At 64.5% G+C, this 54,407-nt stretch carries 53 protein-coding genes and 2 pseudogenes; 29 read left to right on the forward strand and 26 right to left on the reverse strand.

Translation table 11 applies throughout. The features are described from left to right. Positions 1–228, forward strand: a 228-nt coding sequence (locus PVW46_RS25590) for an FAD-dependent oxidoreductase (RefSeq protein ID WP_443137065.1), incomplete at its 5' end; no start/stop codon positions are given. A 128-nt stretch (positions 229–356) separates the two neighbouring features. Here the strand turns inward: PVW46_RS25590 and PVW46_RS25595 are convergent. The 13 genes from PVW46_RS25595 to PVW46_RS25655 all read right to left on the reverse strand — a co-directional run bounded on the left by PVW46_RS25595 (position 357) and on the right by PVW46_RS25655 (position 12,309). Beyond that, positions 357–983, reverse strand: a complete 627-nt coding sequence (locus PVW46_RS25595) for an isochorismatase family protein (RefSeq protein ID WP_043136878.1) — start codon at positions 981–983, stop codon at positions 357–359. Between the two features lie 84 nt (positions 984–1,067). Continuing rightward, positions 1,068–2,099, reverse strand: a complete 1,032-nt coding sequence (locus PVW46_RS25600) for a 2,5-dihydroxypyridine 5,6-dioxygenase NicX family protein (RefSeq protein ID WP_069210721.1) — start codon at positions 2,097–2,099, stop codon at positions 1,068–1,070. 23 nt (positions 2,100–2,122) lie between these two features. Then, a complete protein-coding gene (locus tag PVW46_RS25605) occupies positions 2,123–2,908 on the reverse strand; it encodes an alpha/beta fold hydrolase (RefSeq protein ID WP_069210720.1) in 786 nt (261 codons plus the stop codon). 10 nt (positions 2,909–2,918) lie between these two features. Continuing rightward, positions 2,919–3,668, reverse strand: coding sequence for a maleate cis-trans isomerase family protein (locus tag PVW46_RS25610; RefSeq protein ID WP_069210719.1), 750 nt, complete (start codon positions 3,666–3,668; stop codon positions 2,919–2,921). Between the two features lie 102 nt (positions 3,669–3,770). Further along, positions 3,771–4,439 carry a TetR/AcrR family transcriptional regulator gene (locus PVW46_RS25615; protein ID WP_069210718.1) on the reverse strand — a complete coding sequence of 223 codons (669 nt, stop codon included), beginning with the start codon at positions 4,437–4,439 and terminating at the stop codon, positions 3,771–3,773. Between the two features lie 63 nt (positions 4,440–4,502). Then, positions 4,503–6,041 (reverse strand): tripartite tricarboxylate transporter permease, encoded by a 1,539-nt coding sequence (locus PVW46_RS25620; protein ID WP_069210717.1) that lies wholly within the window; start codon positions 6,039–6,041, stop codon positions 4,503–4,505. Positions 6,042–6,056: 15 nt separating this feature from the next. Continuing rightward, positions 6,057–6,572 carry a tripartite tricarboxylate transporter TctB family protein gene (locus tag PVW46_RS25625; RefSeq protein ID WP_069210716.1) on the reverse strand — a complete coding sequence of 172 codons (516 nt, stop codon included), beginning with the start codon at positions 6,570–6,572 and terminating at the stop codon, positions 6,057–6,059. 60 nt (positions 6,573–6,632) lie between these two features. Then, the gene (locus tag PVW46_RS25630) at positions 6,633–7,619 is read right to left on the reverse strand and encodes a Bug family tripartite tricarboxylate transporter substrate binding protein (RefSeq protein WP_043136894.1); all 987 of its coding nucleotides are present in this window, start codon (positions 7,617–7,619) and stop codon (positions 6,633–6,635) included. Between the two features lie 294 nt (positions 7,620–7,913). Then, the gene (locus tag PVW46_RS25635) at positions 7,914–8,966 is read right to left on the reverse strand and encodes a 2Fe-2S iron-sulfur cluster-binding protein (RefSeq protein WP_069210715.1); all 1,053 of its coding nucleotides are present in this window, start codon (positions 8,964–8,966) and stop codon (positions 7,914–7,916) included. A 25-nt stretch (positions 8,967–8,991) separates the two neighbouring features. Further along, positions 8,992–10,062 carry an aromatic ring-hydroxylating dioxygenase subunit alpha gene (locus PVW46_RS25640; RefSeq protein ID WP_069210714.1) on the reverse strand — a complete coding sequence of 357 codons (1,071 nt, stop codon included), beginning with the start codon at positions 10,060–10,062 and terminating at the stop codon, positions 8,992–8,994. 238 nt (positions 10,063–10,300) lie between these two features. Further along, positions 10,301–10,774 carry a MarR family winged helix-turn-helix transcriptional regulator gene (locus tag PVW46_RS25645; RefSeq protein WP_069210713.1) on the reverse strand — a complete coding sequence of 158 codons (474 nt, stop codon included), beginning with the start codon at positions 10,772–10,774 and terminating at the stop codon, positions 10,301–10,303. A 54-nt stretch (positions 10,775–10,828) separates the two neighbouring features. Beyond that, entirely contained in the window at positions 10,829–11,293 is a 465-nt protein-coding gene (locus PVW46_RS25650) for a MarR family winged helix-turn-helix transcriptional regulator (protein WP_052244242.1), read from the reverse strand. A 344-nt stretch (positions 11,294–11,637) separates the two neighbouring features. Beyond that, on the reverse strand, positions 11,638–12,309 hold the full coding sequence (locus PVW46_RS25655) for a GntR family transcriptional regulator (protein WP_172428987.1): 672 nt from the start codon (positions 12,307–12,309) through the stop codon (positions 11,638–11,640). A gap of 131 nt (positions 12,310–12,440) precedes the next feature. Here PVW46_RS25655 and PVW46_RS25660 point away from each other — a divergent pair, with 131 nt between their 5' ends. From PVW46_RS25660 to PVW46_RS25715, 12 genes are all read left to right on the forward strand, one after another. Beyond that, positions 12,441–13,766 carry a malonyl-CoA decarboxylase gene (locus PVW46_RS25660; protein WP_274578195.1) on the forward strand — a complete coding sequence of 442 codons (1,326 nt, stop codon included), beginning with the start codon at positions 12,441–12,443 and terminating at the stop codon, positions 13,764–13,766. A 59-nt stretch (positions 13,767–13,825) separates the two neighbouring features. Beyond that, on the forward strand, positions 13,826–15,340 hold the full coding sequence (locus PVW46_RS25665; protein ID WP_274578196.1) for a malonate--CoA ligase: 1,515 nt from the start codon (positions 13,826–13,828) through the stop codon (positions 15,338–15,340). A gap of 55 nt (positions 15,341–15,395) precedes the next feature. Then, on the forward strand, positions 15,396–16,832 hold the full coding sequence (locus tag PVW46_RS25670) for an amidase (protein ID WP_274578198.1): 1,437 nt from the start codon (positions 15,396–15,398) through the stop codon (positions 16,830–16,832). Between the two features lie 21 nt (positions 16,833–16,853). Then, positions 16,854–18,173 carry a short-chain fatty acid transporter gene (locus PVW46_RS25675; RefSeq protein ID WP_274578199.1) on the forward strand — a complete coding sequence of 440 codons (1,320 nt, stop codon included), beginning with the start codon at positions 16,854–16,856 and terminating at the stop codon, positions 18,171–18,173. A 193-nt stretch (positions 18,174–18,366) separates the two neighbouring features. Further along, positions 18,367–19,338 carry an AAA family ATPase gene (locus tag PVW46_RS25680; protein ID WP_069210708.1) on the forward strand — a complete coding sequence of 324 codons (972 nt, stop codon included), beginning with the start codon at positions 18,367–18,369 and terminating at the stop codon, positions 19,336–19,338. After that, a complete protein-coding gene (locus tag PVW46_RS25685; RefSeq protein ID WP_069210707.1) occupies positions 19,338–20,180 on the forward strand; it encodes a DUF58 domain-containing protein in 843 nt (280 codons plus the stop codon). Before PVW46_RS25680 ends, PVW46_RS25685 begins: the two co-directional genes overlap by 1 nt. After that, positions 20,177–20,548, forward strand: coding sequence for a hypothetical protein (locus tag PVW46_RS25690; RefSeq protein ID WP_069210706.1), 372 nt, complete (start codon positions 20,177–20,179; stop codon positions 20,546–20,548). The genes PVW46_RS25685 and PVW46_RS25690 overlap by 4 nt, the downstream gene beginning before the upstream one ends. Continuing rightward, entirely contained in the window at positions 20,545–21,501 is a 957-nt protein-coding gene (locus PVW46_RS25695; RefSeq protein ID WP_069210705.1) for a VWA domain-containing protein, read from the forward strand. Before PVW46_RS25690 ends, PVW46_RS25695 begins: the two co-directional genes overlap by 4 nt. Beyond that, entirely contained in the window at positions 21,498–22,433 is a 936-nt protein-coding gene (locus tag PVW46_RS25700) for a vWA domain-containing protein (RefSeq protein WP_069210704.1), read from the forward strand. Before PVW46_RS25695 ends, PVW46_RS25700 begins: the two co-directional genes overlap by 4 nt. Then, entirely contained in the window at positions 22,430–23,083 is a 654-nt protein-coding gene (locus PVW46_RS25705; protein WP_069210703.1) for a hypothetical protein, read from the forward strand. The genes PVW46_RS25700 and PVW46_RS25705 overlap by 4 nt, the downstream gene beginning before the upstream one ends. Continuing rightward, positions 23,077–24,270: a BatD family protein gene (locus PVW46_RS25710; RefSeq protein WP_069210702.1), complete on the forward strand. Its 1,194-nt coding sequence runs from the start codon at positions 23,077–23,079 to the stop codon at positions 24,268–24,270. Before PVW46_RS25705 ends, PVW46_RS25710 begins: the two co-directional genes overlap by 7 nt. A 168-nt stretch (positions 24,271–24,438) precedes the next feature. Next, the gene (locus tag PVW46_RS25715) at positions 24,439–24,999 is read left to right on the forward strand and encodes an HpcH/HpaI aldolase family protein (RefSeq protein WP_274578217.1); all 561 of its coding nucleotides are present in this window, start codon (positions 24,439–24,441) and stop codon (positions 24,997–24,999) included. Positions 25,000–25,214: 215 nt separating this feature from the next. Here PVW46_RS25715 and PVW46_RS25720 read toward each other — a convergent pair whose 3' ends face one another. Beyond that, positions 25,215–25,919, reverse strand: coding sequence for an aldehyde dehydrogenase family protein (locus tag PVW46_RS25720; RefSeq protein ID WP_069210701.1), 705 nt, complete (start codon positions 25,917–25,919; stop codon positions 25,215–25,217). A gap of 115 nt (positions 25,920–26,034) precedes the next feature. After that, complete coding sequence (locus tag PVW46_RS25725) at positions 26,035–26,196, reverse strand: hypothetical protein (protein ID WP_274578206.1); 162 nt, start codon at positions 26,194–26,196, stop codon at positions 26,035–26,037. A gap of 22 nt (positions 26,197–26,218) precedes the next feature. On the opposite strand from PVW46_RS25725, the pseudogene PVW46_RS25730 reads away from it, so the two are divergent. From PVW46_RS25730 to PVW46_RS25755, 6 genes and pseudogenes are all read left to right on the forward strand, one after another. Continuing rightward, positions 26,219–26,314, forward strand: a pseudogene (locus PVW46_RS25730) (IS5/IS1182 family transposase); the annotation flags it as partial. Between the two features lie 149 nt (positions 26,315–26,463). Continuing rightward, positions 26,464–26,713 (forward strand): annotated as a pseudogene (locus PVW46_RS25735) (transposase); the annotation flags it as partial. Between the two features lie 267 nt (positions 26,714–26,980). Next, entirely contained in the window at positions 26,981–27,484 is a 504-nt protein-coding gene (locus tag PVW46_RS25740; protein WP_069210700.1) for an Lrp/AsnC family transcriptional regulator, read from the forward strand. Between the two features lie 140 nt (positions 27,485–27,624). Next, positions 27,625–28,764, forward strand: a complete 1,140-nt coding sequence (locus PVW46_RS25745; RefSeq protein WP_069210699.1) for a glycine cleavage T C-terminal barrel domain-containing protein — start codon at positions 27,625–27,627, stop codon at positions 28,762–28,764. A 163-nt stretch (positions 28,765–28,927) separates the two neighbouring features. Further along, the gene (locus tag PVW46_RS25750; RefSeq protein ID WP_069210698.1) at positions 28,928–30,328 is read left to right on the forward strand and encodes a selenium-binding protein SBP56-related protein; all 1,401 of its coding nucleotides are present in this window, start codon (positions 28,928–28,930) and stop codon (positions 30,326–30,328) included. A gap of 2 nt (positions 30,329–30,330) precedes the next feature. Further along, positions 30,331–30,993 carry a hypothetical protein gene (locus PVW46_RS25755; protein ID WP_069210697.1) on the forward strand — a complete coding sequence of 221 codons (663 nt, stop codon included), beginning with the start codon at positions 30,331–30,333 and terminating at the stop codon, positions 30,991–30,993. Positions 30,994–31,073: 80 nt separating this feature from the next. Here PVW46_RS25755 and PVW46_RS25760 read toward each other — a convergent pair whose 3' ends face one another. Further along, positions 31,074–31,964 carry a LysR family transcriptional regulator gene (locus PVW46_RS25760; RefSeq protein WP_069210696.1) on the reverse strand — a complete coding sequence of 297 codons (891 nt, stop codon included), beginning with the start codon at positions 31,962–31,964 and terminating at the stop codon, positions 31,074–31,076. A 99-nt stretch (positions 31,965–32,063) separates the two neighbouring features. On the opposite strand from PVW46_RS25760, the gene PVW46_RS25765 reads away from it, so the two are divergent. After that, a complete protein-coding gene (locus PVW46_RS25765; RefSeq protein ID WP_069210695.1) occupies positions 32,064–33,623 on the forward strand; it encodes a proton-conducting transporter transmembrane domain-containing protein in 1,560 nt (519 codons plus the stop codon). Further along, the gene (locus tag PVW46_RS25770; protein ID WP_069210694.1) at positions 33,620–35,977 is read left to right on the forward strand and encodes a YbcC family protein; all 2,358 of its coding nucleotides are present in this window, start codon (positions 33,620–33,622) and stop codon (positions 35,975–35,977) included. The genes PVW46_RS25765 and PVW46_RS25770 overlap by 4 nt, the downstream gene beginning before the upstream one ends. Positions 35,978–36,019: 42 nt before the next feature. On the opposite strand, the gene PVW46_RS25775 is transcribed toward PVW46_RS25770, so the two are convergent. From PVW46_RS25775 to PVW46_RS25810, 8 genes are all read right to left on the reverse strand, one after another. Next, positions 36,020–36,583 carry a cupin domain-containing protein gene (locus PVW46_RS25775; RefSeq protein ID WP_069210693.1) on the reverse strand — a complete coding sequence of 188 codons (564 nt, stop codon included), beginning with the start codon at positions 36,581–36,583 and terminating at the stop codon, positions 36,020–36,022. 73 nt (positions 36,584–36,656) lie between these two features. Then, positions 36,657–37,775 (reverse strand): substrate-binding domain-containing protein, encoded by a 1,119-nt coding sequence (locus PVW46_RS25780; RefSeq protein ID WP_043136934.1) that lies wholly within the window; start codon positions 37,773–37,775, stop codon positions 36,657–36,659. Between the two features lie 44 nt (positions 37,776–37,819). Continuing rightward, a complete protein-coding gene (locus tag PVW46_RS25785) occupies positions 37,820–38,794 on the reverse strand; it encodes an ABC transporter permease (protein WP_069210692.1) in 975 nt (324 codons plus the stop codon). Next, entirely contained in the window at positions 38,791–39,777 is a 987-nt protein-coding gene (locus PVW46_RS25790) for an ABC transporter permease (protein WP_069210691.1), read from the reverse strand. The genes PVW46_RS25785 and PVW46_RS25790 overlap by 4 nt, the downstream gene beginning before the upstream one ends. Continuing rightward, on the reverse strand, positions 39,774–41,285 hold the full coding sequence (locus tag PVW46_RS25795) for a sugar ABC transporter ATP-binding protein (protein ID WP_069210690.1): 1,512 nt from the start codon (positions 41,283–41,285) through the stop codon (positions 39,774–39,776). The genes PVW46_RS25790 and PVW46_RS25795 overlap by 4 nt, the downstream gene beginning before the upstream one ends. Beyond that, positions 41,282–42,130 (reverse strand): sugar phosphate isomerase/epimerase family protein, encoded by an 849-nt coding sequence (locus PVW46_RS25800; RefSeq protein WP_069210689.1) that lies wholly within the window; start codon positions 42,128–42,130, stop codon positions 41,282–41,284. Before PVW46_RS25800 ends, PVW46_RS25795 begins: the two co-directional genes overlap by 4 nt. After that, positions 42,127–43,257, reverse strand: coding sequence for a Gfo/Idh/MocA family protein (locus PVW46_RS25805; RefSeq protein ID WP_274578213.1), 1,131 nt, complete (start codon positions 43,255–43,257; stop codon positions 42,127–42,129). Before PVW46_RS25805 ends, PVW46_RS25800 begins: the two co-directional genes overlap by 4 nt. Position 43,258: 1 nt before the next feature. Further along, entirely contained in the window at positions 43,259–44,317 is a 1,059-nt protein-coding gene (locus PVW46_RS25810) for a sugar phosphate isomerase/epimerase family protein (RefSeq protein ID WP_069210688.1), read from the reverse strand. A gap of 118 nt (positions 44,318–44,435) precedes the next feature. Between PVW46_RS25810 and PVW46_RS25815 the strand changes: the two genes are divergently transcribed. After that, positions 44,436–45,446: a LacI family DNA-binding transcriptional regulator gene (locus tag PVW46_RS25815; RefSeq protein ID WP_069210687.1), complete on the forward strand. Its 1,011-nt coding sequence runs from the start codon at positions 44,436–44,438 to the stop codon at positions 45,444–45,446. Here PVW46_RS25815 and PVW46_RS25820 read toward each other — a convergent pair whose 3' ends face one another. Together PVW46_RS25820 and PVW46_RS25825 are read right to left on the reverse strand one after the other, a co-directional pair. After that, positions 45,447–46,109 carry a flavin reductase family protein gene (locus PVW46_RS25820; protein WP_232786241.1) on the reverse strand — a complete coding sequence of 221 codons (663 nt, stop codon included), beginning with the start codon at positions 46,107–46,109 and terminating at the stop codon, positions 45,447–45,449. It lies immediately after the preceding gene. Next, positions 46,106–46,792 (reverse strand): GntR family transcriptional regulator, encoded by a 687-nt coding sequence (locus PVW46_RS25825; RefSeq protein ID WP_043136946.1) that lies wholly within the window; start codon positions 46,790–46,792, stop codon positions 46,106–46,108. Before PVW46_RS25825 ends, PVW46_RS25820 begins: the two co-directional genes overlap by 4 nt. A gap of 167 nt (positions 46,793–46,959) precedes the next feature. Between PVW46_RS25825 and PVW46_RS25830 the strand changes: the two genes are divergently transcribed. From PVW46_RS25830 to PVW46_RS25860, 7 genes are all read left to right on the forward strand, one after another. Beyond that, entirely contained in the window at positions 46,960–48,537 is a 1,578-nt protein-coding gene (locus tag PVW46_RS25830) for an ABC transporter substrate-binding protein (RefSeq protein WP_069210686.1), read from the forward strand. A gap of 56 nt (positions 48,538–48,593) precedes the next feature. Beyond that, a complete protein-coding gene (locus PVW46_RS25835; RefSeq protein WP_069210685.1) occupies positions 48,594–49,586 on the forward strand; it encodes an ABC transporter permease in 993 nt (330 codons plus the stop codon). After that, positions 49,579–50,556 (forward strand): ABC transporter permease, encoded by a 978-nt coding sequence (locus tag PVW46_RS25840; RefSeq protein ID WP_274578214.1) that lies wholly within the window; start codon positions 49,579–49,581, stop codon positions 50,554–50,556. Before PVW46_RS25835 ends, PVW46_RS25840 begins: the two co-directional genes overlap by 8 nt. 4 nt (positions 50,557–50,560) lie before the next feature. Further along, positions 50,561–51,736, forward strand: a complete 1,176-nt coding sequence (locus tag PVW46_RS25845) for an amidohydrolase family protein (protein ID WP_069210999.1) — start codon at positions 50,561–50,563, stop codon at positions 51,734–51,736. Further along, positions 51,733–53,163 (forward strand): amidohydrolase family protein, encoded by a 1,431-nt coding sequence (locus PVW46_RS25850; RefSeq protein WP_274578215.1) that lies wholly within the window; start codon positions 51,733–51,735, stop codon positions 53,161–53,163. Before PVW46_RS25845 ends, PVW46_RS25850 begins: the two co-directional genes overlap by 4 nt. Continuing rightward, a complete protein-coding gene (locus PVW46_RS25855; RefSeq protein ID WP_069210997.1) occupies positions 53,160–54,128 on the forward strand; it encodes an ABC transporter ATP-binding protein in 969 nt (322 codons plus the stop codon). Before PVW46_RS25850 ends, PVW46_RS25855 begins: the two co-directional genes overlap by 4 nt. After that, positions 54,125–54,407, forward strand: a 283-nt coding sequence (locus PVW46_RS25860) for an ATP-binding cassette domain-containing protein (protein ID WP_274578216.1), incomplete at its 3' end; no start/stop codon positions are given. The genes PVW46_RS25855 and PVW46_RS25860, both read left to right, overlap by 4 nt.

Below are 54,407 nucleotides of genomic sequence, written 5' to 3' on the forward strand. Positions count from 1 at the left end.
ATGGCCCAGGGCGCCTGCATGGCGATCGAAGATGCCGCCGTGCTGACGCGCTGCCTGACGGAAACCGGCATCGGCGACTATGCCAACGCCTTCGACATCTACGAGAACACGCGGCGCGACCGGGCGACCAAGGTCCAGACGATCTCGAATGCAAACACCTGGCTGAAAGAGCCGGAAGATCCGGCCTGGGTCTATGCCTATGACCCGATGACAGCCACTCTCGGGTAATCCTTTCAAATCCACAGGGCGGCCCCGACACCGGGGCCGCCCTTCTTTGTGCGCCGGGGCGACCCGATACCGGACAAAGAAAAAAGGGGCGCAGACCGCGCCCCTTATTTTCGTGGTGACCGTTTCTTTCAGGTAGCGAGGGATGTCATCCAGGAAAAGATGTCGTCCGCGTCCGTGACGTCCGCGTATTTTTGCTCCATGTCGTATAGGTTCGCTTCGTGTGGGGCAGTTGCCCGGTCAGCGCAGCAATCCCGGGGAACCAGCACATTGAAGCCGGACTGCACGGCGTCGACCACCGTCGCCCTGACGCAGCCAGAGGTCGTGGCCCCGGTCACGATCACCGTGTCGACACGGGCGCCGACCAGCAACCCGGCCAGGTTGGTTCCGTGAAAGGCCGAGGCGCCATGCTTGACGATCACCGGGTCTTCCGCGCGGATGCCCGTGGTGGCGTCGATCTCGACCAGGCGCGAGCCAACAGTCAACGCGGCCATGCCTGTGGCCTTGCGCAGCCAAGGTAGGGTCGCGACCTCCCAAGGCTGGTACGCGATTGTGGTATAGATCACCGGGAAACCGGCGGCCCGCGCAGTCTCGGTCAATCGGCGGGTCGCCGCGATCTCGGCGCTCATATCGGCGGCCGTCGGATATTGCGTGTCAGTGAACCCGTAAGAAAAATCCACCACCACGATAGCCGGGCGGATGCCGCGCGGCACCTTCTGGCCGAAACCGGCGTCGGCATAGACCTGTTGCTGGGACATCTCGTGTAACTCCGGAGGAACGCGCCTGCCCCGCCGGGCCACGGGCCCGGACGGAGACGGCGCTGGCTGTAAGGGGGGGGGCGCTCAGCGGCGCGCGATCTGCATTTCCTTCACGACGAGATCGCCGTCGATCACGATCGGTTCGTCATCGAGGAACAGCGAGCACCCGCGCATCGGGATGTCGAGATGACAGGCCGTGTCGTTGGGGCCACCCAGCTCGTTGTTGGGGCCGGTCGAGAACATCACATTGCCGTAGAAGCTGCGAGGCTCCATGCCCATGCCACCCGGGAAGGCGCCCGGGGTCATGCCATGCCAGTGCGCGTCGCGGTTCATGCCCCATCCGACATGGCTCATCCCCATGCCGCGCGGATCGTTGAAGCCATCCATGTAGGATTTGACCAGGTCCGCATCCAGCCCGCCGCGGATATCGGTGATCCAGCCCTTCTCGATCGTGTAGGTGATCGGGTCCCGCACGTACATGTTCTGCGGCAGCAGCACATCCCCCGGCGCCACCACGATCTGACCGTCCACGCCGTCGTCGTCGCCGCCGGTGAAGACAAAGCCCGAAGGCCAATGGTCCCAGCGGCCGGGCTCATCGGTGCAGGCGTATTCGGCCACGGTTGGATAGGTGTTCAGCTTGTAGGTGACATCGGTGCCATGCGGTGAGGTGATGCGCATAACCTTGGCCTTTGCCAGGTATTCGGCACCGATCTCGACCTTCTCGCGCAGCTCCTGGCTGGGCAGCATCCGGGCCAGCAGCTCTGGTGGTTCCACGGCGGTCAGGATCCGGGTGCCGGCGTCCTGGATGGCGAACTGTTCCGGGCTGAACAGCATGAACACGCAGTCGATCAGCATATCGCAGTTCTTCAGCGCCTCGACCGCCTCGGGCATCGCCGCGAGGCCGGTCTGCCCCACAGCCCAGGCCCCGACGACGGGCGGCGCCGGCAGGCGCATGTGATACATGTTGGCGCCCAGGATCCGGCCCGCGGCCATGAAGGCATCGGCATAGTCCAGGCGTTCATTGCCCTGGGTCAGAACGATCAGACGCTCATCCTTTTTCACCCCGGACATCTTCAACTGGTGCAGGCAGATGTCGGTAAAGCTTGCATGATCCATGACGGATCCTCCCTATACTCGGTTTATTGAACGTCGAAATCCATGACTGCCTCCAGGAACCCCTCGAGGTTGTCCCAAGGGATCATGTGGCCGGCGTCCGGTACGATGCGCTGTTCGATCTTCGGGTTCAGCTGCGCGACCTCTGTTTGGTCGGCTTCGTCGACCACGGTGGCGCCACCCGCGATGACCAGCCGCGCGGGCTTGTCGATTTTTGGCAGGTCCTGATGGATGTCGTCGGTGTGGAACCCGTCGAAGGCAATGCGGATCGCTCCCCAGTGGCAGGTGTGCAGCCATTCCGCGCGCAGGGCGACTTGCTCGTCGCTCCATGTGGGACAGAAGGCGCACATCTCTTCGACAGAGCACCCTCTGGCCGCCATCTGGATGCTGTCACTGTACCAAGGCCATTTCGAAGGATAGGCTCGGCGGCCCGGCCCGGACATCGGCGGATCGACCAGGATATGCCCGGCAAAGGGTTCGGGATCGCGGGCATTGGCGCGGATGGCAATGCGGGCGCCCATCGAATGACCAAGCGTGGTCGGCTGCCGAAGGGTCCGTGCCACCGCGATGGCGTCATCGGCCAGGGCGTCCAGCGTGTAGTCCAGGTCGCCGGTTTCCGACAGGCCGCGCCCCCGCACGTCCAGCACATGCACCTCGAAGCGTTGCGCCAGGCGTTCGGCCACGAAACCCCAGGTGATCGCGGGCGAGGTGATGCCCGGGATCAACAACAGTTGCGGTGCGCCTTCCGGCCCGTCCCAGCGGATCAGGTGCTGGCGGATGCCGTTGGCATGGATGTTGTATCCAAAGCTCATGTCAGCCTCCTCAGTAGGCGCCGGAGAGCAGCGTGCCGCCGCCCGGAACGCGGGTTTCCAGGTCGAGCGCCTTGAGCATCTGCCAGGTTGTGGCGATGGCTGCTGTCAGCACCGGTTTGCCGACCTGCGCCTCAACGGTTGAAACCGCGGGCAACGACGGCATCTGGACACAGGCCGAGAGCACCACCGCATCGACGCCGGAAGTGTCCATATCCGCGACGATCCCGGGCAGGTTCATCGGGTCATGTGCCGCAACGGCGAGGTTGTCCTGGATCTCCAGCGCGCGCCAGGTCACCACCTCGATCCCTTCGTTTCGGATGTACTCCACCACCATCTCGGTCAGCGGCTTCATGTAGGGCGCGACCACGGCGACCTTCTGCGCACCGATCGCCTTGATCCCCTCGACCAGGGCACCGGCAGAGGTGACGACCGGGGTCTCCGCGTCATTGTCCCGTGTCACCCCGCGCAGCCGTTCCTGCGATGTGCAGTGATAGCCATGCCCCATCGACATGATGGCAACGAGGCAGGCATAGCCCATCACGTCCACCTTCGCGTCCGAGAGTTCGAGCGCACAACGGTCGCTGTCCGCATCCATCGCAGCGAGTTCTTCCTTGGTCACGTGCTTCATCCGCATCCGCGAGGAATGAAACGTGAAACGCTCCGGAAAGACCGCCTCTCGGGCACGCAAGAGCGCGGGGATCTCGGTCTCCATCGTCACGTTCGAACTCGGCACGATCTGGCCAACACGGATCGGGGTCATGATTCTCACCTCTGAAATCAACGTCCCTCTCGGGATAATTAGTCATTGGTATAATTTCAACCAAAATCATTTGCATACAAACGTATTTGGAAACTTGGGCACCTATGTGTTCAGCGGTGCCGCAAGCCCTGCAGAAATGAAGGTTTCAAGTTGATCCAGGAGCGCGGCACCGCCGAGGTCGCCGACCTGCCCGTCGGTCAGATCGTTAATGCGACCGAGATCGTTCAGCATGAACATGTAGGTGCCCACAGCAAAGGCCATACGGGTCGAGATGACCTCTTTCGGGATCTCTGGCAGTACCTCCGAAAGCGCCTGGATGTAGCGTTTGACAGAGGCATCATAGACTTCGCGTCGCAGACGAAAGGCATGTTCTTCCTGTTCGGCATGCAACCGAGCCTGAAGACGGACGAATGCCGCTCCGTTAGAGCCCGAATTTTTCATTTCCCATTGGGGCCTTAAATAGCACCGCACCAATTCCGCAACGGTAGGTGCCACGTCGCGCGACAACAGCTCGTCCAGCAGCACATGCCGAGCGCCTGAAATTACACTGCCACGCCGGCGGACCACCGCGTCGAACAGATCCTGCTTGGAGCCAAAGTAGTAGCGAACGAGAGCCTGGTTGACCCCGGCTTCTGTCGCGATGTCCCGCACCTTGGCCCCGTTGAACCCATGATCGGCAAAAAGCAACTCAGCCTTGTCCAGGATCACCTCGCGGAGTTCCGGCCCTTCTTTCGGGCGCCCCGGCTTGCGACGTGTTTTTGAAGAGGTCATGGTGCCATCCGGTTTTCAGAGTCCCCCCTACTAACCGGCGCAGTGCCAAATCCTCAAGATAATTTATTCACCAGGATAATTACTGGGAACCTTCCCGCCCCTCTTACAGGCAAGCGGTCCGTACAGGCGATGCAGCAACGCGGTGATCAACGGCAGGGCCACCAGTAGGACGCAGATTGCCAGCAAAGTTGCCGAGATCGGCCGGTCGATGAAGATCTTCCATGACCCCTGGCTAATCATCAGGCTGCGCCGCAGGTTCTCCTCGAGTATCGGGCCAAGGATCAGCCCGAAGGCCAGAGGCGTCACCGGCAAGCCGATGCGCGAGAAAACGAAGCCGACCACACCGAAGGCAATCATCACGTAGACGTCGTTCATGTCGTTGCGGATTGCAAAGGCACCGATAACGCAGAACACCGCGATGAAGACATACATCAGTTGCGGAGGAATGCGCGTCACCAGCACGGCAGCACGGATCATGCCGAGACCCAGCACCAGCGTCGCCACCAGTGCCAGTAGCACCGAGACATAGATCCAGGACACGAATGTCGGGTCGTTGGCAAAGAGCAAGGGCCCGGGCGTCAGGCCATGCACCATCAACGCGCCCATCAGCACGGCGGTGATCGTGTCCCCAGGAACCCCCAGCGCGATCAACGGAATGAGCGAGCCGCCGACGGAGGCCGAGTTGGCAGCCTCGGGCGCAACAAGGCCGTCAGGATGGCCGCTGCCGAATTTCTCGGGCTCTTTCGACAACCGCCGCTCCTGGGCATAGGCGATGGAAACCGCCACAGCGGATCCCGCCGCGGGGATCGCCCCGATGAACGTGCCGATCACCGAGCCTCGCAGCATGACCTTCCAGCGCCGGGTCAATTCGGAAAGCGGCAGCATCACCTTGCCAATGGCCGGTCGCGTCGTCGGCGAGTCACCGAAACGCACAAGGTTCTGCAGGATCTCCCCCAACCCGAACAGGCCGATGATGACAGGGATCAGATTCAGACCCGATTGCAGCATGGGCTGGTTCATCGTCATCCGCTGCGCATCCGTGAGCGCATCGAAACCCACCATCCCCAGCAGGACGCCGACAAAGCCGACCACGCTGGCCACCAGTGTCGAGCCGTTTGACGCAAAGGACAACATGACGATGCCGAACAGCGCCACTGCGGCAAACTCGGGGCTGCGGAAATTCGTCGCGAAATCCGCCAGCACGGGCGCCAGCACGACAAGCAAGGCCAGCCCGACCATGCCACCCACGGTAGACGCCACCAACGCATAGTTCAGGGCATGGCCGGCCCGGCCGCTCTGTGCCATCGGATAGCCGTCGATCTGGGTAAAGATCGACGCCGGTGTGCCAGGCAGTTTCATCAGGATGGCCGATATCGAACCGCCATAGACGCTCGACATGAAGACCGAGATCAGGAAGAGGATCGCCACACCGGGTTCCATCGTGAAGGTCACGGGCATGAGGATCGCCAGGGCCATCGTCGATGAAATCCCCGGTATTGCCCCCAGAACCAGCCCGAGGATTGCACCAAGCCCGACGAGGCCCAACATGGCAGGACTCGTGGCGAAATCGGCGAGAACAGTGAAGAACGACTCAAGCAACATCGGTTCGGTCCTCTCTCAGACGGGCAGCGGAAGCGTCAGCAGACGCACGAAGAAAAAATGGATGAATGCGGCGGTGGCCATGCCGAAGGCTGCCGCTTCGATCAGGTTTCGCCATGAGTGGCCGCTGATCGAGACGAGCAGTATGTAGATCCAGCCAATGGAAAAGAGCGCCACCGCGGCAGGCGTTCCCAGCAGGCGCATCGCTGCCGGCATCACCAGCAAAGTCAGCACGAAGCCAGCCGAGAGCGACCACTCCCGCACCGTGTTTACTATGGCCCCCGTGTACCTGTGTTGACGCGCCTCACGCGCCCAGCTCCAGACACCGATCACCAGCAGAAGAAGGCCGGCGCCTGCGAGAATTGTCAGGCACAACTGGGACAGGAAAAAGGGGCCGGGGTCACCCGGCATCTGGTTTCCCGAAAACAGCGTGATGCTGTGACGGAGCAGAAGCCAACCCGCACTCGCCAAGAGGAGAAAGAAAAGACCGGCTGCAAAGGTCTTGCGGGCGGATTCTTCGATGGGCGGGGTCATGGCTGGCTCCTGTTTCGTGATTTTGGAAACGGGGCGACGACTGCGCCCCGTTCGCGGGCGTCACTTCCGCTTCAGTTCCTCGGCGACAAGGCCGGCGTCCTCCAGGATCGGGTAGACAAGCTCGACCTGTTTCGCGAGCTCTTCCGCCGCCAGGTCGGCTCCGCCCGGGCGCAGAACCATGCCGTTGTCCGCTGCGGCAGAGGTAAAGCCGGCACTGTTGATGGCCTGGAGCAATCCCTCTTCCAGCTTGGCCCGGACATCCTGCGGAATACCGACCGGCGCCACCAACATGACGAAATCATTCACCACGACATCATAGCCCTGCTCCTTGAACGTGGGAACGTCCGGCAGTTGCGGATGGCGCTGGTCCGAAGCGACCCCGAGTACCTTCACCTTTCCGGCCTTGGCGTGCTCGAGGATCGGCGGGATCGGCAACGTCGCGGTTTGGACCTCGCCGGTCAGCAATGCGGTCACGGTGGGGGCATGTCCGGGATAGGGGAGCTTCATCATGTTCACGCCCAGCGCGTCCGGGATGACGCTTGCGAAGATGAAGGAGTTGCCGCCCTGCGGGTCGTTGCCATTCATCAGCGACATCGGGTCGGACTTCATCGCGGCGACGTAGTCGTCAAGCGTGTCGATCCCCATGTCGACGCTCACCTCAATCGCGCCAGGTTCGTCGCTGATGTAGGCAATCGGGTCCAGACCGTCGAGCTTGGGCGCTGCGGGGTTCATGAAGGATTGCGACACTGCGTGCAGCCCCATCACGCCGATGGTGTAGCCGTCGGGGTCGGCCTCGACGATATGGCGGATGCCGGTCGATCCGCCGGCGCCGGTCACGTTGTCGACCACAACCGCGGTATCCATGATCTCGGACAGCTCATGGCCGATCAAGCGGCCAACCAGGTCATGCCCGCCACCAGCGGGCCAGACGACCGTGATGTGGATCGGTTCGCTGGGGTAGGCATCCTGCGCAAGCGCGGACGTCATCGGGAGGCTGGCAAGCGTCATCAGACCCGTGACCGTGGCGAAGAGTTGACGGCGTTTCATGGCGTTCCTTTCGTCTTTTCCCTGTTGATTTCGGCAGGCGCAGCCCACCTGTTCACGGCCCGCGCCTTGCAGCCCGCGACATTCTCGATTGCCCTTCTTACCAGGGCAGAATTTCCTTATTTTCTTGCGGCCGGCAGGCGGCGCGCATCATCGTCCCGTCACATAAAAGCGTGGAAAAATTCATTTGTATAGAAACAAATTTCCCAGCCGTATGTTTTCCCGTGTACACCACGTCCGACCTCCATTATTGCACATTTTTTAGGCATATTTTGCGGAAAAAATGTGCGGAAAATGTCACATGTCGAGGGTCACGTTCCCTTTCGGGACCGAGCAACACAGGAGGACATGCCCCTCTTCGGGCGAATCGAGCGGCTCTTCGGCATAAGAAATATCGCCGGCAAGCTTCCGGCAAGCACAGGTGCCGCAGATGCCGTCACGACATTCGAAGTTCGGCTCCAGCCCCTGCGCCTCGGCGAATTCAAGGAGGGTTTCGCTGGATCCATCCCAGGTGAATTCGAGGTCCGACCGTGCAAATCTGACCACAGGACCAGCCCCGTCAGACGTCGCCGCGGGTCTCTCAGGGGGCTGCTGGCGCGACGCTTCGGCAACGGCTCCGCCAAAAGACTCCTGGTGAATTTCGCAGTCCGGCACGCCCAGGCTGACCAGCACCGCCCGCATCGCCCTCATGAACCCGTCCGGCCCACAGAGATAAACGCGGTAGGCGTCCTGCGGCAACAGCGTGCGCAGCGTCTCGCGGTCGAGAAGTCCGATAGACTGGCAACGCCGTTCGGCAATATCCCCATCGCTCCCTTCGGCATAGGCGACATGCGTCGTCACGTTCGGCGCGGCCTCTGCCAGCGCCCTCACCTCGGCTGCGAAGGAGTGTTCTTCTGCATTCTGGCAGGCATGCACAAACCATGTCGGCCGATCCGGTTGACGGGCCAGCTCGGCCAGCATCGCCAGCGCCGGCGTCACCCCTATCCCACCGGTCAGCAACAGGACCGGACGCTCATCCTCCGCTAGAACGAACTTGCCCCGCGGCTGTTCGGCCCGGAATTGCGCACCGACCTCACCCACCTCGTGCAGGTAGCGTGAGCCCCCCTTCCCCTCCGGCTCCAGCTTGACGCTGATCCTGTAGCCGCTGCGGTCGCGCGGGTCGGAGGATATCGTATAGGTCGATATGGGCCGCTCCGGCAGGCCAAGGCGGATCGGAAGGTACTGGCCCGCGGTGAAGGGCGACGCTTCGCCCTCCACAACCTTGAACCGGAAAGAAACGACGTTTCGGCTTTCCCGCACACGCTCTGTCACCTCTAGCGTCAACGGCGCGGTCTGTCCCGTATCAAGCATGTCAGATCCCCCGGTCAGCACAGCATCAGTCATGGTAGACGAAGGACGCGTTGGTCTCGGCCGAGGCGTCGAGCGTCCGCTCGGTTTCCAGCAAATCGTTGATGCGCTTGCGGTAGACCATCGGCCCCCGGTCGATGGCGATACGGATCGGTCGACGTTTCATCGGGCGCTGCTCTTCGGCATGCACCGCCTCCAGGATCGCCTTGTCCTCGGCAAAGGCGATGCGGAACATTGCATCAATCTTGTCCGATGCTTCCTCGGTATCGACCGCGGTGTTCCGGAGGTGCATCCAGCGGTCGATTGTGTATCCCTCGTCGACCGGTGTCATGAAGTGCAGCGCAAGAACGCGGTTCCCGCTATCCCGGTCGTCCTCGGCAATCTGGTCGGCCGCGTCCGCCGAGCCGAAGTCGATCACCGCGATCGACGGCAGATGCAGGTGGTAGTAGTGCCAGCGGTCGACGTTCCCCTCAAAGCCACCGAATGCCTTGAAGAAACCAATCGGCTCCGCATCGCGGATCCACCGCCAGGCGGTGATGGTCTCGCCTTCGGTCGAGACATGCACCGGCACGTTCTCGGATGCCGAATTGCCCAGCGTCGTCGGGTGGACAAAGCTCACATGCGCCGGGTCCACCAGGTTTTCGGCCACGTTGAGATAGTTGGATTCCAAGTGCAGCGCGTCACCGTGATGGGCATGCCAGCCCGGGTCGGTGAATTGCGGCAGATCGAAAATCGCATCCGGATCGGCGCGGTGCCGCTCCCCCATCCAGATCCAGACGATCCCGTGTCGCTCTTCGATCGGGTAGCTTTCGACATAGGCCGAGGGCGGGATCTTGTCCTGGCCCGGAACCCGGGTGCACTTGCCGTCAGAACCGAAGGTCAACCCGTGGTAGCCACATTGCACCGCATCACCGATGCGCTTGCCCTTCGACAGCGGCAACAGCCTGTGCGGGCACCGATCCTCCAGCGCGGCAACGGTGCCGTCCTTGCGGCGATAGAGAAGGATGTGATCGCCAAGAATGGTGAAGCGCCGCAGTTCATCGTCGACCTCGCGCGACCATGCGGCCACGTACCATGCATTCCGAACCAGAGTCGTCATCCTATCACTCCCGAGCTTGCGTTCATAAACAGGCTCTCCCGCAGGGGCCAATTTGCTACGTACTCAAAGTAAAATGACTCAGATCAATTGCGCAACAGATTCTTTTGTATCAGCCGAGAATCTCAGATTCCCCCTTGATTCCGCTCGAATAATTTCCAAGGACCAGATGAATCTGGGCGCCCACAGTCTGAACTTTACAACGAGTACGCACAAATTCAGCGAAGCAGGCAGCGAGACGTCAGTCTTCGGCCGCGAGCACTTTCCGCAGCAGCTCCATAAAAAGTTGCTGCTCGATCACGGTGAGCGGTTCGAGCAGTTTCTCACCCGCTTCCACGCTGACCGGGATATGATTGATCGCGCATTGGCGTCCGGCCTCGGTCAACTCGATAACCGACGAACGCTGATCCTCGAGACTGCGCCTCTTCTCGATCAGCCTTTCGCGCTCAAGCTTGCGGACCACCACTGTCGTGGTGGACGGATCCATCGAGGTCAGCCGCCCAAGCATGCTTTGAGTGACCGAACCCGCCTTCAACAGCGTGACCAGCGCCACGAACTGCGTCACCGAAAGGTTCGGGTGTCGCACATTCTGGGTAAAAAGCTGCGCCCCGCGCTGGTGGACACGGCGCACCAACTGCGCCGGATGGTTACGCGGATCGTAGGCTTCGATCATCGCGGAAACATCACCGGCAGGCTTTGTGGTGTGGTCGCTCATCGCCCCTGACCTTTCCGCAACCTGGCACCCCGGGCTGCACGCACAACGCGCCAATCAACTCAGCTTTGCCAGCAATCGCAGGATCGTGCGCCGCTCGGCAACGGTTAGCGGCGCCATCGTTGCCTCAGTGATCTCCGCCATCACGGGCATCGCTGCCTTGATCAACTCCCTGCCCTTCGCCGTCGCCTCGATCACGTATCTGCGGCGGTCGACCTCGTCTTTTCGGCTCATGACGAGACCGCGGGCCTCCAACCGGTTGACGACCCCCTTGATCGTCGCCGCATCCATCGCGACACTCCGCCCAAGCGCATTCTGGGACTGTGGGCCAGGGCTCTCGACCAGGCGAAACAGGGCTGAGAACTGCGTAGGCGTCAGCCCATCCAGCATCTTTTCGCCAAAAATGGTCATGTGCCGCTGGTTTGCCTTTCGCAAGGCATAGCCGATCTGCTCATCCAGAACGTAGGCCTCAATGGCATCCCCCGAGCTGTCGTTGCTCGGATCGTGTTTCATATCGTCCATTGGGCTCTTCTCACTTTCCCGGCTATACCGATGCCAGCATCAAACATTCAATCGGTTTCGGCGCCACCTGCAGGCGGAAACTCCGGAACAAAGCGCAGATCGACATCGAAGATGCCCTTCCTGGTCCAGACAATCGACCCACGCTCATCATCAGCACTTTTCATTAGTATGCAAATGTATTTCCGGTCAGAGCGCAAGCCCCCTACTGCAAGTGCGAACCTACAGGCAATCTCAAGGCCACACTGAACCGCCTCATGTTCACCGCCGCAGCGCCTGAGCAGGATGATGCATCACGAGCAAGAGAACAAGTTTACCCCAGGGGGGACAATGACGCGTTTTGTCGATCAGACGGGGCCGTGTGGCGCGTCCGACCGAAGCGCCGCAAGCATGTCGTGGAATCGGTCCCCCTGGACCAGAACGTGATCCCGCATGGCCTTTGCCGCTGCCGCGTCATCGCCGTTGCGAATGGCCGTGACCACGGCTTCATGTTCTTCGAACGAACGCTTTACCCGGTTGCGCACCCGCAACTGGATGCGGCGATAGGGTTGCAGCATCGCATGAAGGCGCATGGCCTCCTTGGCGATGAAGCCATTGTGCGTCGCGTGGTAAATGCAGGCGTGAAAGGCCGAATTCTCGGCGTAGTAGTCGTCGATCCGTTCCTCCTCGGCCAGCTGTCGGCAAACCTCGTGCCGCGCTTCGAGCTCGGCCAACTCCTCGCGGGTGATCCGGCGGGCGGCCAGACGGGCGCAGATGGCTTCGATTTCGGCCATAGCCTCGAACCGTTCGGCCAGCTCCTCGACGTTCCATTCCGATACGAAAGTGCCCTGCTTGGAATGGACGCGGACAAGCCCCGAGGCTTCAAGCTGTTGCAGGGCATCACGGATCGGGGTTCGCGAGCATTCGAACTCCTCGGCCAGTTTCGCCGGGTCAAGCCGCGCGCCGGGGGCGAATCGGCCATTGACGATCGCGTTTTCCAGCGCCTCGCGGATCCGTACCGTGTTTGACACGCGCGCCATTGGTGAAGCCTCCCCCAAGAATTGCTCTGAAAACATATAAGCTTGCTTTCGAAACATCCAATCCTCATTCCGTTATATACAACAGATCGGCAGAAATGTATAACTAGGGCAACCAACCCGGAGGAGAGTTGATGCCCAACGCGAACATCGCCTTTCTGAACGACCTGCTGCAAAGCATCGGGTCGCGCATGCGCCCAGGGGCCGTGTCGAAATCTTCGGCCCTATCCGCCGAAGACAGGCTTGCCGAGGGATGCAGCGCCTTGATGCGCCTCGGCGGCGAGGCATCGCAGGTCGTCGTCGCCGCCCAGGCCCTGGCCGCCTTCGCCGAGCTTGACGACCCGGCCAAGTTGCGGTTCTTTCAATCTCTTCTCGACGATTACAGTGCCGACCCGGCTGCCATCAGGGCCGCCTATGCGGCATGGGAGTCAACACAGTCCGAAGAAGACCTTGAACAGCTGTTCAAGGCCGTCGAACCACGGCGACAGGCCTTGCTGCGCGCGCTCAACCAGGCGCCCGGCGCCACGCTGCAACTGGTGCGGATGCGCCAGGACCTGCTGCGTCTGATGCGCGAGGAACCGGGACTTGCGCCATTGGACACCGATTTCAGCCATCTGTTCGCGTCCTGGTTCAATCGCGGGTTCCTCGTGATGCGCCGGATCGACTGGAACTCGCCCGCCGCGATCCTGGAAAAGATCGTCAGCTACGAGGCGGTGCACGAGATCCGGGACTGGGATGACCTGCGGCGTCGTCTCGACCCGACCGACCGGCGCTGCTACGCCTTTTTCCATCCGGCCACCGGGGACGAACCGCTGATCTTTGTCGAAGTGGCGCTGTGCCAGGGTATCCCCGACCGGATCGCACCGCTGCTATCGGAACGGACGCAGCCGGGCGATGAGGCGCCGGACACCGCCGTCTTCTACTCGATCAGCAACTGCCAGCCCGGTTTGAAGGGCGTCTCTTTCGGGAACTTCCTGATCAAGCAGGTCGTCAGCGATCTGTCCACGGAATTGCCGCCTATCCGCAATTTCGCGACGCTGTCACCGGCGCCGGGGTTCGCTCGCTGGCTGTCCAGCGTGGACGAGGCCGAGGCGCAGGCGCTTGCCGCCGATCTGGCCACCGGACTGTGGCAGACCGACAGCGAGGAATGCGAACGCCTGGCACCACGTATCGAGGCATGGGCGGCCCGGTATTTTACCCAGGCAAAGACGCCCTCTGGCGCACCCGCCGATCCCGTCGCGCGGTTTCACCTGGGCAATGGCGCCTCGGCCCATCGCGTCAACTGGCCGGCCGATCTCGCCGAGGGGGCGCTGAAGCGCGCGCACGGCGTGATGATCAATTACCTCTATGAACTCGACCAGATCGAGGCGCGGCACGAGGCCTTTGCCAACGACGGGACCATAGCCTGCGGACCGGATATGCGCCGCGCCGTGAAGGCGGGCACCGCTCCAAGCGCCTGATCTCTCCCTGAAACCGAAGACAAAGCGAGACAGCTCAGATGACGTGCACGATCCACGACTTGTTTGAAACCCAATGCCGCGACAAAGGGAGCAAGATCCTGTTCGAACGCCCCGGCCAGTCGTCCATGACGTTCTCCGAAGCATGGGATCGCGTCCTGAGGTTCGCCTCTTTGCTCGAAGAGTCTGGCGTGCGCCCGGGTGACCGGGTGGCGGTCCAGGTGGATAAATCCGCCGAGGCGGTGCTGCTCTACCTGGCCTGTCTTCGGGTGGGGGCCGTCTTTCTTCCGCTCAACACCGCCTATACCGGGGCCGAGATCGACTATTTCCTGGGCGATGCCGAACCGCGGCTTTTCGTCTGCACCCCGGCGACGTTGCAAACCCACGCAGCGCGCGCCTCGGAGACATTGGCAGTCGAGAGCCTTGGCGCGGCGGGCGACGGCACGCTGATGGACCGCGCCGCCGGGGCCGCCCAGCATGACAGCGCCGTGCCGTGCAAGGCGGATGACCCGGCGGTGATCCTCTATACATCGGGGACGACCGGGCGTTCGAAAGGCGCGGTGCTGACGCACGGCAACCTGGCCTCCAACGCGAAAGCCCTGAACGATATCTGGCATTTCACGCAGGACGACAAGCTGATCCATGCCTTGCCGATCTTTCACACCCACGGGCTGTTCGTGGCCTGCAACATGGCCCTGACGTCCGGGGCAACGATGCTCTTCCTGACCCGTTTCGACGCCGACGAGATCATCGACGAGATGGCGGATGCCACGGTCCTGATGGGTGTGCCGACCTTCTACACGCGGCTCCTGAAATCGCCGCGGCTGGACCCGCTGACAACCGCCTCGATGCGTTTATTCGTGTCCGGATCGGCGCCGCTGCCGGAAGAGGTCCACGCCCGCTTTGCCGAACGCACGGGCCACACCATCCTCGAGCGGTACGGCATGACGGAAACCTGCATGATCGCCTCCAACCCCTATGAGGGCGAACGGCGCGTAGGTGCGGTTGGCTTTCCCCTGCCGCAGGTTCAGGTTCGGATCACCGACCGGGAAAGCGGCAACACGCTGCCCCGGGGCCAGACCGGCGCGATTGAGGTCGCAGGGCCCAACGTCTTTCAGGGCTATTGGCGGATGCCGGAAAAGACCGCGGCAGAGTTTCGTGACGATGGCTATTTCATCACCGGAGACCTGGGCCGGATCGATGCCGACGGCTATCTGCACATCGTCGGCCGGGACAAAGACCTGGTGATCACCGGCGGCTACAACGTCTACCCCAAGGAAATCGAAACACTGATCAACGCGCTGCCGGAGGTGGCGGAATCCGCCGTGATCGGCGTGCCGCACCCGGATTTCGGGGAGGGGGTCACCGCGGTTGTCGTCCCGCAGCCCGGGGCTTCGCTCGACAAGGAGCGGTTGCTGGCCGCGCTGTCGGGCACGCTGGCCCGCTACAAGCAACCCAAGCAGATGATCGTGGTCAACGAGCTGCCCCGCAATGTCATGGGCAAGGTGCAAAAGAACGACCTGCGCAAGCGCTTCGCCGATCTCTATGCGCCCTCGGAAACCGCCACGGACTCATGAGGAGGGCGCCGAATTGGCCACATTGACAGAAACAAAACCCATGGGAGGACCAGGAGTGACATCGAAACCGGAATCCACGGATGAATTCATCGCCATGACGGCGACAGAGGCCGTTGGACTGCTGAAATCGGGAGAGGCCACGCCGCTCGACTTTCTCTACGCGGCCATTGCGCGGATCGAAGAGATCGAACCGGATGTGAACGCACTGCCGATCCGTTTCTTCGAAGAAGCCCGCGCCGCGGCCAAGGCGTTCCCCTCGCAACATCACAACGGGGCCGACAGGCCCGGATGGCTGGCCGGACTTCCGGTGGTCGTCAAGGACTACAACGACGTTGCCGGACAGGTGACCACCTATGGATCGCCGATCTTTGCCGAGAACCGCGTGGAGCAGTCGGATTACACGGTGCAGACGCTCGAAGAGAGCGGCGGCATTCCGATGGCGAAATCGAACGTGCCCGAAATCGCCGGGGCCAATACCTTCAACCCCGTCTTCGGCGCCACCCGCAACCCCTGGGACCTGCGGATGACGGTCGGCGGCTCGTCCGGCGGGTCCGCAGCCGCGCTGGCGGCCGGAGAGGCATGGCTGGCCACCGGCAATGACCTGGGCGGCAGCCTGCGCATCCCGGCCAGCTATTGCGGAATCGTCGGCCTGCGCCCCAGCGTCGGCCGGGTGCCGCGCGGTGCCGGCCTGCCGGCCTTCGATCCGCTCTGGGTCGAAGGTCCGATGGCGCGGAACGTCGCCGACGTGGCGCTGATGCTGGATTCGCTGGCGCATGGCCACGGCCACGATCCCCTGTCCGTCCCGGCGCCCGCGGTGCCCTTTGTCGAGGCGGTCAAGGCGCCCAAGGCCCCCAAGCGGGTCGCCTACACACCCGATCTGAACCTGTCGCTGGTCGATCCGGACGTGGCCGAGATCTGCCGCAAGGGCGTCCAGAGCTTTGCGGGCCATGGCGCCACGGTCACGGAAGAATGCCCTGATTTCTCGGGCGGACTGGAGGCGTTCCAGACCCTGCGCGCGATCCTCGTGGCCAGCGTCCGGGGTGACCTGCTCGAGACCGACCGCGACCGCGTCGCGCCGGAGATCATCTGGAACATTGAGAAGGGCCAGAACGTCACCGCCGATGAGGTGCTGCGGGCCGAGCGCGCCCGCGCCGCCATCTTCCACAATGTCGCGACCTTCTTCGAAACCCATGACATCCTGGCCTGCCCGACGGTCGCCGTGCCGCCCTACCCGGTCGAACAGCGCTTCCCGACCCACATCGGGGACCAGGAGCTGACGACCTACATCGACTGGATGTTCCTGACCTTCGTCATCACCCTGACCGGCTGCCCGGCCATCTCGGTGCCTTGCGGGACAACGCGCGAGGGGCTGCCGGTGGGCCTCCAGCTGATCGGCAAGCCGAAGGGCGACTTCGACCTTCTGTCTGCCGCGCAGCTTCTGGAATCCGAACTGGGTTTCGCGGATCGGATGCCGATCCGTCCCCGCAAGTGACCGCCGGAAAGGAGATCCAAAATGATCAAAGGCATCACACGCGCATCCGTCAACATGGTCGAACGTTACCTCCCGGATGCTTTCGTGCTCGTCCTTGTCCTGACGCTGGTCGTCTTCGGGGCCGGTATGCTCGTCGAGGGCCACGGCCCGGTTGCGATGGCCGAATTCTGGGGCGACGGGTTCTGGAACCTCTTGAGCTTTTCCATGCAGATGGTGCTCATCCTGGTGTCCGGCTTCGTCGTTGCCAGCACGCCGGTCTTTAAACGCCTCCTCCAGGCACTGGCCAAACTGGCCCGCAGCCCGGGCCAGGGGATCGTGCTGGTCACGGTGGTCTCGCTGATCGCGGCCTGGGTCAACTGGGGGTTCGGGCTTGTGATCGGGGCGCTCTTTGCCCGCGAACTGGCACGCTGCCTGCCCAACCTCGACTATCGCCTTGCGATCGCCAGCGCCTATAGCGGTTTCATGGTCTGGCACGGGGGGCTTTCGGGCTCGATCCCGCTGGTCATCGCGACCGAAGGCCATTTCACCGCCGAGATGATCGGCATCATCCCCACCAGCGAGACCATCTTCTCGGTCATGAACCTGGGCATTCTTCTGGCGCTGCTGATCGTGATCCCGCTGGTCAACTGGCTGATCACGCCGGCGGCCGGGGATGCGGTGACCGTCGATCCTGCCAAACTCATCGATGAAGAACCGAACAGTGAAGAGGTGGCTGACACGCCATCGACAAGGCTTGAAAACAGCATGATCCTGTCGCTGATCTCGGGCCTGCTGGGAATACTCTATGTCGGCTACTACGTCTTCGGCACCGACGGCGGGCTCAACCTGAACATCGTCAACTTTACCCTCATCTTCGCCGGGATCCTGCTGCATGGCCGTCCGTCGCAGTTCCTGGCCTCGGTCAAGAAGGCGGTGAACGGCGCCAGCGGTATCATCGTCCAGTTCCCGTTCTATGCGGGCATCATGGGGATGATGGTCGGCTCCGGGCTGGCGGTCACCCTGTCCGAAGCCTTTGTCTCGATCTCGAGCGCCGAGACCCTCCCCTTCTTCACCTTCTTGTCAGCTGGCATCGTCAACATGTTCGTGCCCTCGGGCGGGGGCCAATGGGCGGTACAGGCCCCGATCATGCTGGAGGCAAGCGCGGCGCTTGGGGTCTCGCCGGCCCGCACGGCAATGGCTGTGGCCTGGGGCGATACCTGGACCAACCTGATCCAGCCGTTCTGGGCGCTGCCGGCGCTGGCCATCGCGGGCCTCTCCGCCAAGGACATCATGGGATACTGCCTGATCGTCCTCGTGGTCACCGGCGTGGTGCTTGGCCTGGGACTGACGTTCCTGCCCTGATCCCTGCGACGGCCCAAAGGCGGGCGGCGCTCTGCGCCGCCCGTTTTTCGTTGAGGCCCGAGAGGCCCGTCGGATCGTGGAGGCCGACCCGGCCCTCCCCTTAGCCCCCGGCCCGGCAAAAGGCACACCTACGGAGGGGTTCAAGGACGGGGCGGTCCGTGATCCTATGGCACCGGCGGATAGGGAGGTCCGAATGGAGGATATCGCAGCGGTTGCAGCCGCTCCGGCCAAGGCGCTGGCGGCGCAGATGGAGGCCGGGCTGGTCGGGCATGCAGCACTGGTCGAACGGTTGATGATTGCCCTGCTGACCGGGGGACATGTTCTGATCGAAGGCGCCCCCGGTCTGGCCAAGACCCGCTCTGTCCGTCGGCTGGCCGATGGCGTCGAAGGCAGTTTCGCCCGTATCCAGTGCACACCCGACCTGATGCCATCGGATGTAACCGGGACACAGGTTTACCGGCAAGACAGCGGCCAAATGGCCTTTCTGCCCGGCCCGGTCTTTCACAACCTCGTCCTTGTGGACGAGATAAACCGGGCACCGCCCAAGGTGCAGTCTGCGCTGCTTGAGGCGATGGGCGAGACGCAGGTCACCGCCGGTGGCGAAACCCGCAGCCTGCCGGACCCCTTCATGGTGGTCGCCACCCAGAACCCGCTGGAACAGGAAGGCACCTTCCCCCTCCCCGAGGCCCAGCTTGACCGTTTCCTGATGCATGTGATGCTCGACTTGCCGGGTGAGGCGGACGAGCTGGCGATCCTCGATCTCGTCGAGGCAGAACGGCGCGCCCATGTCGGGCCGCAGGCCGCCACGCTCGATCACGACGCGCTTGGCGCGATGAAGGAGGAGGTCCTTCAGGTGCATCTGTCGCCGGCGCTGCGCAACTACATGGTCGCGCTGGTCATGGCGACGCGGCGACAAACCGAGGCCATCGACGTGACCGACCGCATCCGCCACGCGGTCAGCCCGCGCGGCACGCTTGCACTGGCCTCGGCGGCACGGGCGCGGGCCTGGCTGCACGGGCGTGACTATGCCGTGCCAGAGGATGTGATGGCCCTGGCCCCGGATGTGCTCTGTCACCGGATGGCACCGACATGGCGCGCGCAGGCCGCGGGCGAGACGTCGCGGACGATCTTTGCCGAGATCCTTGCCGCGGTGGCGCCGCTGTGATGCTGCCCGATGCATCCGGCGCGGAGGTTTCTCTTGATCGACTGATCGCGCTCGCGTCTCTCGCCGAGAACGGCACCGCAGGTGGTCTGTCGCAGGGGCTGAGCGGCGGCCTGTCCGGTCCGCGCCGCGGCGATGGCGGGGATCTCTTCGATCTCCGGCCCTTTCAGGACGGCGACGACCTGCGCCGCATCGACCCGGCGGCCAGCGCCCGCAGCGGGAGGCCACAGGTGCGCAGCCGGCATGAAGAGGTGGAACGCAGCCTGCTGTTGGTGGTCGATTTCCGGGCACCGATGCTCTGGGGCACGCGGGGGCGGTTCCGTTCAGTTGCGGCTGCCGAAGCCCTGGCGCTTGACGGCTGGCGTGCCTGCCTGTCCGGGGCACGGGTCGGCGCCGCGATCCTGCGCGACCGCACGTTCGAAATGCTGCCACCGCGCCCGCGCGAGGCCGCGATGTTGCGCATCAGCGGGGCTTTTGCCCGGGCGCACGCCGCCGCGCTGGAGACCCCCGGCAAGGCCCATGACAGCCTTGCGGTCATGCTCGACGGCGTCGCCGCCCGGGTCGCGCCAGGTACGGTCGTTCTGCTCGCCACCGGGCTGGACGATCCCGGCGCCGATTTCGGGCCGGCAACGGCGGCCCTGACGCGGAAATGCCCGCTTGACGTCCTGCTGGTGCAGGATGCAGTCGAGATCGCGCCTCCCCGGGGCCGCTTTGCGGCGCGGATCGGCTCACGCATATCCCGTGGACAGTTTGGCCGTTCGGCCTCGCCCGCCCTGCTTGCACGTCACGGCATTCCGGCCCGTATCCTGCGGGCCGCCGATCCGGTCGAGGCCGGGATGGCATGACCCCCGAAGAGCTTGTTCCGCGCCTGGCCGGGATCCGTATCCCGGAAAGCTTTGCCCGCTTTGGCTGGCAGGATGCGTTGGCGGCCGTGGCCTTGGGATTGCTTGCCGGGTTGCTATTGTCGGCGCTGCTGCGCGGCCTGACCGCGCGGCGCCTCAGCCCCCGGGACACTGCCCGCGCCGCGATCGCCCGACTGGCATCCTGTGAAACCGAGGTCCGCATCGCCGGCCTGGCCGCGCTGTTGCGGGCCAATGGCGGGGCGCTCCCCAAGGAAATGCAGGAAGCGCTTTACAATCCGCGCGCCCCTGTCGACCCCGCCGCGCTCGAGGCCGTGGTCATCGCGGCCGCAAGGCGGAGGCCGCGACGATGAACCTTGCCGCGCCCTGGGTCCTAGTCCTGCTACCCCTGCCCTTGCTCCTGTTGCGCCTGTTGCCAGGACAGGCGCGGCAGCATGGCGCACTGTCCCTGCCGCCGGCCATCGCGGCAGCCTTTCACCCCGTGGATGCCGCCCCGGCACGGCGCCATGCACGGGGCACCATCCTGTTCCTGGCCTGGATTGCCCTGGTTCTGGCCCTGTCCGGGCCAAGGGCAGAGCGCACCCTGGGCGTGATACCGGCGTCGGGCCGCGACATCGTCCTGGTGCTGGACCTGTCGGGGTCCATGCAAAAGGAGGATTTCGACCTGGACGGCCAAAGGGTGTCACGCCTCGCGGCGGTTCAGGAGGTCGGTGCCCGCTTCATCCGGGGCCGGGCCGGTGATCGCGTGGGTCTCGTCGTCTTTGGCGACCGGGCCTATGTGGCCGCCGCGCTCACACATGATGTGTCTGCCGTCGCACATCAGGTAGAGACCGCGCAGATCGGTGTCTCAGGCAAGGCCACGGCCATTGCCGACGGGCTGGGCCTTGCGATCCGGCGGCTACGGTCGCGTGATGCGGAAAGCCGGGTCATCGTCCTGCTGTCCGATGGCCAGGACACCACCGGAGTCGTCGATCCAGTTGCCGCCGCGGCAACCGCGTCCCGGCTCGGCATCGGTATCTATACAATCGCCCTTGGCCCGGCGGATCTCGAAACCGCCCCCCGCGCGCGCGACGCGGTGGACAGCGAAACGCTGCGCAGGATCGCCGAAGCCGCAAAAGGGCAGGCCTTCCGCGTGCGCACCACCGCAGACCTGCTGGCTGTGACCGAGGCCATCGACCGCCTGGAACCCAGCCTTGCGGATGCGCCACCGATCCGTAGCTGGCACGAATTCTGGCCCTGGTGCGCCGCCGCTGGCTTCGCTCTTCTCGGTGTGTCGCTTGTCCTTCAGGCGCGCGAGACGGCATGAGCAGTGCGCTGGACATCCTATGGCTGCGTCCGCTCTGGCTGTTCGCCGTTCCAGCTGCCCTGATTGCCGGTGCGGTGATCGCCTGGCGGTCTCATGGCCTCGGGCGATGGCAAACCGTGACCGACCCCGCGCTCCTGTCCGCGATGCGCAGGTTGGGCCATGTGACCGAAACACGGCGTGACCCGGCGCCCTGGTGCCTCGCGCTGTCGGCGGCTCTTGTCGCGGCAGGGCTGGCCGGCCCGGCCACGCCGGATCCCGACGTGCCGCGCCTGCGCAACCTGGACGCGGTGACCATCCTTCTCGACCTGTCGCAATCGGTGACCCGCGGAGGCGGGTTCGACGATGCGCAGGCAGCCGTGTCCCGCCTGATCGACACCCAGGGCACGCGCCCGATCGCGTTGGGCGTCTATTCGGGCGAGAGTTTTCTTGTCAGCGTGCCGACCGAGGACGCCGCCGCGCTGAAAACGGTTGTTGCCGTTGCCGATGCCCAAACCATGCCCGTGGCAGGCAGCCGGCCCGACCGTGCACTGGCAATGGCGCGGCAAGTTCTGACAGATGCCGGGGCGGCCCATCCGGACGTTGTCCTGGTCTCGGATGGCGGCGGCACCGGCCCGGAGGCCCGTGATCTCGCGCGGCAGATGGCGGCGGACGGGATGCGTGTTTCGGCGGTCTTTGTCGCGCCCGTGGCGCCCCCTTATGGCATGCCCCCGGCACGGAGGGACGGGCTGGAGGCGTTGACCGTGGCCGGAGCTGGCATCACCGTTGACGCGACGGACACCCGGCGGCTGGAAGCCCTGCTGGCCCGTCGTCAAGGCACGGCGGCTACGGATCGCGCGTTGCGAAACCTGCACTATGCGGATCAGGGGCGCTGGTTCGTCCTGCTGGCGCTATTTCCGTTGGCGCCCCTCTTTAGGAGGAGACGCAGGACATGAGCCGTTTCACGCTGTTCATCCTTGGGGTCGCCCTGGCCTGCGCGGCTGCCGCCGGACCGGAGGCCTGGGCCAAGCTGATCTGGCGGGCCGGGTTTCCTCAGCTTGCCGTGCCACTCATCCAGGATCCCGCCGCGCGCGCCGCCGCGCTCTATGATGCGGGCCGCTACGCGGCCGCCGACAGTGCCTTTGCCACCATTGGCCGCAGTGCCACCTACAATCGCGGTCTCACGCTGGCCGCGACAGGCGATTTCGCCCTGTCCGTCGCCTATTTCGATGCAGTCCTGTTTGCCGACCGCTACGACGCCGACGCACAGCATAACCGTCGCGTCGTCCTGGACCTCGTCGACCCCGTCATCGGCGAGGCCAGGGGCCACGGTCGGATCGAAACCATCCTTTCGGAGGCAGGGATAGAGACCGCGGCCTTTGACCCGGATGATCCCTCGCAGCCCATCCAGGCCGCAGAGCGCGATCCCGCGCGCGCCAGCCTCAAGCGCCCGGTGACCGGCGACCGGACGGCGGCAGCCGACGACAGCTGGCTCGACACGCTGGCCGATGCGCCGGGTGAATACCTGAAGGGACGCCTTGCTGCCGAAATGGACCGTCGCCGCGCTGCAGGTGAGGCCCACCGCGAGGAGGCCGACCGATGGTGAGATGGCTGGCCCTACTGCTGTTCCTTGCCTGCCCCCTGTCCGCGCAGGAGGACACGCTGCGTCTGGAACTGGTGCTCGATCCGCGTGAGACGGCCCCCGTCCAAGGCGAGATGATCCTGGCCACGATCCGCGGCGTCTATCGCAGGAACATCACCAACGAAGAGTTGAAGCTGCGGCCGATGACCGATTTCGACTGGACCCGTCTGGGCCAGGACAGCTGGACGGATCAGCGCATTGACGGCCTCGTCGCCAAGGTGTTCGAGCGTCGCATCGCGCTCTACCCCCGGCGGGCGGGCGCGCTCGAAGTGTTGCCCATCGCGCATGAGTTGCAGCTTATCGACAAGCAGGGGCATCGCGACACCGTGCTTGTCCGGACAGCGCCGGTTCGGATCGACGTGGCCGAGAAACCCGCCGGGGCGGGCGATGACTGGCTGCCCGTTCGGGCGCTGGAACTGTCGGACAGCTGGGACGCGGATGCGGCCCGGCTCCCAGACGGTCAAAGCGTGAAACGCCGCGTGGTGCTGCGCGCCCTGGGCGCCACGCCGGAAATGATGCCGCACCAGCCGCCACTGCGCGAACCTTGGCTGATCACCTTCTCGCCCCCGGCGGAACGCGACTTTCAGGTGACCGAGGCAGGCCCGGTCACCACACTGGTCTGGACCTGGAGCCTGCGGCCCATCACCGGCGAACCCGGTGTTCTGCCAGAGGTCACGATCCCCTATTTCGATACGGCGCTCAGGCAAGCACGTACGGTCACACTCCCCGCCACCCCCATCGGCTATGCAAGTTTTTCCGCCAACGCCGCCTCTGGATGGCGCAAGGACCTGGGCATCGGTCAACCACATCTTGCGATCGCTGTGATAGCTTTTCTTGTGGTCCTGGTCCCGACGTTGCGGGGGCGCGCCGGGGCTTCGGGAATGTTTGGGCGCTGGCGCAGCCGGTGGCGACTGCGATCGGATCTGCACAAGCTGAGGCGCCATGCGGCAAAGGGGGAAACTGCTCTCTTCCGGACACGCGCGCAACGCCTGCTAGAGACGGAGCCTACTACCTTGGAGAGGGTATTGCGCCCGGTCGATGCCACCCTTTTCGGGGCCGGGAAAGATCGGTCCGATGTCGATCTGAGATCGGTCCTTGACGATGTCGAACGCCAGGTGCGCGGAAACTCATCGCGCCGGGGCGGTCGGTGACACGAAACACGACCGTCAATCCGCCCCTCCGATGCCGCCCGTCCGGTCTCGGGCAAACTGGCTGTCGGCATGATCTCGCGGCTGGTGCGCGGTGTCGAGATCGTGGCAATCGCCAAGACCGTCACCCAGCTCTGCATCGCCTGAAACCTTGGCGGCATCACGCCCTTGGTGAGGATCGGAACTCTCGACAGCTTTGCCATTACTCAGGCAATGGATTGCGGTGCCCAAGGGGGGATCGTTCCGGAAACCGAGACGGCGGAAGATGCCCGCAGCGCAGTTGCAGCGGCAAAGTACCCACCGCTCGGCCGGCGCTCGATCATGCCCTGCCTGCCCCAGCTCATGTTTCGCCCTGCCCCGCCCGTCGACGCAATGAAGGCCGTCAACGCCGCGGCGATGGTCATCTCCATGATCGAAGGCCCAAGGGCCCTCGATGCGGTGGAGGAGATCGCGGCAGTGGATGACCTCGACATGCTGCTCGTCGGTGCCAATGACCTGTCGAACACTCTGGGTCTGCCCGGCCAGCTCGATCAGCCGGACGTCCAGGCAGGCTTCCAAAGAGTGACTGACGCCTGCAAGGTCAACAATATCTATTTCGGTGTCGGCGGCATGGGTCATCACCCTGAGCTGGCCAAGGAGATGATCGCAATGGGTGCGCGCCATGCAACCGCCGGGGCGGACGTGACCTTCATGACGAAGGCCGCGATTGCGAACGCCCTGAAATTCGACTGATCGCCGCTCATGTGCGCGCCGATGTCAAAGCGTCCAGCTCCCGACGGCCCCTTCCGCCATATCGGCAACCATCGACTTCGGCGCGTGCTGGAGTCGTTCCGGCAGATCGATGTGGACTACTTCTTTCGGGATACACGGCCAGAGGCGTGGGAGCCGCTCCTTGAGTAGCTGGGCGACGGGATCGACCCGGACACCTGGACACTTCGGATGCCCATTCAGGGTTTCCTTGTGGAAACGCCGACCCAAAACATCCTCGTCGATACATGCGTCGGCGCCCACAAGCACCTGCCCCAACGGCCGGAATGGAATGACCAGGACCACGATACCTTTCTGGCTGCTCTTGCGTCGCACGGCTTGGGCCCCGACGATATCGATATGGTCCTGTGCACGCCCAGCGGCAGCCCGATCTCGAGCAGTTTCTCTGCAAGGTAAAGCACGGTGAGAGAGGCTTCGGTTGCAGGCTTGAGCACCGTCGTGCACCCCGTGGCAGTGACAGCGCCGACGATCCACCAGACCGAGGTGAGCGAGCCGTTCCAAGGGATAATGCCGCCGATCACCCCCGCGGGTGCCTTCAACGTCATCGTGGTCACGTCTCCGGGCAGACCGTTCTCCAGCGTCTCACCCCGAACACTCAGGGCCAAGGCCGCGAAGAACTGGATCATTCGCAAGGCGCCCTGCTTGGTAGCGCGGGTCTTGGAGATCGGGGCACCCATGTCGACCGACTCGATCTCGGCCAGTTCTTCGAAGCGCCGCTCCAGAAGATCGTAGGCCCGGATGAGCAGAGCTTGCCGCTGGTAGGGTGACCATCCTCGCCATTCGCCTTCGAAAGCCCGGCGTGCAGCATTTACGACAGCGTCTACATCCGCGGCGCCACCCGAGGCAAGGTCACCCAGCGTCGTGCCGGTTGAAGGATTGACCACCCCAATCGCCCCGGCGTCGGCTGGCGCGACAGAAACGCCTGCACCGGCGCGCTCAGGCTATGAAGTGGGGCCATCATTCCGAGTTTTCCTCCGGGACCTGTCAGGAATTTGCGGATCAATCGACCAGGAAGACGCCTTTGCCGATCTTCTGCTGATCGAACAGGCGGTAAGCCTCTTCGGCCTGGTCGATCCGGAACTCATGCGTGAAGAGCGCATCGACATCGATACCCCGCTCCATGACGAAGTCGGCGCACCCCGCCTGAAGGTTCTTCGACAAGGTCAGCGCGCATAAGGCCGCTTTCTTTCGCAGGCCTCATGGCAAGACCCGGGCCGATGACGGGCGAGGATTGAGCGGAGTTATCTTCAACAATCGCAAAGGCTTGCGCTGGACAGATGGTGAGCGCCGGGCCGCCATCGGTTCAAGGCCGGCACAAACGCCGCCTATGGTCCGCATAAGACGCTCTACAGACGGTGAGCGAAAAAGCGATCTTCGCGCGGATGCTGGCCGGGTTGGCGATGAACACGACAAAGAGAAGACCGTGATGATCGTGAATATGACGCTGCCTGGTTCAGAGAAGCGTTGCAGGACAAAGGGATACGCGCCTGTATCCCGGGCCGAAAGAAACGCAAGACACCGGTGAAGTGACACGCGCCGATACAAGCGGCGCAATCGCATCGAAATCATGTTCGGCAAACTCACGGACTGGAGGCCTGTGGCAACCCGCCATGACCGGTGCCCGAGGCTCTTCCTTATGGCCATCGCCCTCGCGGCAGGCGTCATCTCCTGGTTGTGAATCCTGAACCTAAACCCTGAAACTGTAAGGAAACGCTCGCCGTTTTCGGTGCGGCACAGGCCTGCAGAACCTTGGCTGACAGCCTCCAGTCCTCACACACGACACTCCCAACCCTGGGTCCGACCTCACAGGGCGCCTGCGCCGCGACCGGGACAGTTTGCGTCGCAATGTTGCGGCCCGGCCGGTCGGACAAGCTATATCCTGTTGTGAGGGTCGATGCGGACGCAACCGCATGGTCCGTTGCGACAAAGCGAGAGTGCCTCATCGGTGAAAAAGCTGAGCCTAGATGCCACGGATATCCGCATCCTGAGCGCCGTCCAGCAGCATGGGCAGCTGAGCAAGACACGTCTGTCGGAGATCGTGAACATCTCTCCCACGCCCTGCTGGGCACGGCTCGACCGGCTCAAGGCCGCGGGATACATCCGTGGCTACCATGCGGACATCGCGCTCGACCGGCTGTGCGATGTCACGCAGGTGATCGTGACAGTCTCTCTCACCCATCATCGCAAGACCGATTTCGAACGGTTCGAGGCCTGGGTCGCCCGCCACGACGAAGTCACCGAGTGCATCGCGACAGGCGGCGGCATGGACTACGTGATGAAGACTGTCTGCACGACGCTGGCCGCCTTCCAGGACCTGATGCAGGACATGCAGGACGCCGAACTGGGCGTCGACCGCTACATGACCTACATCGCGACCCGCGTGGTCAAGGCCGGCCGCCCGAATGTCGCCGCACTGACCCGTCCGCAGCCACGCGACCGAACGGTCTGACACGGGCCGGAAATAAAGCCCGAACAGACCGGAGGTGCCCCGTCTTTTGGTCTGCAGGCCGGTGGCTTTCGCCCCTAAATAAGCGCCATCATCAACCATGCTCCGGGCCGCCAGCCCGGAGGCAGACAAGGGCGCACGCAATGCACGCAGACGAGTTCGGCTTTGGCACGCAGATCCGCAAATCCCCCTATTTCGACGCCACGGTGCGCTGGGGGGCAAAGGGTTTCTCCGTCTACAACCACATGTATATCCCGCGCGACTTCGGCGATCCGGAACAGAACTTCTGGAACCTCGTGAATGACGCGATCCTGTGTGACGTGGCCGTGGAACGGCAGGTGGAAATCACCGGCCCGGATGCCGCGAAATTCGTCCAGATGCTGACCCCGCGCGACCTGTCGAAGATGGCCGTGGGCCAGTGCAAATACGTCCTGATCACCAACGCACAAGGCGGCATCCTGAACGATCCGATCCTGCTGCGCCTGGCCGAGAACCACTTCTGGATCTCGCTGGCGGACAGCGACATCCTGCTGTGGGCGCAGGGTGTCGCGGTGCATTCGGGGCTGGATGTGCAGATCTGCGAACCCGATGTCTCGCCCCTGCAATTGCAGGGCCCCAAGTCGGGCGAGATCATGCGGGCCCTCTTCGGCGACGGCATCATGGACCTGAAATACTACTGGCTGCGCGAAATGGACCTGGACGGCATCCCGCTGATCGTCTCGCGCACCGGCTGGTCCAGCGAACTGGGCTACGAGCTGTACCTGCGCGACGGCAGCAAGGGCGATGCCCTGTGGGAGCGGATCATGGCCGCCGGTCTCGAATTCGGACTGAAGCCCGGACATACCTCCTCGATCCGCCGGATCGAAGGCGGAATGCTGTCCTATCACGCCGATGCCGACATCCACACCAACCCCTTCGAGCTGGGCCTCAACCGGCTTGTCGACCTCGAGATGGAGGCGGATTTCATCGGCAAGGCCGCGCTGAAACGCATCCGCGACGAGGGCGTCAAGCGACTGCAGGTCGGGCTGGTCATCGACGCCGACCCGCTGCGGGGACCGAACACCACCTTCTGGCAGATCAACAAGGCCGGAGCGGACATCGGTAAGGTCACTTCGGCAGTCTACTCACCTCGGCTGGAGCGGAATATCGCGCTGGCGATGGTCGCCACCGAACATGCCCACCTCGGGATGCAGGTCGAAGTCGTCCTGCCCTCCGGCCCCTGTGTTGCAACCGTGGTGGAACGCCCCTTCTTCGACCCGAAAAAGGCGCTGGCAGCGGCATGAGGTGGCTGGGCGCCGGATGGCGCCCTGCACAAGGCAAGTTCCCGCCGGGGCCGGACAACCGCCCCCGGCAAATTCCTTCGGCGACTCTGCAATTTATGGCAGAGTGGAAGCCTGCATTCAGAGGACGCGCATAACGATCAGAAATTCAATGGGAGGAGAGACCATGAACCTGAGACCGGACCCGACATTCCACGCGACCCCCAGGCTGGCGATGGAGGCGCCGGCCGAGACGCTGGCCTTCACCCTGATGCTGTCGCCCGACGGCAGCCAGCCCGATGGCCTGGCGGTGGTGGACGTAGACCCGAAGTCCAAGACCTATGGCGAGATCGTCCACAAGCTGATCATGCCGAACAAGGGCGACGAATTTCACCATTTCGGCTGGAACGCCTGTTCCTCGTCCCTTTCGCCGCTCTCGGGCCACGCGTTCCTCGAACGACGCTACCTGATCATCCCGGGCATCCGGTCGTCGCGCATCTACGTCATCGACGTGAAAGAGCCGTTGAAGGCCAAGATTCAAAAGATCATCGAACCCGAAGAGGTTCTGGCCAAGACCGGCTATTCGCGGCCCCATACCATCCACTGCGGCCCCGAAGGCATCTATGTCAGCACCCTGGGAGGCGGTGGCGCGGACGGCACCGACGGCCCTCCGGGCATCTTCATCATGGATTGTGAAACCTTCGAGATCCTGGGCCGCTACGAAATGGACCGGGGCAAGCAGGAAAAGCACTACGATTTCTGGTGGAACCTGCCACGCGACTACATGGTCAGCAGCGAATGGGGCCTGCCGCCGCAGTTCGAAAACGGGCTGGTGGCAGAGGACCTTCTATCGAACAAGTATGGCCACCAGATCCATTTCTGGAACCTGCGGCAGCGCAAGAACGTGCAGACCATCGACCTGGGCGAAAACCACCAGATGGCGCTGGAGATCCGGCCCGCCCATGACCCGGCCAAGGACTACGGGTTCTGCGGCGTCGTGGTGGACACGACAAACCTGCAAGGATCGATCTTCACCTGGTGGCAAAAGGACGACGGCACCTTCGAGGCGAAAAAGACCCTCACCATCGACCCGCGCCCGGAAAAGGCGGAAAATCTGCCCCCGCTGCTGCAAGGCTTCGAGGCGGTGCCGCCCCTGGTGACGGATATCGACCTGAGCCTGGACGACAAGTACCTTTATGTCGCTTGCTGGGGCCTGGGCGAGATGCACCAGTACGATGTCTCGGACCCGATGAACCCGACGCTGGCCGGCAAGGTCGAGATCGGGGGCATCGCGCGCGGCACGGCGCATCCCAACGGCAAACCCTTTGCCTACGGGCCGCAGATGGTCGAGATCAGCCGCGACGGCAAGCGCGTCTACTGGACCAACTCGCTCTATTCCACCTGGGACGACCAGTTCTATCCGGGTGCGAAGGGCGGACAGATGGTCATGGCGCATGTGGGCGAAAACGGCGGCCTGACCCTGGCCGAGGATTTCTACGTGGATTTCCCTGACGGCTATCGCAGTCACCAGATCCGCCTCGAAGGCGGGGACTGTTCGACCGACAGCTTCTGCTATCCCTCCGCCTGAGAATGGACGGACTGACCACCACAACGGCCCTCTGGGGGGCCGTTGTGGCGTCTGGAGTATACCACGGGGTCAATCCGGGGATGGGGTGGCCTCTGGCTGTTTCCGCCGCGTTGATGGATCGCAGCCGGCGCAGCCTGTGGCGGGCATTGGGCGCCTTGGCACTGGGGCATTTGTTGGCCATCGTGGCGATCCTGTTGCCCTTCGGCGCGCTGCTTTTCCTGGCCGAATGGCAACGGGACATCCAGATCGGCGCCGCCTTCCTGGTGATTGGGCTGGGGATCTACCTGCTGATCAGCCCGCGCCATCCGCGTTTCCTGGCCCGCGTGCCCCCGTCGCGGCTGGCGTTGTGGTCATTTCTTGCGGCGTTGGCGCATGGCGCCGGGCTGATGCTGGTGCCAATCTACCTTGGGATCTGCCGCAGCGTCGAAACCGATACCGGCCACGCTGCGGCGGCGGACCTGATGACGGGCAATACTGGCGTGGCGGTGCTGGTTGCCCTGTCGCACACGGTTGCCATGTCCCTTGCGGGCGGCGCCTTTGCTTTCGCGGTCTATCGCTGGCTTGGCCTGAAGGCGCTGTCGCGAAGCTGGTTCAATCTGGACAAGGTCTGGGCCCTCAGCCTTGTGGTGGTCGGGGGCATTTCCCTTCTGACCCTGCACGGCTGACGTTTCATGGCCCTACGTTGCAAGCACCCTACGCCGGCAAAGGGGCCAAGCGTTCGCCCCCTCCCCTGAAACACGGGACTTCAACCCGCTGAGCCATTCTCGGCCCCATCGGCCGGCGCGATCAGCCGTGCGACAAGCGGATGTGGAAAGGTGCGCGGCGCCGTGACCGCGTAAAAACTCTCGACGATGTCGAGTTCAAACGGGGCGCTGACCAGAAGGCCCTGCGCCAATTCGTCAGCCAGGACAACGGCGGGTGTGATGGCCAGTCCCACGTCGTCGCGGGCCAGCAGCCGGACCATCGCCATGTCATCGACGACAGCCGCGATCCGGGGGGTGACGCCAAGCCGGGCAACCAGGCTGTCAAATCCCGTCCGGATCGAACTTTCGGTCGGCAAGATCACCGGTTCCGCAGCCAGAAGCCCGGCCAGCGTCCCGTGACCTAGCCGCCGCGCGGTGCCGTGAATCGCCACGGGCTGTTCGTCGATGCGATGTGCCACGAGGTCCGGAAAGGTGTCGCGCGGCGGCGGGTCCGTCAACAAGACGACATCAAGCGCCAGATCCTCCAGCGCTCGCAACAGCCCCTGGCTGTTCCCGGACGACAGGACCAGGTCGGCGCCCGTCTCGGACAGGATCGGGCGCAGGAACTGCAGCTGGAAATTGCGGGACAGGGTCGACAGGGCCCCGACGCGCAAGGGCGCCTTTACCCGGCCGTTCCCGGTCATCGTCGCGACGAGGTCTTCGCCGACGTCGAAGATGCGCTCGGCATGGTCCAGGGCGATGCGTCCCGCCTCTGTCAGGATCATTGCGCGGCTGGTGCGTTCAAAAAGGGCGTGCCCGAACCGATCCTCCAGCTGTCGGATCTGGGTGGACAGGGCGGATTGCGACAGGTTCAACCGGGCCGCCGCATGGGTCAGGTTTCCTTCCCGCGCGACGGCCTGAAAGTAGTGCAGATGACGATAGTTCAGGCGCATAGCGTTCTGATTAATCGAACGATATGATCCAAACAATATAATTTTTATTAAAGCGCCAGCCGTCTAGATCGACCGCCGACACAGTTTCGGAGGTCCACGATGAGCTACCTGCTATTATTCTCGCCACTTCCGCTGGCCGCCGCCGCGCTTGCGATGGCCCTTTTTCCGCCTGCCCGCGCGCATTGGCGCCTGAGCCTTCCCGAGATTGCCGCCCTGGTAAGCCTGGGGCTTGCTGTTCTGGCGGCCATTGGCCTTGCGCTGTCGGGCCCGGGCACGACCCTGCTCCTTGGTCTTGGAGGTGTAGGTCTGTCGGCGCGCGTCGACATCGTCAGCGTGGCGATGACCCTGACCGTTGCCTTCGTCGGATGGATCGTCCTGCGCTTCTCGCGCGTGGCACTGGACGGCGAGGCGCGGCAACCCGCCTTCATGGGCTGGATGGCCGCGACCGTGGCCTGCGTGCTGCTGCTGGTTGGCGCGGGCAACGTCGTGCAACTGGTCGTCGGCTGGGTTGCGATCGGGATCACGCTGCACCGCTTGTTGCTGTTCTATCCTGATCGCCCGCGCGCCCGGCGCGCCGCCCGCAAGAAGGCGACCAGCGGCCTGGTTTCCAGCGCCGCGCTGATCGCGGCCGCAGCCTTGCTCGTGATCAGCTTCGGCACTTCGGACATTGCGACGATCAACGCCGCCGCCCGGGCTGGTGAAGGCACAGGGCCTCTCTGGTTGGCGGCCCTGTTCCTGGCCGCTGCGGCCATCCTGAAATCCGCGTTGCTGCCGACACACGGCTGGCTGACAGAGGTCATGGAGGCGCCGACACCCGTGTCCGCCCTGCTGCATGCGGGTGTCGTGAATGCGGGCGGGTTCCTCTTGATCCGTTTTGCAGATGTGCTGCTGGCGGCGCCCGGGGTGCTGGCCTTCCTGGCCCTTGTCGGCGGTTTCAGCGCGCTGATCGGGGCCGCCGTCGCCCTGACCCAACCCGCCGTCAAGACCGCGCTGGCCTGGTCCACCTGCGCCCAGATGGGATTCATGGTGCTGCAATGCGGGCTTGCGCTCTTCCCGCTGGCATTGCTGCACATCGTGGCGCATTCGCTCTACAAGGCCCACGCCTTCCTGGCCTCGGGCGGTGCCGTGCGCGAGGTGGCCTCGATCCGCCGCCCCGGCCCGGTCGCCGTGCCCGGTCTTGGCGCCGTGACACGCGCGTTCGGCCTTGCGCTTGTGCTCTACCTCCTGGCCGGGCTGGCCTTCGGGATCATGTCGAAACCGCCGCAGACGGTGGCGCTTGGCGCGATCCTGATCTTTGGCGTGGTCTACCTGATGGCCCAGGGCCTGGCCGATCTGGCCCCCCGTGCCCTGACTTGGCGCACCGCCGCCATGTCCGTCACTGCGACTGTCGCCTATTTTGCGCTGCAACATGGCGCCACCTGGCTTTCGGTCGGCACCCTGCCCGCCCCACCCGCCCCCGATGGCCTGGTATGGGCGACGATCGTCCTGGCCCTGGCAAGCTTTGCACTGGCCGCCGTGGCGCAGACGACCTTTCCGCTCTGGGCCGGGCATCCCGCCACGGCGGGACTGCGCGTGCACCTGATGAACGGCCTTTACCTCAACGCGGTGTCCGATCGGCTGTCCGGCCGCTGGACGCCCAAGCCCGGAGCGACCCAATGAACGCCCATGTCACCTGGCCCGGCCAGACCCTCGCACTCTTTGCCGCCGCAGAAGAGGCAATCCGGCAAATCCCCCCGGCCTTCCCCCTGGAGGCGACAGTGGCCGTCAACCCCTGGCTGGGACAGGCCAAAGAGGACCGCGGGACAGCAGCCGCAAGGCTGGCCCGTGTCGGCGGCGGCCGGATGTTCCTGCCCAGAGAGACCGTGGCCACGATGATCGACGCGGGTGAGGTCACGGCAGAGGACCTGCGGGCCGCAGAGGCCGCTCACGGGATGGTTGCCGGCACTTTGCAACGGGCAACCCGGCAGGCTGTGGCGAAGGTCGCCGCTCTTCCTGCTCTGGCGGACCTGGCGCAGGACCACAGCGGGGTCGACTGGCCTGCCTTCGTCGAGGATCGGATCGGTCTTTGGGCAGCGGCGCATTTCGATCGCGGTCAGGCCTTCTGGCCTGCGCCAGAGGGCAGAGCATGGACATCGTGGCGGACTTTCGCCAGCCGGGACCTGACCCCCGAACTGGCCGGGCTGCCGGGCTTTGCCGCGCGTATCGCGGCGATGCCCACCGATGCACGAGCGGCCTTTGCCGACGCCTGCCTGGGGTTGAACCTGACGCAGGAGGCGGCCCCGGTCTATTTCCACAGGCTGCTGGTGACGCTTGGGGGATGGGCGCAATATGCACGTCATCTTGGCTGGACCGCCGAGCGCGACGGCGGACGGGAAGAGACGCTCTTCGATCTCCTGACAATCCGCCTCACCTGGGAGGTTGCCTTGCTCGAGCAGGCCTCCGCAACACGGTCGACCGCCTGGGACCAAGCATTGCACGACTATGCCCGGCCTCTTGTCATCGACGATGACACGGCGCTGGACGCTGCCCTGCAAGAGGCCGTGGACCGGGCAGCGGAACGCCGTCTTGGCAACACGCTTTCGGGACAAGCCGTGGCAGAGCCCGATGCACGGCCCGCGATCCAGGCGGCCTTTTGCATCGACGTGCGGTCCGAACGCCTGCGCAGGGCGCTGGAGGCCTCGGACCCCGGGCTGCGAACCATCGGCTTTGCGGGCTTCTTTGGCCTTGCAGTCAGGCATCACGCCCATGCCTCCGACATTGTCGAGGCCCGGTCTCCGATCCTGCTGTCCCCCGGCGTCACCAGTGCGACCAGCGGCGACGACATCGGTACCCGCGTCCGCTTGCGGGCGGTCAGGGCCTGGGGCCGGTTCAAGCGTGCAGCGGTATCTGCCTTTGCCTTCGTCGAAGCGGCGGGCCCGCTGTATGTCGGCAAGTTGCTGCGGGACAGCCTGGGTCGCGGAACCCTGCCCCGGGTCGATCCGGCCCCGCACCTTGACCTGCCCTTGCCCGAGCGCATCGACATGGCCGAAAAGACCCTCAAGGCCATGTCGCTGACGTCGGGATTTGCGCGGCTGGTGCTGATCTGCGGGCATGGCGCCACGGTCACCAATGCACCCCACGCCAGCGCCCTGCAATGTGGTGCCTGTGGCGGCCATGCGGGTGACGTGAACGCCCGGCTGGTGGCCTCGCAGCTCAACGATGCCGCCGTCCGCGCGGGCCTGCAGGACCGAGGGATCGAAATCCCGGAGGACACCCGGTTCGTCGCCGGGCTGCACGACACGGTATCCGACGAGGTCCGGCTGTTCGAAGACGGACACCCCGCCGCCACCAGAGAAGACCTGGACCGGCTGAATGCCGCCTTGTCGCGCGCCGCTGCCCTGGCGCGGGCAGAGCGCGCGGCCTCGTTGCCGCGAGGCAAGGCCGAAACCCTTGCGACGCGGGGCCATGACTGGTCGGAACTGCGCCCCGAATGGGGGTTGGCCGGATGCAGGGCTTTCGTGGCGGCCCCGCGCGCGCGCACCGCAGGGCGCGACCTGGACGGGTCCACCTTCCTGCATGACTACGACTGGCATCAGGACCCCGAGGCCGAGACGCTGGAACTGATCCTGAGCGCGCCCGTGGTGGTCGCAAGCTGGATCGCGCTGCAATACAGCGGCTCGGCGGTCGCGCCCGAGATATTCGGCGCCGGCAACAAGCTGTTGCACAACGTGGTCGGCGGGATCGGCGTGCTGGAAGGCAACGGCGGCGCATTGCGTGTCGGACTGCCCTGGCAATCGGTGCACGACGGCACAAGGCTGCGCCATGTGCCCAGCCGGCTGGTCGTTGCCGTCGAAGCCCCCGAGGCCATGATCGGGCAGGTCCTGCAGCGGCAACCGGAAGTCCGCGCGCTGTTCGACAACGGGTGGTTGACCCTTGTCAGCATCGACGGAGAAACAGGACTCTGCCGGCGCTACGACCGCGGGGCCTGGATTGCCGGCGCCTCGCCCTTGACCTCCGTTGCCATCGCGGCTTGACGCAGCAAACCACCGCGCGGACCATCCGCGCGGTGATCCCTGTCAGCTTGTTGCGTCCAGTCCGTCGCGAAAATCGTTCCAGCCCGCATCCACCGATGAAGGCGTTTCCAGCCATTGGGTCAGCGGCCCGCCCGTCACCGGGTCCGTCGCCGGGATCGGCAGGGACATGATCAGTTTCGCGGCGGCCCGGAAATCTGCCTCGCTGACGAACGCCTCCTGGATGTTGTCCCAGTCGCGTCCCTCGGGATAGCCGCCGATCACCATCACGTCGTCGGAATTGCCGATCATGGCGTGTGACACGCCTGCCGGCATGACGACCACGTCGCCCGCCTCGACCCGGACCTTCGTGCCGCCCTTGCCGAACAGTTCCAGCTCCATCCAGCCTGACGCGACGCCAAGGCATTCATGCGTGGTGGAGTGGAAATGGTGGTACAGGTAGATCCCCGGATAATTCCAGTTGTTGAGCCAGCCGGTCTTTTTAAACTGGGCCCGCACCGCGTCCATGCTGCCGCCCGGCACACCGCCGCGATGGATCAGCAGGGGAAAACGGCTGTTGGGCACGCGTCCGTTGGGTTTGGAAAACAGTTCTTCCGTGGGTCCGGTCATCTTGGTCCTCCCTGGTCCGGTTGCCGTTGTGCAAACGAGAAAGGGGCGGCCCGCGCCGCCCCTTTCCGAAGGATCAGTTGCCGCCCCAGGCCTGGGGATAGTCGGCCATTTCCTCGCATCCGCACATGGCGTAGTGCAGCGGCGGCATCGCCGGGTTGACGTAGTCGTCCAGGTTTTCCTGCACGATGGCAGGCTGCGGCAGAACCCACTCCGGCCCCGGCAGCGGCTCTCCCTCGATCACCCGAGCGGCCGCGATGACCGCCGTGCGCCACTGGTAGGTGGGATAGGTCGGCGCGATGGCCGTCAGCCCCTCGTCCTGCCACTTGCGCAGGAAGTCCTGCTGGTCCTCGCCCACGAAGACGGGGATGTCATAGCCGGAATCCTCGAAGGCCTCGATCGCGGCGACGGCAGTGGCGCCCGCGTCCATCCAGACCGCGTCGATGCTGCCGCGCATCAGGTAATCCTCGACGATGGATTTTGTCTTGGCATTGTCGCCGTCCGTGAACTCGGCCCCGACGATGTTCATGCCCGCCTCTTCGAGGATGCGGCGCCCGGCGGAATAGCGAGTTTCCAACACGTCGACCCCCGGCAGGATGCGCAGCATCAGCACGTTGGCGCCTTCGTCCAGCTTGCTGGTGATGAACTCCGCGCCCTGGATGCCAAAGCCATAGCCGCCGACAGGGTGGATGAAGGAGACCGGGCAATCGGTGTTCACGCCACGGTCGAAGACGATGACAGGCATCGCCTCGCAGGCCCGTTCGACCGCAGGCGTCAGCGCCGCCGTGGTGTTGGGCGAGACGATCATCACGTCGCAGTCCCCGCCCGCCAGCAGGTCGTCGATATCTGCAATCTGCTTGTCGTCGGAGCCTTCGGCGTCGACATGGATGAAGTCGGCGATAGAGGCGTGGTTCTTCAGCTCTTCGACCATGTTGGTATAGCCCACGACCCGCCAGGGGTTGTTCACACCGGCGTTCGAAAAACAAACCGTCGCCGGGGCCTCCAATCCCAGCGCGGCGGTGTCGACCATGTCGCCACCGATGTACTGCAGCCAGGGCTGGCCTTCGGGGCCCATCGGCTCTGCCTGCAACTGGTCCCGCTGCTTTGCGAATTCCTGGGGATCGTCGAAGTTCTGGGCGTAGAGCGGCGTCAGGCTGAACGCCAGCGCCCCTGCCGCCATCAGGATATGTTTCATGTCTCTCTCCCTATCGGTTGAAAGGGTGCGTTCCCCGCGCCCTTTCAGGTTCCCGTCTGTCTCCTTCGGTGCATGGCGAACGCGACGGCCGCGATCAGGATTAGGCCCTGCACCACCTGCCGGACGGGTTGCGGCAGGCCGAGGAAGTTCAAGAGCGTGAAGATGGCGGTCAGCGCCAGTGCGCCGCCAAGGGCCGCCGGGACCGATCCCCGACCGCCGAGAAGTTGCGCGCCGCCCAGAACGGCGGCGGTGATCGCCTGCAATTCATAGCCCGAGCCGACATCGGTCGAGACACCGGCAAAGCCGCCCAGCAGGATGCCCGCGATGGTCGCAGACAGGCCCGACAGCATGAAGGCGGTGATGCGCACGCGGTTGACGGCCACTCCGGCCAGACGGGCCGCGACCGGGTTGTCGCCGATCGCATGCACCTGGCGGCCAAGGTTGGTGCGATGCATCAGCCAGGCCAGCAGGCCGACGACGACGACCAGCACGATGACCGAGACGGGGATGAACCTGACCAGGGGCACATCTCGGATCAACTCTCTCCCGAAAAAGCGGAAGGTGTCGGGCAGGTAGCCACGCGGGGCGCCGCCCGACCACAGGAAGGCCAGCCCGTTCAGCGTGATCATCATGCCCAGCGTGGCGATCAGCGAGGGCACGCGCAGGAAGCACACGACCAGCCCGTTGACCGCCCCCACGCCCAGCCCCATCGCCAACATCAGCGGGATCACCCAGTAGGTCGCCGTGGGATCGTTGTTGGTCAGCATCGAGGAACCGACGACGACCAGCGTGATCAGCGAACCAACCGACAGGTCGAACCCACCCGAGGTGATGACATAAACCTGCCCCGCGGCCAGGATCGCCAGCGGCGCGGCGCGCTTGAGGAAGTTCATGTAGCCCGTCGGCTCGATGAACCGCGGGTTCATGAAGATAATCGCCACGATCAGCACAGTCAGCAGCACCCAGACCGGGTTGATCTGCGGCAGGCGGCGCTTTGGGGCGGTGGCGCTGTCACTCATGCCACGATCCTCTTTGAACGGATGGCGTAGAAGGCGACGGCGGCCACGATGATGATGCCGCGCAGAACCTGCTTGGCGAAACTGTCGACCCCCGCGATGTTGAAGACGGAGTCGATCAGCGAAAAGATCAGCATCCCCGCCATCGTCCCCCAGACGCCGCCGCGCCCGCCCGCCAGCACCGTGCCACCGATCACCACGACGGCGATGCTTTCAAGGTCATAAACCCCGTCGGACCCAATCCAGGGCGCGCCCGAGCGCAGCCGCGAGGCAAGGTAGAGCCCCGCAATGGACGCGCAGATCGAACAGATCACATGGCTCAGGATCACCACCCGGCCCGTCTTGATCCCGGCAAAGCGCGCCGCCTCTTCATTGCCGCCGACCGCGTAGATGTCCGATCCGAACTTGGTGAACCGCAGCACCGCCCAGGCCATAACGGCCAGAAGACCCAGGAACAGCAGCGCCACCGGGAAAGGGCCCAGCTCTCCATAAGCGAACATCTGGAAGGCGGCGGGCACCTCGCCCGCAAAATTCGACACGAAGGCCGACAGGCAGCCCTGGATGATGAGGCTCATGCCCAGCGTGGCGATCAGGGGATTGACCTTCAGCCCGCTGACCACCAGCCCGTTGGTCAGCCCGACAAGCCCACCCAGCGCAATCGCGGCAAGGATCGCGGGCAGGATCATCGCCGGAGACCCGTCCATCACCACAGAGGCCAGGACCGCCGTGGCCGAGATCAGGCTGGCAACGCTAAGGTCGATCGAGGCCACGAGGATGACAAAGGTCTGCCCGATGGCGGTGATGCCCAAGGCAATGGACCGGCCAAGGATGGCGATCAGGTTGTCGAATGTCAGGTACTGCGCCTGTCCGGTGACAAGGGCGACGACGACGTAAATCGCCAGGGCGCCGCCCAGCAGGATCAGCGGGGCCCAGCGTTCGAAACGGAAACCGACTTTTCGGCGGGGCGTATCCTCGGCGATGCTCATGCGGCCACTCCTGTCTCGCCGGTGGCGGCGTGCATGATGTCCTGTTCGGTGGCGCCGTGGGGGAACTCTGCGGCGATCCTGCCTTCCTGCATGACCAGCACGCGGTCCGCTGCCCCGATCACTTCGGGCAGGTCGGAGGAGATCATCAGGATGCCGGCCCCCTCGCGGGCAAGGTCGCGCATCAGGTGATAGATGCCGGCCTTGGAATTGACGTCGATGCCTCGGGTGGGTTCGATGAAGATCAACAGCTTGGGCCGCATGGACAGCCAGCGGGCCACGATGGCCTTTTGCTGGTTGCCTCCCGACAACGCGCGAATGTCCTGGTCGTAGGAGGCCGCGCGGATTTCCATGTGGTCCAGCAGGCCGTCCATGCGCGCCCTGTCGGTAAAGGCGTTCCGGCGGTCACTGGACCAGAGCGGCGCAAAGGCGCGCGAGGTCAGCATGCCGTTGTCGCGTACCGACTGCATCAGCACCAGCCCCTCGCTTTTCCGGTCGCCGGGGAGCAGCCCGATACCGCCGAGGATGGCGCTGCGTGGGGTCTGGAATGAAACGCGCTCTCCGTTGAGGGTCACCTGGCCATGCTCGAACGGGGTTTCGCCGAACAGCGCCATCGCCAGCGCAACGCGCCCGGCGCCCTGGATACCCGCCAGACCGACGATTTCCCCCGCGCGGACGTCAAGGTCGATCTGATGCAACATGGCGTTGCCCGCGCCGCGCACGGTCAGGACCGGATCGCCAATTTCCTCCGGCGTTGCGGGCGGCGCGTAGAAATCGGCGATGTCGCGGCCCACCATCGCGCGGACGATGGCATCCGGCGCGGGGACCTCGTCAAACCGGGCGGCCACCTCGCCGTCTTTCAGTACCGTCACGCGATCCGCCAGCCGCGTGATCTCTCGCATCCGGTGGGTGATGTAGATAATGGCGACGCCACGCGCGCGCAGCGTGTCGACAGTGGCAAAGAGTTCCTCGCATTCCGCCTCGTTCAGCGCCGCGGTCGGTTCGTCCATCACCACCACGCGGGCACCAGTGGACACCGCCTTGGCGATCTCGACCACCTGCTGCGTGGCCACGTCCAGCTCTCCGACGGTGCGGTCCAGATCGATTCGGCCCGCTGCCGCGAAAAGCGCCAGAACCTCGCGCGTGTCGGCCCGCATCTTCGCACTGTCGATCAGGCCAAAGCGCGTCCGGGGTTCCCGCCCAAGGAACAGATTTTGCGCGACCGTGCGTTCCGGCAACAGGGAAAATTCCTGGTAGATCACCGCGATCCCGGCGCGCAGCGACTCGACCGGATGAACGAAATGCACCGCCTCGCCGTTCATGCGCACCTGGCCCGCGTCGGCCTGGTAAACACCGGAGAGGATCTTGATCAGCGTGGATTTCCCCGCGCCGTTCTCGCCCACCAGCGCCTGCACCTCGCCGGGGCGCACACCGAAACTGACGTCGGACAGGGCGCGGACGCCGGGAAAACTCTTGGTGATGCCCTTCATCTCGATGACAGGGTCGGTCATGCGGCCTCCCACGTCCTGCGGATGAAGTCATGGGACTCCGTGAACAGGGTTTCGAAGTCGGGAAAGAGCGGTCGCCAGACGCGGGTTGCGGCGGCCAGTTCGGGCAGGCCCGCCCCGAATGCCTCGACCACCACATGCCCGTCGAACCCAGCGGTCTTGGCGGCCCGGAACACGGCGGCAAAATCGATCTGCCCCCGCCCCGGCACGCCCCGGTCGTTTTCCGAAACATGCAGCACATGCATCCGGTCACCCAGGTGGGCGATGGCCGCGGGCTGATCACGTTCCTCGATATTGGCGTGGAACGTGTCGTACATGATGCCGAAGGCGGGATGGTCGACCCGGTCGGCATAAGCACGTGCCTGGTCCATCGTGTTCAGGAAGTAGGTTTCGAACCGGTTGAGATGTTCCAGCGCCAGCTTGTAGCCGCCTCGCGCGGCACGTTCCGCCATGTTTCGATGTGCGCTCACGCCGCGTTCTATTTCGTCCTCTGTCGGCCCCTGCCCGGTGAAATGGCCAATCGGCGCATGGAACGGCCCGCCCACGGTTTCCGATCCCAGCGCCTCGGCGCAATCCTGTATCCAGGACAGGTGATCCAGCCCGCGTTGCCGCACCGATGCATCCCCCGACAGCGGGTTGGCATCGACATCCGGCACGATGGAGGTCTGCGCGCGGCCAAGTCCCAGCGCGGCCAGCTGTCCCCCCAGCCAGGCATAATGATCCGGGCTGCCCCGCATCACCGGCACCTCGACATGGTCAAAACCGATCTCGGCAAGGCGCTGCAAGTACGGCAGGTGACTTTCGTCGATGTGCCCCGCGAGGCACAGCAGGTTGATCCCCAGTTTCATGGCGACACCCAGGCGCTGTCCTTCGACGAAGAACGCACACAGGCCTCGATGAACCGCATGCCCTCCATGCCGTCCTGCAGCGTCGGGAACAGCAGGTCACCCGGCACCGTCTCACCGCGCCTGTGTGCATGGATGGCATGGGCGGCCTCGGTGTAGAGGTTGGCAAAAGCCTCGAGATAACCTTCGGGATGGCCGCCGGGCACCCGGCTCATGGCCGTGTTGCCCGTCGTCGCCCCCGCCCCGTTGCGGGTCAGCAGGCGCTTGGGTTCGCCGAAGGGCGTGAACCACAGCTTGTTCGGCTCTTCCTGTGCCCAGTCCAGCCCACCCCTGTCGCCGTAGACCCGCAGGCGCAGGGCGTTTTCATTTCCCGGGGCCACCTGGCTGCACCAGAGCATCCCCTTGGCGCCGCCCTGCCAGCGCAGCATGACATGTGCATTGTCGTCCAGCGTGCGCCCGGCGCCAAAGGCATCCAGGTCGGCGGCCAGACGGTCCAGCCGCAGCCCCGAGACAAAGCACGCCAGGTTATAGGCATGGGTGCCGATGTCCCCGATCGATCCGCCCGCGCCAGAGCGCGCGGGATCGACCCGCCATTCGGCCTGCTTGCCCTCGGCAGGGCCGGTCATCCAGTCCTGCACGTATTCCACGTTGACCAGCCGCAAGTTGCCGAGATCCCCGGCCGCGATCATCTCGCGCGCCTGCCGGATCATCGGGTAGCCGGTGTAATTATGCGTCAGCATGAACAGCGCATCACAGGACCGCGCCACCTGGGTCAGCCGCTCGGCATCCACCATCGTCGAGGTCAGCGGCTTGTCGCAAATGACGTGGATTCCGCGTTCCAGAAAGGCGATGGCGGCATCGGCATGTACATGGTTGGGGGTCACGATGGCGACCGCCTCGATGCCATCGTCCCGGTCGGCCTCGGCCCGCGCCATCTCGGCATAGCTGTCGTAGCTGCGCGCCAGTCCCAGCGCCTCGGCGCTGGCCCGTGCCTTTTCGGGGGTCACGCTCAACGCGCCGGCGACAAGGGCATAATGCCCGTCCAACCGCGCCGCGATGCGGTGAACACCGCCGATAAAGGCATCCGACCCACCGCCAACCATGCCCAACCTGATCGGAGCCTCTGCCATGTCAGCCCTCCAGTCCAAGCATCCGCCGGTTGGCCGCGTCATCCGCGCCGCCATCCGCGAAATCGTCAAAGGCGCGTTCGGTCACGCGGATGATGTGGTCACGCACGAATTGCGCGCCCTCGCGCGCGCCATCCTCGGGGTGTTTCAGCGCGCATTCCCATTCGACAACCGCCCAGCCGTCAAAACCCATCGTCGTCAGCTTGGAAAACACCGCGCCGAAATCCACCTGCCCGTCGCCAAGGCTGCGGAAGCGGCCCGCGCGGTTGGCCCAGGACTGGTATCCGCCATAGACACCCTGCCTGCCGGTCGGATTGAATTCTGCATCCTTGACGTGGAACATGCCGATCCGCTCGGCGTAGTCATCAAGGTTGGCGATGTAGTCGAGGCATTGCAGCACGTAGTGCGACGGATCGTAAAGCATCCTTGCGCGCGCATGTTGGTCGACCCGGTCAAGGAACATCTCGAAGGTTGCCCCGTCATGGAGGTCTTCGCCGGGATGTATCTCGAAACAGATGTCGACACCCATGTCCTCGGCGTGATCGAGGATCGGACGCCAGCGGGCCGCCAGTTCGTCGAATGCCGCCTCGACCAGCCCCTCGGGGCGTTGTGGCCAAGGGTAGACATAGGGCCAGGCAAGCGCCCCGGAAAAGGCGCCCAGGGCATTCAGGCCAAGGTTGCGCGATGCTTCCAGCGCCATGCGGACCTGGCGGACCGCCCAGTCCTGCCGGGCCTTCGGATTGCCCCGCACGGAGGCATCGGCAAACCCGTCAAAGGCGATGTCATAGGCCGGGTGAACGGCGACAAGCTGCCCTTGCAGATGGGCCGAAAGCTCTGTCACGGCGATGCCGTTTTCAGCCGCCCGGCCCTTGAAGTCGTCGCAATAGTCACGCGATCCCGCAGCAGTTTCGAGGTCGAACAGCCGCTTGTCCCAACTGGGAACCTGGACACCTTCATACCCGCAATCGGCGGCCCAGCGGGTGATATTGCCCCAGTCATTGAACGGGGCATCGTCCGACGCGAATTGCGCCAGGAAAAGGGCCGGGCCCTTGATCGTCTTCATGAGTCCTCCCACGGCGCCGTCCTCCCCGGCACCTTGTGAAATCGATTACACGTGATTCACGCCGCGTTTGCAATGAAAAATGTAATCGATTAACAAGCTGCAATATCCAGGAGACAAGATGACGGCCCGGGCAAGAGTGAAGATCAAGGACGTGGCCACGCTTGCAGGGGTGTCCACGGCCACCGTCAGCCGGGCCCTGTCCGCGCCGGACTCCGTCGGGCCGGCCACGCGCAAGAAGGTCATGGAGGCGGTCAAGGCCACCGGCTACCGGATCAACTCTGCCGCCCGCGACCTGCGCCAGCGCCGCGCGCGGTCCCTGCTGATCCTTGCCCCGAACCTGTCCAACACGTTTTTCAGCCGCATCTTCGCAGCGGTCCAGGAAGAGGCGAGTTCGGTCGGCCTGACCGTCCAGATCTCGGACAGCCGCATCGGGCGCGACCGTCTGTTGTCACTGGGGTATGACGGGCGCGCCGACGGGATCGTTCTGCTGGACGGCGGCCTTGATCCCGAGGTGGTGAATGGATGGCGCCTGCCCCTGATCCAGCTCAGCGAATGGAACGACGCCTATGACGCCCCGCGCCTGGGCATCGACAACCACGCCGCCGCAGGGCTGGCCGTCGATCACCTGGTCGGACTGGGGCATCGCAGCCTCCTGCACGTCAACGGGCCAGAGGAAAACGTGCTGGCGATCACCCGCAGGCAGGGATTCCTGGACGCCGCATCGCGAAATGGCGCTGAGGCAACCGTGTTCCCCGGCGATTTCACACTCGAGTCCGGGGCAGAGGCCGCCCGGCGGTGGGCAGGGCTGGACAACCGTCCGACCGGGGTGTTCTGCGCCTCGGACGAATGCGCGCTCGGCTTTGTGTCCGAGTGCATCCGCCTTGGCTGCGACGTGCCCGGTGATGTGTCCGTCGTGGGTTTTGACGATATTGATTTCGCGGACCGTTTCGTGCCCTCTCTGACGACCATCCACCAGCCGCGCCTTGAAATGGGGCGCGCGGCCGTCAAGCAGGTCGTGGCGATGATGCAGGGTACGCCGAAGGCCGAGGCTGACGCGACGGGCACCCCGCCCGAACGGATCGAGGCCGCGCTGGTCAAGCGCGCCTCGACAGGTCCGGCACCAGCCTGATCAGGCCCGGCGCGCCTTGCGTGCGGACAGGACCTCGGCGGCAGAGGGGGTCGGAAGGTCGAAATAATCCATCGTCCCGGCATATCCGTCGCCCCCCATGCGGCCCAGCGCATCCAGCGCGGTGTGGGTCGAATAATAGGTGTCGAGGTCGATGATGTCCTCGCGGACATGAGCCATGACGATCTGGCCAAGAATGATCTCGCGCGCCGAACTGATCTCGATCCCCAGGTAGCGGCGGCATTCAAAGGCAACGGGCGCCTCCTTGATCCGCGGACAGGCGACCATCTCGCCGGCTGCCGCCGTCAGGCCCGCCATCTCCAGCTCATCCACCTCGGGCGCAAAGCCCGCCGCCGTCACCGACATTGCCTCGACATTAGCGCGGTCGACGATGTTGACGGTGAAACACTCGGTCATGCGGATGTTGAAGGCGGTGTCCTTGAAACTGCGGTCGGGCTTGTTCTCGACGCCCAGTGCAAGGATCGGCGGATCGGCAGACAGGCAGTTGAAGAAGGAATAGGGCGCCGCATTCACCACCCCATCGGGGGAGATTGTCGTTACCCAGGCGATGGGGCGCGGCACGATGGTCCCGATCATGACCTTGTAGGCCTCGCGCGGGGTGAGCTCTGCAAAGTTCAGCGCGTGGTGTATCCGCCTGTCCGTCACTGGGCGAGTTCCTTGCCATAGTGAGACAGGATCGAAGAGACGCTGTCCGGTTTCTTTTCCAGCTCGGCCCGACCGGCAACCGCACCAAGGTGGTGATCCATCAGCGTCATCGCCCTGTCCGCATCCCCCGTCCGGATCGCCTCGATGATCTGGGAATGCTCATCGACGGCACAGTCCGACGAATGGGTCCGGGCATACATCGCCATGATCAGGGAACAGCGCAGCACGACCTCTGACACGTAGCGGGACAGAACCGCATTGCCGGTCAGCTCCGCCAACAAAGTGTGGAATTCGCCCGCAAGGCGAATCGACACCGGCCCGTCTTTGCCCTTGACGCTCTGCTCGCTGCGGACATGCGCTTCGAGCTGGTCGAAGCCACTGTCCGGCAGACGCTCGACCAGGATGCGAATCACCTCGCGCTCCAGCGCGCGCCGCACCTCGAATATCTGCTTGGCCTCTTCCAGCGAAGGTTCAGCGACAAAAGCCCCGCGATTGCGCCGCGTGACAACCAGCCCTTCGTTCTGCAACCGCACCAACGCATGACGCACGATCGTGCGCGACACGCCGAACTGTTCGCCCACCGTGTCCTCGGGCAGGCGCATGCCTGGCTTCAGGGCCTGCTCGATGATCGCCCGCTTGAGAAGCGTGTGAACGGCATCCGTCAGGGTGGTCTGGTCACTCATGACTCGTCTTCTTGTCTGTTCTTTGTGCAATCCTGATATCGTATCCAAACATCGACGTCAATTGGATACAATTTTCTTGCCAAGTGGGAATCAATCCCGCATCAAGATCACATCGTATCCAATCCTACCGATTCCCAAGTACAATCCAACAACAGGGACCAGACGATATGACGATCAGAAAACTCCTGCTTGCTTCTGCAGCACTTGCCTCTCTCGCGGGCGGTGTGCAGGCCGAGAATGTCCTGAAATGGGGTGCCAACCGCGACATCGGCTCGCTTGACCCCTACTCCTACGGTGACAGCTTTACGATCAACGTGCTGAACCACGTGTACGAGGGCCTCGTACGCTATGATGCCGACCTCAAGATCGAGCCTGCGCTGGCGGAAAGCTGGGAGATCCTCGAAGACCAGGTGACTTGGCGCTTCAAGCTGCGCGAAGGCGTGACCTTTCACGACGGCGCGCCCTTCACCGCCGATGACGTCGTCGCCTCGCTGGAGCGGGTGAGCCACGAGACCTCGCCGCTCAAGGGCAACCTGCCGGCCTATGTGTCCTCGGCCGTCGTGGATGCGCACACCGTCGACATCACCCTGAACGGCACCTATCCTCTGCTGCTCAACGACCTGACGAACATCCATATTTTCGACAAGGAATGGATGGAGGCAAACGACTCTCTGCTGCCGACGGACATCGGCTCGGGCAAGGAGGGCTTTGCCACCTACAACGCGAACGGCACCGGGCCTTTCATCGTCGAAAGCCGCCAGCCGGACGCCAAGACGGTGTTTGTCGTCAATCCCGCCTGGTGGGACGACCCCCAGCACAACCTCGACCGGATCGAGCTGACTCCGGTGACCTCGGCCGCGACCCGCGTCGCCGCCCTGCTTTCGGGCGAAATCAACTTTACCAATGACGCGCCGGTGCAGGATCTTCCGCGCCTCGAAGCGGCCCCGAACGTGAACGTGCTGGAAGGCGTCGACCTGCGCACCGTGATGATCGGTTTCCCCTTCCGCGACACACTGACGACGGGCGAACCCAACCCGTTCAAGGACAAGGCCGTGCGCGAAGCGCTCTACAAGGCCATCGACCTCGACCTGATCCACCAGCGGGTGATGCGCGGCAAATCCCGGATTGCAGGCGCAACCGTCGCGCCGCCGATCCCCGGCTACGCCGAAGAACTGGATACGGTTCCCGGATACGATCCCGACGCCTCGAAGAAACTGCTGGCCGAGGCCGGTGTGCCCGAGGGGCTGACCTTTGAGTTCAACTGCCTGTCCGACGGGCTGGTGAACGAGGAACAATTCTGCCAGGCCATCGCCTCGATGTGGTCGCGTATCGGGCTGGCGCCCAAGCTGGACGTGGCGCCGCGCGCGGTGCAGACTCCCAAGCGCACCCAGGGCAAGACCGACATCTACACCCTGGGCTGGGCCACCCTGCCGATGCTGGACGCCTATTCGCCGCTGCTGCAGATCTTCCACTCCAAGGAAGGCAACTCCGGCGTGTTCAACTGGGGCGGTTGGTCCTACCCCGAGCTTGACGCCCTGATCCAGCAAGCCGGCATGGAACTGGACCTCGACAAGCGCCTGTCGCTGGAGACCGAGGCCTTGGGGATCGTCAAGGACGAGATGATCATGATCCCGCTGCACCAGCAGCCGATGGCCTGGGCCGTGACCGGGGAAGTGACCGAGATGCCGCTGTTCCCGGACAACAAGCCGCGGCTCTGGTTCGCCCGCGTCGCCACCGACGACTGATCCGACAGGACTGGCTGCGGGGGTCTCCCCGCAGCCCCCATCAGACCGGAGTTCCCATGCTCGCCTTCCTTATCAAGCGCACTGCCAACGCGGCCTTCGTCATGCTGGCGGTGGCCCTGCTGGCCTTCACCATCTTCCGGTTCTTCGGCGACCCGGTCGAGATGATGGTCAACGAACAGGCGACACAGGCCGACCGCGCGGAACTGCGTGAACGCCTGGGCCTGAACGACGGGTTCATCACGCAATACACCCGCTTCGTGACCAATGCGGTCCAGGGGGATTTCGGCATTTCCTACCGCAACCAGCAGGACGTGATGGTTCTGATCGGAGAGCGGTTTCCCGCAACCTTCGAGCTGGTGCTGGTGGCCACCGTCATTTCCCTCGTCGTGGGCATCCCGCTGGGTGTCATAACCGCCGTGCACCGAAACTCGCCACTGGCCAATGCCTTGCAGCTGGGGTCCATCGTGGGCGTCTCCCTGCCCTCCTTCGTGGTGGGCATCATGCTGATCCTGGCCTTTTCCGTCTCTCTTGGCTGGCTGCCTGCCTTCGGACGCGGAGAGACGGTGGACATCGGATGGTGGTCGACAGGGTTGTTGACCCCTTCGGGCCGGGCCGCACTGGTGCTGCCGGCGATTTCATTATCGACCTTCCAGATCACCCTTGTCATGCGCCTGGTGCGGGCAGAGATGCTGGAAACCCTACGCACGGACTACGTAAAGTTCGCCCGCGCGCGCGGCGTACCCGTCGGGCGGGTCAACTGGGTGCATGCGCTGCGCAACTGCCTGATGCCGGTCATCACCCTGACGGGCATGCAGATCGGCAACCTGATCGCCTTCGCGCTTGTCACCGAGACGGTCTTTCAATGGCCGGGCATGGGCCTGCTCTTCATCCAGGCCGTGACCTTCGTCGATATCCCGGTGATGGCCGCCTACCTGATGCTCGTCTCCTTCATCTTCGTCGTCCTCAACACGGTTGTGGACGTGACCTACGCCTGGGTCGACCCGCGCCTGCGCGACGACGCCGCCAAAGCCGGAGGGGCCAATGGCTGACCTGTCCATGACCACCGAGACTGACACAAAGACCGACACGCCCCCCCTGCCCGCCCGCCGGGCACGCCTGGCGGCGATCCGCGACAGTGACCTGTGGTATTCCTTCCGCACCCACCCCAGCGCGGTCTTCGCTGCCTGCCTGCTGGCACTTGTGGCCCTGACGGCGCTCTTTGCCCCCTGGATCACGCCGCAGGACCCCTATGACCTGGCCGCGCTGGAACTCTGGAACTCCGAGATCCCGCCGATCTGGAACGAGGCGGGACAATGGCCCTACATCCTGGGCACCGACACCCAGGGGCGCGATATCCTCTCGGCGATCCTCTACGGCTCGCGCATTTCGCTGATCATCGGCTTTGCCTCTGTCATCGCGGCGCTCTCCGTCGGGCTGAGCCTGGGGTTGATCGCGGGCTATTTCGGCGGCTGGATCGACAACGTGATCATGCGCCTGGGCGATGTCCTGTTGTCGATGCCCTTCATCCTGATCGCCATCCTGATCACCGCCGTTGCCACCGCCTCCTTGCCGACGGGGCTGAAGGATGTGCTGGCCGCACCGATCCTGATCCTTGCCATCGCCGTGCCCAGCTGGGTCCAGTACGCCCGGACCGTCCGCGCCAGCGCGATGGTCGAGCGCAAGAAGGAATACGTGCAGGCCGCGCGGCTGATCCGGGTGAAACCCTGGCGGATCATGCTGCATCACATCCTGCCCAACTGCCTGACCCCGATCCTGGTCGCGGCCACGCTGAACTTTGGCCTGGCGATCCTGTCGGAGGCAACGCTGTCTTTTCTCGGCGTGGGAATGCCGCCAGATCAACCCAGCCTCGGCACGCTCATCCGGATCGGCAACCAGTACCTGTTTTCCGGCCTGTGGTGGATCGTGGTGTTCCCCGCCGTGCAGCTGTGCCTGATCGTGCTATCCGTCAACATGATCGGCGACTGGCTGCGCGATGCCCTCAACCCCAAACTGAGATGACCCCATGAAGACCCTCAAGAACTGCCGCCCGATGGGTGGCCCCGCAACGGACCTGCACATCGCCGACGGCGTTTTCGTCGAAACCGCCCCGGATGGTGCCGAAACCATCGATTGCGGCGGACGCATCCTGATCCCCGGCCTGGTCGAGGCCCATACCCACCTGGACAAGTCCCTGCTGGGCATGCCCTGGTATCGCAACGAGGTCGGCCCGCGCCTGATCGACAAGATCACCAACGAGCGCGAGGTGAAGGTCTCGCTGGGGCTTGACCCGCAGGTGCAATCGGAACGGCAGGCGATCCTGTCGGTCAGCCACGGCACGACACAGATCCGCAGCCATGTCGACGTCGACACCCATCACGGGCTGGCCGGCATCGAAGGCGTGATGGAAACCCGCGACAAGCTGAAGGACATCGTCGACATCGAGATCGTCGCCTTTCCGCAATCCTCGATGATGCCGCGTCCCGGCACTGTCGAGATGATGGACCAGGCGTTGGCCCTGGGGGCCGATATCGTCGGCGGGATCGACCCCTGCGGGATCGAGCGTGACCCCAAGGGGCATCTCGACGCCGTGTTCATGCTCGCGGAAAAGCATGGCAAGCCGGTCGACATCCACCTGCACGAACGCGATGCCCTGGGCGGTTTCTCGATGGAAGAGATCATCGCCCGGACCAGGGCACACGGGATGCAGGGCAAGGTCACGATCAGCCATGCCTTCTGCCTGGGCATGATGGACCGCGCCTATGTGGCCGACCTGCAGGCGCAACTGGCCGAAAACCGCATCCACATCATCACCACCGCCCCCGCCTCTGCCCCGGTGCCCGCAGTCAAGGAGTTGAAGGCGGCGGGCATCCTGACCGGGTCTGGCTCGGACGGTATCCGCGACACCTGGGGCCCCTACGGCAATGCGGACATGCTGGAGCGCGCCATGTTCATCGGTCAGCGCAACAACCTGCGCCGGGATGACGAGGTCGAGCTTGCGCTGGACATCTGCACCTATGGCGGCGCCGCGATCATGGAAACCGAAGGCTATGGCCTGCGCATTGGCGACCGCGCCGATGCGGTCCTGGTCGAGGGTGAGACGCTGGCCGAGGCCGTCGCCCTGCGTGCCCCCCGCAAGATGGTGCTGAAGGCCGGAGCCGTCACGGCGCGGGACGGTGCCTGCGTGGTGGCTGCGCCGTGAGCCGGACCCGTCTTTCCGCGCGCTGGATCGTCGGACATCGGGACGGCGCCCATGTTGTCTTCGAGAACGGCTGTGTCGTGATCGAGGGCACACGCATCCTGCATGTCGGCGCCAGCTTCGACGGCGATGCAGATGCGCACATCGACTATGGCGAGGCGATCCTGTCGCCCGGATTCATCGACCTCGACGCGCTGTCCGATCTCGACACGACGATCCTGGGCTACGACAACGGCCCGGCCTGGAAAAAGGGGCGGGTCTGGCCACAAAGCTATGTCGATGCCGGCCCCTACGAGATGTATTCGCCAGAGGAACTGGCCTTCCAGAAACGCTTTGCCTTTGCACAGCTGATCCGCAACGGGATCACCACCGCCCTGCCCATCGCCTCTCTGTTCTACCGCGCGTGGGGGGAAACGGTTGCGGAATTCGATGCCGCCGCGGCCGCGGCCGAGGATCTGGGCCTGCGCGCCTACCTTGGCCCGGCCTACCGGACCGGCGGGCAGGTCACCGACGAGACCGGCACCATCCGCGCGACCTATGACGAGGCGCGTGGCCTGCAGGATCTGGCCGAGGCGGCAGACTATGCGCAGAGGATCGACGGCATCGCTGGCGGGCGCATCCGCGCCATGTTCGCCCCTGACCGGATCGAGACCTGCACCGAAAGCCTGCTGCAACGCACCCATGCGATTGCCGCGGAAATGGGCGCCCCCGTGCGCCTGCATTCCTGCCAATCCCCGACCGAGATCAGGTTGGTGCAGGAACAACATGGCACCACGCCCATCGACTGGCTGAATCGCATCGGTGCCATTGGGCCGAACTGGCTGCTGCCGCACGGCACTCAGGCGACGGAACGCGATTTTACGCTGATGGCCGAACATGGCGCGACGCTGGTGCATTGCCCGCTCGTGGCCGCCCGTCATGGCGGCCTGCTGCGGTCCTTTCCGGAATGTCGTGACAGGGGCATCAACATCGGGCTGGGCACCGACACCTGGCCGCCGGACATGATCCTCAACATGCAACTGGGCATGATGACCGCCCGGTTGGCCAAGGGCATGGACGCGATCCGGTCCGAGGCACTATTCGACGCGGCAACCCTTGGCGGCGCGCAGGCGCTTGGCCGGGACGATCTGGGGCGCCTGGCCCCCGGCGCCTGCGCCGACATCGCGGTGATCGACCTGCGCGGCACCTTGCAGACGCCGGACCCGATCCAGACCCTGATGACCTCGAGCGCGGGTCGGGACGTGCGGGACGTCTGGATCGACGGGCGCCAGGTCATGGCCGACGGAGAGATCCCCGGGTTCGACGCGGTCGCGGAAACCGCGCGCGCGCAGGCACAGTTCGATGGCCTGATCGCCAAGTACCCCGACCGCACGGTGGACCACCCGCCCGTGACCGAGATTTTCACCCCCAGCTACCGGAGGGCACGATGACCCAACCCGTTCTGGACGTGCAGGGCCTGCGCGTCGAATTCCCGACCCGGCACGGCACGCTGACCGCGGTCGACGATATCTCGCTGACCATCGGCAGGGGCGAAATCCTGGGCGTCGTCGGAGAATCCGGCGCGGGCAAGTCGATGACCGGCATGGCCATCCTGGGCCTGCTGGAACCGCCGGGCCGGATCGCTGCCGGCAAGATCCTGTTGTCGGGCGACCGGATCGACACCCTGACCGAACAACAGCTTCAGGCCGTGCGCGGGCGCCGGATCGGGGCAATCTTCCAGGACCCGCTGACATCGCTCAACCCCTTGTTCAAGGTCGGCGACCAGCTCGTCGAGACGATCCGCCTGCATACGCCGATGACCCGCGCGCAGGCCCGCAGGCGCGCCATCGAACTGATGCAAGAGGTCGGCATTCCCGCCGTCGAGGAACGCATCGACAACTACCCGCACCAGTTTTCCGGCGGAATGCGCCAGCGCATCGTCATCGCCCTGGCCCTGTGTGCGGAACCGGAACTGATCATCGCGGACGAGCCGACAACCGCGCTTGACGTGTCGATCCAGGCGCAGATCACGGCCCTTTTGAAACGGCTCTGCCGTGAACGCGGCACGGCGGTCATGCTGGTGACGCATGACATGGGCGTCATCGCCGAAACCGCCGACCGCGTGGCGGTGATGTATGCCGGGCGCCTGGCCGAACTGGGCACGGTGGAGGACGTGGTCCGCCGACCGCAACACCCCTACACCGTCGGGCTGATGGGCTCGATCCCCTCGCTGCGCCGGGACGAGAGCGAGCTTCAGATGATCCCTGGCGCCATGCCGCGCCTGAACAGCATTCCCTCGGGCTGCGCCTTCAACCCGCGCTGCGCACAGGCGGGACCGAAATGCAGCCGGGACATCCCGCGCATCCACGGAGAAGGCGCTGCCTGCTGGCTGGCCCTGGAAGGAGCAACCGCATGACCCGCCCCATTCTCGAAGTCGACGCGCTGGAACGGCGTTTCGACGTCTCTGCCCCCTGGCTGAACCGGCTGCTGGAACGCAAGCCGCGCCGCACGCTGCGCGCAGTCGACGGTGTGGATTTCGACATCCTGCCCGGTCAGACATTGGCGCTGGTTGGCGAAAGTGGCTGTGGCAAGTCCACCATCGCCAAGCTGGTCACCGGGCTGCATGCCCCCTCGGACGGCAAGATCCGCTTCAACGGCGATCCGACCAAGATGCAGATGATCTTTCAGGATCCCT

Origin of the sequence: Mameliella sp. AT18 (assembly GCF_028807275.1) — a bacterium.
GTDB lineage: Bacteria > Pseudomonadota > Alphaproteobacteria > Rhodobacterales > Rhodobacteraceae > Antarctobacter > Antarctobacter albus.

What these genes read in the sequence shown, in the direction of transcription:
- PVW46_RS25595 (WP_043136878.1), bottom strand. Translation starts at nt 983, where the DNA reads ATGTCCCAGCAACAGGTCTATGCCGACGCCGGTTTCGGCCAGAAGGTG.
- PVW46_RS25600 (WP_069210721.1), bottom strand. Translation starts at nt 2,099, where the DNA reads ATGGATCATGCAAGCTTTACCGACATCTGCCTGCACCAGTTGAAGATG.
- PVW46_RS25605 (WP_069210720.1), bottom strand. Translation starts at nt 2,908, where the DNA reads ATGAGCTTTGGATACAACATCCATGCCAACGGCATCCGCCAGCACCTG.
- PVW46_RS25610 (WP_069210719.1), bottom strand. Translation starts at nt 3,668, where the DNA reads ATGACCCCGATCCGTGTTGGCCAGATCGTGCCGAGTTCGAACGTGACG.
- PVW46_RS25615 (WP_069210718.1), bottom strand. Translation starts at nt 4,439, where the DNA reads ATGACCTCTTCAAAAACACGTCGCAAGCCGGGGCGCCCGAAAGAAGGG.
- PVW46_RS25620 (WP_069210717.1), bottom strand. Translation starts at nt 6,041, where the DNA reads ATGTTGCTTGAGTCGTTCTTCACTGTTCTCGCCGATTTCGCCACGAGT.
- PVW46_RS25625 (WP_069210716.1), bottom strand. Translation starts at nt 6,572, where the DNA reads ATGACCCCGCCCATCGAAGAATCCGCCCGCAAGACCTTTGCAGCCGGT.
- PVW46_RS25630 (WP_043136894.1), bottom strand. Translation starts at nt 7,619, where the DNA reads ATGAAACGCCGTCAACTCTTCGCCACGGTCACGGGTCTGATGACGCTT.
- PVW46_RS25635 (WP_069210715.1), bottom strand. Translation starts at nt 8,966, where the DNA reads ATGCTTGATACGGGACAGACCGCGCCGTTGACGCTAGAGGTGACAGAG.
- PVW46_RS25640 (WP_069210714.1), bottom strand. Translation starts at nt 10,062, where the DNA reads ATGACGACTCTGGTTCGGAATGCATGGTACGTGGCCGCATGGTCGCGC.
- PVW46_RS25645 (WP_069210713.1), bottom strand. Translation starts at nt 10,774, where the DNA reads ATGAGCGACCACACCACAAAGCCTGCCGGTGATGTTTCCGCGATGATC.
- PVW46_RS25650 (WP_052244242.1), bottom strand. Translation starts at nt 11,293, where the DNA reads ATGGACGATATGAAACACGATCCGAGCAACGACAGCTCGGGGGATGCC.
- PVW46_RS25655 (WP_172428987.1), bottom strand. Translation starts at nt 12,309, where the DNA reads ATGGCGCGCGTGTCAAACACGGTACGGATCCGCGAGGCGCTGGAAAAC.
- PVW46_RS25660 (WP_274578195.1), top strand. Translation starts at nt 12,441, where the DNA reads ATGCCCAACGCGAACATCGCCTTTCTGAACGACCTGCTGCAAAGCATC.
- PVW46_RS25675 (WP_274578199.1), top strand. Translation starts at nt 16,854, where the DNA reads ATGATCAAAGGCATCACACGCGCATCCGTCAACATGGTCGAACGTTAC.
- PVW46_RS25680 (WP_069210708.1), top strand. Translation starts at nt 18,367, where the DNA reads ATGGAGGATATCGCAGCGGTTGCAGCCGCTCCGGCCAAGGCGCTGGCG.
- PVW46_RS25685 (WP_069210707.1), top strand. Translation starts at nt 19,338, where the DNA reads ATGCTGCCCGATGCATCCGGCGCGGAGGTTTCTCTTGATCGACTGATC.
- PVW46_RS25690 (WP_069210706.1), top strand. Translation starts at nt 20,177, where the DNA reads ATGACCCCCGAAGAGCTTGTTCCGCGCCTGGCCGGGATCCGTATCCCG.
- PVW46_RS25695 (WP_069210705.1), top strand. Translation starts at nt 20,545, where the DNA reads ATGAACCTTGCCGCGCCCTGGGTCCTAGTCCTGCTACCCCTGCCCTTG.
- PVW46_RS25700 (WP_069210704.1), top strand. Translation starts at nt 21,498, where the DNA reads ATGAGCAGTGCGCTGGACATCCTATGGCTGCGTCCGCTCTGGCTGTTC.
- PVW46_RS25705 (WP_069210703.1), top strand. Translation starts at nt 22,430, where the DNA reads ATGAGCCGTTTCACGCTGTTCATCCTTGGGGTCGCCCTGGCCTGCGCG.
- PVW46_RS25710 (WP_069210702.1), top strand. Translation starts at nt 23,077, where the DNA reads ATGGTGAGATGGCTGGCCCTACTGCTGTTCCTTGCCTGCCCCCTGTCC.
- PVW46_RS25745 (WP_069210699.1), top strand. Translation starts at nt 27,625, where the DNA reads ATGCACGCAGACGAGTTCGGCTTTGGCACGCAGATCCGCAAATCCCCC.
- PVW46_RS25750 (WP_069210698.1), top strand. Translation starts at nt 28,928, where the DNA reads ATGAACCTGAGACCGGACCCGACATTCCACGCGACCCCCAGGCTGGCG.
- PVW46_RS25755 (WP_069210697.1), top strand. Translation starts at nt 30,331, where the DNA reads ATGGACGGACTGACCACCACAACGGCCCTCTGGGGGGCCGTTGTGGCG.
- PVW46_RS25760 (WP_069210696.1), bottom strand. Translation starts at nt 31,964, where the DNA reads ATGCGCCTGAACTATCGTCATCTGCACTACTTTCAGGCCGTCGCGCGG.
- PVW46_RS25765 (WP_069210695.1), top strand. Translation starts at nt 32,064, where the DNA reads ATGAGCTACCTGCTATTATTCTCGCCACTTCCGCTGGCCGCCGCCGCG.
- PVW46_RS25770 (WP_069210694.1), top strand. Translation starts at nt 33,620, where the DNA reads ATGAACGCCCATGTCACCTGGCCCGGCCAGACCCTCGCACTCTTTGCC.
- PVW46_RS25775 (WP_069210693.1), bottom strand. Translation starts at nt 36,583, where the DNA reads ATGACCGGACCCACGGAAGAACTGTTTTCCAAACCCAACGGACGCGTG.
- PVW46_RS25780 (WP_043136934.1), bottom strand. Translation starts at nt 37,775, where the DNA reads ATGAAACATATCCTGATGGCGGCAGGGGCGCTGGCGTTCAGCCTGACG.
- PVW46_RS25785 (WP_069210692.1), bottom strand. Translation starts at nt 38,794, where the DNA reads ATGAGTGACAGCGCCACCGCCCCAAAGCGCCGCCTGCCGCAGATCAAC.
- PVW46_RS25790 (WP_069210691.1), bottom strand. Translation starts at nt 39,777, where the DNA reads ATGAGCATCGCCGAGGATACGCCCCGCCGAAAAGTCGGTTTCCGTTTC.
- PVW46_RS25795 (WP_069210690.1), bottom strand. Translation starts at nt 41,285, where the DNA reads ATGACCGACCCTGTCATCGAGATGAAGGGCATCACCAAGAGTTTTCCC.
- PVW46_RS25800 (WP_069210689.1), bottom strand. Translation starts at nt 42,130, where the DNA reads ATGAAACTGGGGATCAACCTGCTGTGCCTCGCGGGGCACATCGACGAA.
- PVW46_RS25805 (WP_274578213.1), bottom strand. Translation starts at nt 43,257, where the DNA reads ATGGCAGAGGCTCCGATCAGGTTGGGCATGGTTGGCGGTGGGTCGGAT.
- PVW46_RS25810 (WP_069210688.1), bottom strand. Translation starts at nt 44,317, where the DNA reads ATGAAGACGATCAAGGGCCCGGCCCTTTTCCTGGCGCAATTCGCGTCG.
- PVW46_RS25815 (WP_069210687.1), top strand. Translation starts at nt 44,436, where the DNA reads ATGACGGCCCGGGCAAGAGTGAAGATCAAGGACGTGGCCACGCTTGCA.
- PVW46_RS25825 (WP_043136946.1), bottom strand. Translation starts at nt 46,792, where the DNA reads ATGAGTGACCAGACCACCCTGACGGATGCCGTTCACACGCTTCTCAAG.
- PVW46_RS25830 (WP_069210686.1), top strand. Translation starts at nt 46,960, where the DNA reads ATGACGATCAGAAAACTCCTGCTTGCTTCTGCAGCACTTGCCTCTCTC.
- PVW46_RS25835 (WP_069210685.1), top strand. Translation starts at nt 48,594, where the DNA reads ATGCTCGCCTTCCTTATCAAGCGCACTGCCAACGCGGCCTTCGTCATG.
- PVW46_RS25840 (WP_274578214.1), top strand. Translation starts at nt 49,579, where the DNA reads ATGGCTGACCTGTCCATGACCACCGAGACTGACACAAAGACCGACACG.
- PVW46_RS25845 (WP_069210999.1), top strand. Translation starts at nt 50,561, where the DNA reads ATGAAGACCCTCAAGAACTGCCGCCCGATGGGTGGCCCCGCAACGGAC.
- PVW46_RS25855 (WP_069210997.1), top strand. Translation starts at nt 53,160, where the DNA reads ATGACCCAACCCGTTCTGGACGTGCAGGGCCTGCGCGTCGAATTCCCG.